Source organism: Bradyrhizobium sp. PSBB068 (assembly GCA_016839165.1).
In the GTDB taxonomy this organism is placed as follows: domain Bacteria; phylum Pseudomonadota; class Alphaproteobacteria; order Rhizobiales; family Xanthobacteraceae; genus Bradyrhizobium.
Window position 1 is genome coordinate 57672 of sequence record CP069301.1, and the last position, 56201, is coordinate 113872.

At 61.0% G+C, this 56201-nt stretch carries 57 protein-coding genes and 4 pseudogenes (2 of these 61 cut by a window edge); 17 read left to right on the forward strand and 44 right to left on the reverse strand.

Going from position 1 to position 56201, the window contains the following annotated elements; translation table 11 throughout:
- Positions 1-238, forward strand: the final stretch of a protein-coding gene (locus tag JQ507_35250) for a carbohydrate porin (GenBank protein ID QRI73760.1). 1871 nt of this gene lie to the left of the window's left edge; only the last 238 of its 2109 coding nucleotides appear in the window; its start codon lies off the left edge, out of view; its stop codon occupies positions 236-238.
- Between the two features lie 212 nt (positions 239-450).
- Here JQ507_35250 and JQ507_35255 read toward each other — a convergent pair.
- A pseudogene (locus JQ507_35255) lies at positions 451-560 on the reverse strand (transposase).
- A gap of 178 nt (positions 561-738) precedes the next feature.
- Between JQ507_35255 and JQ507_35260 the strand changes: the two are divergent.
- Complete coding sequence (locus JQ507_35260) at positions 739-1302, forward strand: hypothetical protein (protein ID QRI73761.1); 564 nt, start codon at positions 739-741, stop codon at positions 1300-1302.
- A 542-nt stretch (positions 1303-1844) separates the two neighbouring features.
- Positions 1845-2906: a DMT family transporter gene (locus JQ507_35265; protein ID QRI73762.1), complete on the forward strand. Its 1062-nt coding sequence runs from the start codon at positions 1845-1847 to the stop codon at positions 2904-2906.
- Positions 2907-3192: 286 nt separating this feature from the next.
- Here the strand turns inward: JQ507_35265 and JQ507_35270 are convergent, their stop codons facing one another.
- On the reverse strand, positions 3193-3885 hold the full coding sequence (locus JQ507_35270) for a transposase (GenBank protein QRI73763.1): 693 nt from the start codon (positions 3883-3885) through the stop codon (positions 3193-3195).
- A 6-nt stretch (positions 3886-3891) separates the two neighbouring features.
- Here JQ507_35270 and JQ507_35275 point away from each other — a divergent pair, with 6 nt between their 5' ends.
- Positions 3892-4233, forward strand: coding sequence for a hypothetical protein (locus tag JQ507_35275; protein QRI73764.1), 342 nt, complete (start codon positions 3892-3894; stop codon positions 4231-4233).
- Positions 4234-4758: 525 nt separating this feature from the next.
- On the opposite strand, the gene JQ507_35280 is transcribed toward JQ507_35275, so the two are convergent.
- The 10 genes and pseudogenes from JQ507_35280 to JQ507_35325 all read right to left on the reverse strand — a co-directional run bounded on the left by JQ507_35280 (position 4759) and on the right by JQ507_35325 (position 14175).
- Positions 4759-5025: a hypothetical protein gene (locus JQ507_35280; protein QRI73772.1), complete on the reverse strand. Its 267-nt coding sequence runs from the start codon at positions 5023-5025 to the stop codon at positions 4759-4761.
- A gap of 105 nt (positions 5026-5130) precedes the next feature.
- Positions 5131-5772, reverse strand: a complete 642-nt coding sequence (locus JQ507_35285) for a DUF1109 domain-containing protein (protein QRI73765.1) — start codon at positions 5770-5772, stop codon at positions 5131-5133.
- On the reverse strand, positions 5769-6326 hold the full coding sequence (locus JQ507_35290) for a sigma-70 family RNA polymerase sigma factor (GenBank protein QRI73766.1): 558 nt from the start codon (positions 6324-6326) through the stop codon (positions 5769-5771). Before JQ507_35290 ends, JQ507_35285 begins: the two co-directional genes overlap by 4 nt.
- Before the next feature lie 97 nt (positions 6327-6423).
- Complete coding sequence (locus tag JQ507_35295) at positions 6424-6831, reverse strand: transcriptional regulator (GenBank protein ID QRI73767.1); 408 nt, start codon at positions 6829-6831, stop codon at positions 6424-6426.
- Positions 6832-6864: 33 nt separating this feature from the next.
- A complete protein-coding gene (locus tag JQ507_35300) occupies positions 6865-10062 on the reverse strand; it encodes an efflux RND transporter permease subunit (GenBank protein QRI73768.1) in 3198 nt (1065 codons plus the stop codon).
- The gene (locus JQ507_35305; protein QRI73658.1) at positions 10059-11492 is read right to left on the reverse strand and encodes an efflux RND transporter periplasmic adaptor subunit; all 1434 of its coding nucleotides are present in this window, start codon (positions 11490-11492) and stop codon (positions 10059-10061) included. The genes JQ507_35300 and JQ507_35305 overlap by 4 nt, the downstream gene beginning before the upstream one ends.
- Positions 11489-12733 (reverse strand): TolC family protein, encoded by a 1245-nt coding sequence (locus tag JQ507_35310; GenBank protein QRI73659.1) that lies wholly within the window; start codon positions 12731-12733, stop codon positions 11489-11491. The genes JQ507_35305 and JQ507_35310 overlap by 4 nt, the downstream gene beginning before the upstream one ends.
- Positions 12730-13134 (reverse strand): FixH family protein, encoded by a 405-nt coding sequence (locus JQ507_35315; protein QRI73660.1) that lies wholly within the window; start codon positions 13132-13134, stop codon positions 12730-12732. Before JQ507_35315 ends, JQ507_35310 begins: the two co-directional genes overlap by 4 nt.
- A 98-nt stretch (positions 13135-13232) precedes the next feature.
- On the reverse strand, positions 13233-13589 hold the full coding sequence (locus JQ507_35320; GenBank protein ID QRI73661.1) for a hypothetical protein: 357 nt from the start codon (positions 13587-13589) through the stop codon (positions 13233-13235).
- Positions 13590-13696: 107 nt separating this feature from the next.
- Positions 13697-14175, reverse strand: a pseudogene (locus JQ507_35325) (DUF411 domain-containing protein).
- 238 nt (positions 14176-14413) lie between these two features.
- Between JQ507_35325 and JQ507_35330 the strand changes: the two are divergent.
- Both JQ507_35330 and flgF read left to right on the forward strand, forming a co-directional pair.
- Positions 14414-14683, forward strand: a complete 270-nt coding sequence (locus JQ507_35330) for a flagellar biosynthetic protein FliQ (protein ID QRI73662.1) — start codon at positions 14414-14416, stop codon at positions 14681-14683.
- A 236-nt stretch (positions 14684-14919) separates the two neighbouring features.
- Positions 14920-15654, forward strand: a complete 735-nt coding sequence (flgF, locus tag JQ507_35335; protein QRI73663.1) for a flagellar basal-body rod protein FlgF — start codon at positions 14920-14922, stop codon at positions 15652-15654.
- Between the two features lie 525 nt (positions 15655-16179).
- Here the strand turns inward: flgF and JQ507_35340 are convergent.
- The 15 genes and pseudogenes from JQ507_35340 to JQ507_35410 all read right to left on the reverse strand — a co-directional run bounded on the left by JQ507_35340 (position 16180) and on the right by JQ507_35410 (position 28777).
- A complete protein-coding gene (locus JQ507_35340; protein ID QRI73664.1) occupies positions 16180-17496 on the reverse strand; it encodes a type II restriction endonuclease in 1317 nt (438 codons plus the stop codon).
- A 111-nt stretch (positions 17497-17607) separates the two neighbouring features.
- Positions 17608-17874 (reverse strand): PilZ domain-containing protein, encoded by a 267-nt coding sequence (locus JQ507_35345; protein QRI73665.1) that lies wholly within the window; start codon positions 17872-17874, stop codon positions 17608-17610.
- Between the two features lie 45 nt (positions 17875-17919).
- A pseudogene (locus JQ507_35350) lies at positions 17920-18541 on the reverse strand (cytochrome c).
- Positions 18538-19731 (reverse strand): OpgC domain-containing protein, encoded by a 1194-nt coding sequence (locus JQ507_35355; protein ID QRI73666.1) that lies wholly within the window; start codon positions 19729-19731, stop codon positions 18538-18540. Before JQ507_35355 ends, JQ507_35350 begins: the two are co-directional and overlap by 4 nt.
- A 102-nt stretch (positions 19732-19833) precedes the next feature.
- Positions 19834-20163, reverse strand: a complete 330-nt coding sequence (locus JQ507_35360; protein QRI73667.1) for a four-helix bundle copper-binding protein — start codon at positions 20161-20163, stop codon at positions 19834-19836.
- Positions 20164-20191: 28 nt separating this feature from the next.
- Positions 20192-22120 carry a multicopper oxidase domain-containing protein gene (locus JQ507_35365; GenBank protein QRI73668.1) on the reverse strand — a complete coding sequence of 643 codons (1929 nt, stop codon included), beginning with the start codon at positions 22118-22120 and terminating at the stop codon, positions 20192-20194.
- Positions 22121-22150: 30 nt separating this feature from the next.
- Positions 22151-22480 (reverse strand): DUF305 domain-containing protein, encoded by a 330-nt coding sequence (locus tag JQ507_35370; GenBank protein ID QRI73773.1) that lies wholly within the window; start codon positions 22478-22480, stop codon positions 22151-22153.
- Positions 22481-22789: 309 nt separating this feature from the next.
- The gene (locus JQ507_35375) at positions 22790-23776 is read right to left on the reverse strand and encodes an FkbM family methyltransferase (GenBank protein QRI73669.1); all 987 of its coding nucleotides are present in this window, start codon (positions 23774-23776) and stop codon (positions 22790-22792) included.
- Positions 23777-23851: 75 nt separating this feature from the next.
- Complete coding sequence (locus tag JQ507_35380) at positions 23852-24154, reverse strand: copper-binding protein (protein ID QRI73670.1); 303 nt, start codon at positions 24152-24154, stop codon at positions 23852-23854.
- 25 nt (positions 24155-24179) lie between these two features.
- Complete coding sequence (locus tag JQ507_35385) at positions 24180-24677, reverse strand: cupredoxin family protein (GenBank protein ID QRI73671.1); 498 nt, start codon at positions 24675-24677, stop codon at positions 24180-24182.
- A 43-nt stretch (positions 24678-24720) separates the two neighbouring features.
- Positions 24721-26094, reverse strand: a complete 1374-nt coding sequence (locus tag JQ507_35390) for a copper oxidase (protein QRI73672.1) — start codon at positions 26092-26094, stop codon at positions 24721-24723.
- 10 nt (positions 26095-26104) lie between these two features.
- The gene (locus JQ507_35395) at positions 26105-27571 is read right to left on the reverse strand and encodes a TolC family protein (protein ID QRI73673.1); all 1467 of its coding nucleotides are present in this window, start codon (positions 27569-27571) and stop codon (positions 26105-26107) included.
- 9 nt (positions 27572-27580) lie between these two features.
- Positions 27581-27871, reverse strand: coding sequence for a hypothetical protein (locus JQ507_35400; GenBank protein QRI73674.1), 291 nt, complete (start codon positions 27869-27871; stop codon positions 27581-27583).
- A gap of 72 nt (positions 27872-27943) precedes the next feature.
- Positions 27944-28417 carry a hypothetical protein gene (locus JQ507_35405; GenBank protein ID QRI73675.1) on the reverse strand — a complete coding sequence of 158 codons (474 nt, stop codon included), beginning with the start codon at positions 28415-28417 and terminating at the stop codon, positions 27944-27946.
- Positions 28418-28501: 84 nt separating this feature from the next.
- Positions 28502-28777: a metal-sensitive transcriptional regulator gene (locus JQ507_35410; GenBank protein ID QRI73676.1), complete on the reverse strand. Its 276-nt coding sequence runs from the start codon at positions 28775-28777 to the stop codon at positions 28502-28504.
- Between the two features lie 53 nt (positions 28778-28830).
- Here JQ507_35410 and JQ507_35415 point away from each other — a divergent pair, with 53 nt between their 5' ends.
- Both JQ507_35415 and JQ507_35420 read left to right on the forward strand, forming a co-directional pair.
- Positions 28831-31272 (forward strand): heavy metal translocating P-type ATPase, encoded by a 2442-nt coding sequence (locus JQ507_35415; GenBank protein ID QRI73677.1) that lies wholly within the window; start codon positions 28831-28833, stop codon positions 31270-31272.
- A gap of 211 nt (positions 31273-31483) precedes the next feature.
- A complete protein-coding gene (locus JQ507_35420; protein ID QRI73678.1) occupies positions 31484-32380 on the forward strand; it encodes an NAD(P)/FAD-dependent oxidoreductase in 897 nt (298 codons plus the stop codon).
- A gap of 120 nt (positions 32381-32500) precedes the next feature.
- On the opposite strand, the gene JQ507_35425 is transcribed toward JQ507_35420, so the two are convergent.
- Complete coding sequence (locus tag JQ507_35425) at positions 32501-32806, reverse strand: hypothetical protein (GenBank protein QRI73679.1); 306 nt, start codon at positions 32804-32806, stop codon at positions 32501-32503.
- A gap of 142 nt (positions 32807-32948) precedes the next feature.
- Between JQ507_35425 and JQ507_35430 the strand changes: the two genes are divergently transcribed.
- Complete coding sequence (locus tag JQ507_35430) at positions 32949-33146, forward strand: hypothetical protein (GenBank protein ID QRI73680.1); 198 nt, start codon at positions 32949-32951, stop codon at positions 33144-33146.
- Positions 33147-33321: 175 nt separating this feature from the next.
- Here JQ507_35430 and JQ507_35435 read toward each other — a convergent pair whose 3' ends face one another.
- A complete protein-coding gene (locus tag JQ507_35435) occupies positions 33322-34584 on the reverse strand; it encodes an IS256 family transposase (protein QRI73681.1) in 1263 nt (420 codons plus the stop codon).
- Between the two features lie 224 nt (positions 34585-34808).
- On the opposite strand from JQ507_35435, the gene JQ507_35440 reads away from it, so the two are divergent.
- On the forward strand, positions 34809-35015 hold the full coding sequence (locus JQ507_35440; protein ID QRI73682.1) for a hypothetical protein: 207 nt from the start codon (positions 34809-34811) through the stop codon (positions 35013-35015).
- Between the two features lie 260 nt (positions 35016-35275).
- Here the strand turns inward: JQ507_35440 and JQ507_35445 are convergent, their stop codons facing one another.
- Positions 35276-35722, reverse strand: coding sequence for a helix-turn-helix domain-containing protein (locus JQ507_35445; GenBank protein QRI73683.1), 447 nt, complete (start codon positions 35720-35722; stop codon positions 35276-35278).
- 259 nt (positions 35723-35981) lie between these two features.
- Between JQ507_35445 and JQ507_35450 the strand changes: the two genes are divergently transcribed.
- The 5 genes and pseudogenes from JQ507_35450 (at position 35982) to JQ507_35470 (ending at position 40302) form a co-directional block, all read left to right on the forward strand.
- Positions 35982-36698 (forward strand): hypothetical protein, encoded by a 717-nt coding sequence (locus tag JQ507_35450; protein ID QRI73684.1) that lies wholly within the window; start codon positions 35982-35984, stop codon positions 36696-36698.
- A 205-nt stretch (positions 36699-36903) separates the two neighbouring features.
- Entirely contained in the window at positions 36904-37323 is a 420-nt protein-coding gene (locus JQ507_35455) for a mercury transporter MerT (GenBank protein ID QRI73685.1), read from the forward strand.
- Positions 37324-37360: 37 nt separating this feature from the next.
- Entirely contained in the window at positions 37361-37657 is a 297-nt protein-coding gene (locus JQ507_35460; GenBank protein ID QRI73686.1) for a cation transporter, read from the forward strand.
- A gap of 146 nt (positions 37658-37803) precedes the next feature.
- Positions 37804-39240, forward strand: coding sequence for a mercury(II) reductase (merA, locus tag JQ507_35465; protein QRI73687.1), 1437 nt, complete (start codon positions 37804-37806; stop codon positions 39238-39240).
- A 169-nt stretch (positions 39241-39409) separates the two neighbouring features.
- Positions 39410-40302: pseudogene (locus tag JQ507_35470) on the forward strand (zinc ribbon domain-containing protein).
- 35 nt (positions 40303-40337) lie between these two features.
- On the opposite strand, the gene JQ507_35475 reads toward JQ507_35470, so the two are convergent.
- The 14 genes from JQ507_35475 to JQ507_35540 form a co-directional block, all read right to left on the reverse strand.
- Entirely contained in the window at positions 40338-41507 is a 1170-nt protein-coding gene (locus JQ507_35475) for a hypothetical protein (GenBank protein QRI73774.1), read from the reverse strand.
- Positions 41491-43437 carry a type IV secretory system conjugative DNA transfer family protein gene (locus tag JQ507_35480; GenBank protein ID QRI73688.1) on the reverse strand — a complete coding sequence of 649 codons (1947 nt, stop codon included), beginning with the start codon at positions 43435-43437 and terminating at the stop codon, positions 41491-41493. Before JQ507_35480 ends, JQ507_35475 begins: the two co-directional genes overlap by 17 nt.
- Complete coding sequence (gene virB11 / locus JQ507_35485; GenBank protein QRI73689.1) at positions 43403-44434, reverse strand: P-type DNA transfer ATPase VirB11; 1032 nt, start codon at positions 44432-44434, stop codon at positions 43403-43405. The genes JQ507_35480 and virB11 overlap by 35 nt, the downstream gene beginning before the upstream one ends.
- Entirely contained in the window at positions 44431-45576 is a 1146-nt protein-coding gene (gene virB10 / locus JQ507_35490) for a type IV secretion system protein VirB10 (protein ID QRI73690.1), read from the reverse strand. The genes virB11 and virB10 overlap by 4 nt, the downstream gene beginning before the upstream one ends.
- 10 nt (positions 45577-45586) lie before the next feature.
- Positions 45587-46438 (reverse strand): P-type conjugative transfer protein VirB9, encoded by an 852-nt coding sequence (gene virB9, locus JQ507_35495; protein QRI73775.1) that lies wholly within the window; start codon positions 46436-46438, stop codon positions 45587-45589.
- Positions 46435-47106, reverse strand: a complete 672-nt coding sequence (locus JQ507_35500) for a virB8 family protein (GenBank protein ID QRI73691.1) — start codon at positions 47104-47106, stop codon at positions 46435-46437. Before JQ507_35500 ends, virB9 begins: the two co-directional genes overlap by 4 nt.
- 362 nt (positions 47107-47468) lie before the next feature.
- Complete coding sequence (locus tag JQ507_35505; GenBank protein QRI73692.1) at positions 47469-48455, reverse strand: type IV secretion system protein; 987 nt, start codon at positions 48453-48455, stop codon at positions 47469-47471.
- Positions 48456-48466: 11 nt separating this feature from the next.
- Positions 48467-48715 carry an EexN family lipoprotein gene (locus tag JQ507_35510; protein ID QRI73693.1) on the reverse strand — a complete coding sequence of 83 codons (249 nt, stop codon included), beginning with the start codon at positions 48713-48715 and terminating at the stop codon, positions 48467-48469.
- Entirely contained in the window at positions 48712-49434 is a 723-nt protein-coding gene (gene virB5 / locus JQ507_35515; protein ID QRI73694.1) for a P-type DNA transfer protein VirB5, read from the reverse strand. The genes JQ507_35510 and virB5 overlap by 4 nt, the downstream gene beginning before the upstream one ends.
- Entirely contained in the window at positions 49431-51797 is a 2367-nt protein-coding gene (locus tag JQ507_35520) for a VirB4 family type IV secretion/conjugal transfer ATPase (protein ID QRI73695.1), read from the reverse strand. Before JQ507_35520 ends, virB5 begins: the two co-directional genes overlap by 4 nt.
- Positions 51790-52128 (reverse strand): type IV secretion system protein VirB3, encoded by a 339-nt coding sequence (locus tag JQ507_35525; GenBank protein QRI73696.1) that lies wholly within the window; start codon positions 52126-52128, stop codon positions 51790-51792. Before JQ507_35525 ends, JQ507_35520 begins: the two co-directional genes overlap by 8 nt.
- 15 nt (positions 52129-52143) lie before the next feature.
- On the reverse strand, positions 52144-52440 hold the full coding sequence (locus tag JQ507_35530; protein ID QRI73697.1) for a TrbC/VirB2 family protein: 297 nt from the start codon (positions 52438-52440) through the stop codon (positions 52144-52146).
- A gap of 73 nt (positions 52441-52513) precedes the next feature.
- A complete protein-coding gene (locus tag JQ507_35535; GenBank protein ID QRI73698.1) occupies positions 52514-53077 on the reverse strand; it encodes a type IV secretion protein in 564 nt (187 codons plus the stop codon).
- Positions 53078-53114: 37 nt separating this feature from the next.
- Entirely contained in the window at positions 53115-53750 is a 636-nt protein-coding gene (locus JQ507_35540) for a GNAT family N-acetyltransferase (GenBank protein ID QRI73699.1), read from the reverse strand.
- 214 nt (positions 53751-53964) lie between these two features.
- Here JQ507_35540 and JQ507_35545 point away from each other — a divergent pair, with 214 nt between their 5' ends.
- On the forward strand, positions 53965-54693 hold the full coding sequence (locus JQ507_35545; protein ID QRI73700.1) for an autoinducer binding domain-containing protein: 729 nt from the start codon (positions 53965-53967) through the stop codon (positions 54691-54693).
- Positions 54694-55085: 392 nt separating this feature from the next.
- Positions 55086-56201, forward strand: the 5' portion of a protein-coding gene (locus tag JQ507_35550; GenBank protein QRI73701.1) for a replicative DNA helicase. Its footprint extends 375 nt past the window's final position; only the first 1116 of its 1491 coding nucleotides appear in the window; the start codon lies at positions 55086-55088; its stop codon lies beyond the right edge, outside the window.

Here is a 56201-nt window from a genome sequence, read left to right on the forward strand (position 1 = left end):
CGTCAACGGGATTTCCGGCGTGCACCAAGCGTTTCTCAATGCCGGCGGACTTGGAATCCTGGTTGGCGATGGCAAGCTGCCAAATCCGGGCAGCGAAAAAATATTCGAGACTTATTATAGTTTTCCGGTATTTTCCACGAAGGTTACGCTGGACTATCAGCTCATCGCAAATCCAGCGTACAATCGCGACCGAGGCCCAGTTTCGGTGCTCAGTTTTCGCGTGCATTCGCAATACTAAGCAATTCTGATCGCGCTCTCGGTTAATCCCAGTGCGACTATCAGCATATGAAGCATCACGATGATGGTGTGGATGACACCCACTCGACGGCATCAAATGTGGCAGAGTGTTGCCGAAGCAACAAAGAGAGGAGTAATCCACAATGCATCCTACCACCATCGGCTCTCGCCAAGCACGTCTTTCAAGTGCATGGCGTGGAGGCTGCGGGTAAAGTAGGGGTTCTCAACCCCGCGCTCGCAGAGCGCTTCATCGGAGAGGTCATAGGCGCGCTTGAGGATCACCCCAGCCCCGCCATCAATCGCGTCGGCAGTGGCGGGCGGCCCGGATCATCGGTGTAGACCGCCCCAGACTCCCGTTCCAGGAACCCCCAATTCCACCGTGCGCCCCAGCGCCGCCAGCGGATGCTTCAGATGATCTGATCGAGCCGCGGAATGATCCTGCTCTCCCGTCGTGCCGGCGGCCGCATCTGGTCCCTCGCCAAAGCTCTCAAAGGCGCGTGAATGACAAATCAAATTTGCAAGGAATCCCCTTCCGCACACCCGATTTCCGGCAAACTAAATTGCCTCAGAGAACAGGTCACGCTGAAGCGCCTCATCAAACAAGCGTATCGCCAGCGTGAAATCGCCGCGATCTTTCGCAACCAAGCCGGCCTGTGGGAGATCGAAAGGGTCGCGTTGGGCGAAGCTCGGGAGACGAGGCATATCGGCAAGGCCGTTGCCGTGGTCAGTCCAAAAGCGACCACCCATCGACCATACCTTACCTCACCTCAACGAGGGGGCGCCACCGGCGCAACCGCCTCGTGGTGTCAACATCCGGTAACTGCCGTAGACCAGTGCGGCAGTTTCAGTCGGCGAGGAAGCCCTCTCGTAATAAAGTCTCAGAATGCAACACTCTTACAACCCGGCTCGACTGCAACGGGCTTCGACAGGATTTTTTTACTGGCCGATGCCTTACCTGATATCGGCCGGTCCACGGCAACCATGTGTTTGATGATCGCGGATGCGACCCCTACCGCAGCCGCCAACGAGATCGCGTGCGGACACATCGGGCAATCTGACGGTTGACGGAGATGCTACACCAACCATCACCACGGGAAACGCCGGTTTAGTCTGAAAAGACCCGATGGCTTGGCAAGTTGACCATGTTGCGGCCGTGAACGCCATTACCAACATTGGGAAGCGGATGCGACACATTGGAGCCTCCGCAAGCAAGCAACCAATGGGATCCTTACTCCATAACGGGCCACTACGAAACTCAAATTAGGCCACAAGCGGTTAAAACAGGTGAGCTAGTAGGAGCGGTTGGGCAGGACGATCCTAGCCGCGATCGCCGGAAGCACCCCCATGAGGGAAGACCTGCCAGATGCACGTGCAAGGACGCTATTAGAAATACTAATTTAGCGACTGCCGGCGAGAAGCCGTTCGCCTCTGTGTGCGGCGCAATATTTTCATCGACTTCGTGGGCCGTTGTTGTTTGATCCAGAACTCATCGGAGATCATGATCCGGCCTATGTTCGGTACAGCTTGCAGGAAAATGGGCATTGGGCCTTGAATAGCGACGTCACGTTGGATTTCAACCTAGGTGACGACACATGTTAGAGTAACGGATGTCCGAAACTCCTCGTTCTCAAATCTGGTCGGGGGTTCCGATGGCGTTGGCATCCGCTGTGTTGTTCGGTGCCTCGGCGCCTCTGGCTAAGGTTCTCCTGGGTTCGATTGCGCCGCAGATGCTGGCAGGTCTCCTGTATCTAGGCGCGGGAACGGGATTGACGATCGTCTATCTTGGGCGGGCCGCTTTTGGCGTTCCTGTCGCTGAAGCAAGTCTGCGACGCGTTGATCTGCCCTGGCTGGCCGCTGTTGTGATTTTAGGGGGATGTCTCGCCCCGTTGCTGCTCATGATGGGTCTGCAGCGCACCTCCGCTTCGTCGGGCTCCCTGCTCCTCAATCTCGAAGGCCTTGCCACAATGGCCATCGCGTGGGTGATCTTCAAAGAGAATGTCGACAGTAAAGTCTTGCTGGGAGCGCTTGCGATCTTGACCGGCGCGGTGATCCTGGCATGGGATGGACAAAGCATCACGATCGATGCCGGCGGAGCACTGATTGCCGGGGCCTGTTTGGCATGGGGCCTCGACAACAATTTTACGCGCAAGCTTTCTGCTGCTGATCCAGTCGTCACGACCATCATTAAGGGACTAGTGGCCGGAACCGTGAATATGGGGCTGGCGCTTGCAATTGGCTCAGCGCTTCCGCCTCTTTCCGTGATCGGTGCTGCGGCCTTGGTAGGCTTTTTCGGCGTCGGGGTGAGTCTGATTTTATTTGTGCTGGCGCTGCGGCATCTGGGGACCGCCCGGACCGGCGCTTATTTTTCGTTGGCGCCCTTCATCGGAGCGGTTGTGGCGATCCTGCTTCTGCGCGAGCCGCTCACCCCTCAGTTGGCACTGGCAGGGTTGCTAATGGGCGGCGGTATTTGGCTGCATCTCGCCGAGCGGCATGAGCACGACCACGAGCATGAGTTTCTAGAGCATGACCACAGCCACGTCCACGACGAGCATCACCGACATCATGCCGAAGAGATGTTGGAGCGTCATTCACATTGGCATCGCCACGAACCTATTCGACATAAGCATCCACACTATCCCGATTTGCATCATCGACACCGGCACAATTAGATCTGCGCACGCAGGAACAAGCGAAATTGGCAACGCAACTGCGGCGGCGGTGGCGACCAATGGCCATCGTACCAGCAGCGGGGCGGCGTATCGTGTGCAAGTTCAAGACGTCCCGGCCAATCAAAGCCGCCGTCCCCTGCCGCAGTGAGCCACTCGTTCGCAGCGTCTGGCTCGAGGCCGGCCAGGTCTCAGGGACATTCAAAGCTACGTTCGAGGCGAAGTTTGCGGAGTTGGTAGATTATGCAAGGAAGCAGCCGGGACCAGCCTAGGCTACGGATCTTGTTATCTAAGCTGGGAGGACTCCCCTGGCCGCGAAGCACGCTGCTGCAGCGCAGCCATCGTGGCCGTGCAGCCCGAGGATCCGAGACGCTTTCCGCAGAGAAGCCTGCGCACCCCCCGGGGCCTCCCGTTTGGCAAAACGGCCGTGCAGGGCCCCTACACTCGCCTGCCCTGCGAAGGTGTTTGGTCCCGGAAGATTAGCTAGAGCTTCGCACGGCGCGAGATAGTCGAGGCATTTGAGGCGGGTACGGTTGTAGTCCATGACGAAGCGATGAAGAAATTGATCGCGGTCGAGGTGAGAATGGAATAGCCGGCGGGCGATGCCACGTTTGGGTTCGCGGCCGATCGCTTCGACGATCCGTCGATTGAAACGCTCGACCAGGCCATTGGTCTGCGGACGGTAGGGTCTAATCAGGCGGTGTTGAATGCCCCGCTTTGCACAAACTTGATCGAACGGATGCTGGCCAGATGGCTTGTCGATCGGCTTGTTCTTCTTGTCGACGGCGAAGCGGTCCGTGAACTCGGCGCCATTGTCGGTAAGAATGGTGTGCACCGGATGCGGGAAGTGGGCGAGGAAACGTTTAAGGAATTCTTCCGAAGTCCTGGCATCCCGGTTTTGATGGATCTCCATGTAGACGTAGCGAGTGGCCCGATCGATCGCGACGAAGGCGTAGCTTTTACGTCGCTCGAGGGCCGGCAAATGTGGATGAAGCCGACAGTGGCCTGCTCAAAGATGCCAACAGCAGGCTTGTCGGGCTTCGGCCTTTGGTTCAGACCGTGCCGCTTCAGGCAGCGATGGATCGCGCTACGTGACAGCTTACAGTTGACGCAGCGCCGCATCACCTCGACGATATCATCAAGTGGCAACTGCAGCCGCGTCCGCAGCTCGCAGACGAGCGCCTCCTCCATCAGCGAGAGGCTGGTCGTCAGCTTTTTTGGCGTATGCGAACGATCGCTGACCGTAGTACGGGTGCGCCACCGCCGGATTGTGGTCTGGCTTACGCCGAGTTCGCTCGCCAGTTCCGCGATCTTCTTTTTGCTGCGCTGAATGTAAGCCCGGACCTTAGGCGTGGTCGTAGCGTTGGCGTGCAGGTTCAGTTCCATGACGCAAGGCGCTCCCTGACGTAACAGACGCCTCTTTCTACACCGATTCCATTCAACCAATCTTCCGGGACCAAACACGAAGGAAGGGTCTCACGGGGGTCGCCGCGGGCTCACAGGCCTAAATGCTCAATTTCCCATGCCCCTTGGCCGCGGACAACGTCCAGCGGCATGCGACCGGGGTCATATCTGCTCACCTCCGGCACATTGAACCGACGGACCCAGTCCCCGAAATCTTCATTCCGGCCGAGCCTGGTTTTCGGAACGAAGATATTTCACAAGCGCTACTGCCGCCAATATTAAAACGACGATGACCAGCACGCAGACCAGACCCATGCCCCAAGACATTGCGGGCGAAATACCGTTCATCATGGATCACCTCGTTTTGTTGAAGGCGCGAGAGGTCGCAAAATCTTGGACGGTTCGTCGAGGTCGGTCTGGGCGACCGGCGCATCAGTTTCTGCCGCACCCATCATCTGGACTTGGGACCGCCTTGGTAACGCCAGGCTGATCCGCCGTCGTTCACGTTTGGCGCGGAATGCAGGCGTGACGGTATCCGGTCGTAAGCGAACGCGGAATTCGGATCGCCTTGTGAGCTACCGGTCCTGGCTTGTGCGCTCTGCCTGGCCTCATTCGGCCAATAGCTTTTGTCGGTGATCGTTGATCCGGCAAATGCAGACGCCGACGCCGCCATTAGCGGCAACAAGAGTGAAATCGTGAGAAGTTTTTTCGTCATGATCCGGCTCCATCAGTTCTTCGAAGCGCGTCTTGTGCGCTTCTACTTATGAGTTCGGACCGTTTCGTTCGCCGGTTACAAGCTCACGCTGACGTGACCGGCAAACGCTCACCAACGCAATAGTCGTGGCCCCATTGCTGCGCCCGCTAAGGTGCAAAGCACAATCGTGCCGCCGTACCAAACCGCTACAAAAGGCAGGGAATCGTCCGCGCAATGCAGCGCATACGCCATCGCGCTAACGCCGCCCGCAACAAGTCCCGCGAAAGCACCCGTGCGAGCAAGGTTCGTAGGCGCCGCCTGTCGAACGGCCCAGATAGCGACGGCGAAAGGAACGATCGCGATGACCGGAATGGAAACAAGGCATTCGAGCCATTCGTCTCCGATGATCATCTTGGTCCAGTGCGAGCTTGGCGCCAGCCCGAGGCTGATTGCTGCAAGCGCCACGATGACAAGAAACGGCACCGCAACGAGATACGATCGAGGTTTTCGCTCCCCGCCAGGGCGCGCCAGCTTTGCGAGATAGACAAGCGCGAGGCTGAAAATCCCGACCGCGAATGAGACCTTTGTGGCGACGAAACCCAAGGCGCCGGACGTCACCATGTCCGGACGGACGCCCAGCCCGAAGATCGTGATTCCCAAGGCCAGAATTGAACCTGCCCCAAGCGCGACCAGAAGCGTGCGAACGACCAAACCGCGGTCGACCGGCTCGGGATTGGTACTCAGGAGGGCCACAAGCTCGTCAGTCTTCATGTCCGCTTTTCCCGGCCGATCAGGGTAGCCAGTGCTTTGAGTCCCCGGTGGATGTTCACTTTGACCCCCGGCTCGGAGATGCCGCATCGTACTGCCGCCTGCGCGATGCTCAACCCGTCCAGCTTCACGGCCTCGATGGAACACCGCATGTTTTTCGGTAGTCGCTCCATGAGCCTCCTAACATCGTAGCTACTCTCCGCGCCGACATTGTCGTCGTGCGCCATGATTGCATCGGCCTCCTCGATAGGCACGTCGGCCCGCGACGTGCGGGTACGCCGCAGGAAATCGATCAACTTGTAGCGCGCGATCGCATGGACCCAAGGCGTCAGAGGCTCGGCAGGATCATAGGTGTGCCGCTTGAAGTGAACCGCCAATACCGCCTCCTGAACGAGATCCTCCGCTTCTGCCGCACCCCTTCCCATCCTGGCGAGCTTGCCCTTGTAGTAGGCCCGCAAACGGCTGCTCAATCGCTCGAGCAGCGCGCGGTGCGAGGCCGCGTCGCCGTCCAGGCTGGCAAGCATTAGCGCCTTGAGTTCGATTTCGTGGGTCGTCATGCTTGCGTATCTCTGTTAGTTCGCCGGTCCGGCGGATTTGGTTACAGCCGAAGATGACCGGCCTCAAAAATAGTCGGAAAGGTCTGCTGCGCTTCGGCTAGGCCTCAATGCGCTTTGCTTGCCGATCGCGTCTTTTCCGCTCCTCGCATTCGTGCAGCAATTCGGGGCCGGCCCAGACCGCGGTTCCATCGTCATCCACGATGAGCGGCATGAAAAGGTTCAGGGTTTCGCTCAGCCGAACGACGCGGCCCAAGGCGCTCTCGTTGTTCGGATGCGGCTCGCATCGCAGGACCAGATCGCCGGATGGGCGGGAATCGACCTCAGGCCGCTGCTTCCAGCGCCGCAACAATTCCTGGCAGGCAAGCTCGACGGCGCGTGGCACCGGCCTGAGGTCACTTTCCCAGTATTGAACTGCGCCGCGACTCATGCCGAGCAGTTCTCCCGCCACGATCTGGTTGATGCCCAACTTCTTCCGCCACTTTTTGAAGTCCCACTGGTCCCTCACATCATCCTGGCGCCGAGGAGGGACGGCGCTTCGTCACTCTGCTGCTTGCGAGCGGTCGAAATCACTTGCCGTCTTCCGTTCTTGGCTATTCCGGTCCACGGGGACGGCTGAGCCCGGTTCGCGCGGCAACCCAAACCCCTTGATCAGCGCGTAGACCGCGGGGATGACGATGAGCGTCAGAATGGTGGACGAGATCATGCCGCCGATCATCGGCACGGCGATGCGTTGCATGACCTCCGAGCCGGTACCGGTGCTCCACAAAATCGGTATAAGGCCTGCCATGATGGCGACAACGGTCATCATCTTGGGCCGCACGCGCTCGACCGCACCCAGCATGATGGCCTCGTTCAGATCCCGCCGCGTGAACGGCTTGCCTTCCGCCAACCGTTCGGCGTGAATCTCCTTCATCGCATGATCGAGATAGATCAGCATGATGACGCCGGTCTCGGCAGCGACACCGGCCAGCGCGATGAAGCCTACGGCCACCGCGACGGACATGTTGAAACCAAGCCACCACATCAACCACAATCCGCCGACGAGGGCGAACGGCAGCGACAGCATTACGATTAGCGTCTCGGTCAGCCGGCGGAAGTTCAAGTAGAGCAGCAGGAAGATGATCAGCAGCGTGACAGGCACCACGATCTTCAGCCGCGCGGTGGCGCGCTCAAGGTATTCGAACTGTCCGCTCCAGACGACATAGTTTCCCGGCGGAAATTGTACGCTGGCGGCCACGGCGGCCTTGGCATCGGCAACGTAGCCGCCGAGATCGCGGTCGCGGATGTCGACGAAGATGTAGACCGCGAGTTGGCCGTTTTCGGTCCGGATGGACGTAGGCCCGCGCGTGAGCTTGATCGCTGCAACCTCGCCCAGCGGGACAGTCCCCCCATTCGGCATCGCGACGAGAACATCCCGGGCGATGGATTGCGGGTCGCTACGCAGGTCGCGTGGGTATCGCAGGTTGACGCCGTAACGCTCGCGGCCTTCCACGGTGGTGGTGATCGTCTCTCCGCCGAGTGCCGAAGAGACCGTGTCCTGCACATCGCTGATCATGAGACCGTAGCGCGCAAGCGCCTCCCGGTCAGGGACGACATCGAGGTAATAGCCGCCGATGACCCGTTCGGCGTAAGCGCTCGACGTGCCGGGAACTGCTTTCACGACGGTTTCGATCTGGCGGGCGAGCTTTTCCATTTCCGTCAGGTCTTTTCCCAACACCTTTATGCCGACCGGTGTCCGGATCCCGGTCGCGAGCATGTCGGTACGGGCCTTGATCGGCATGGTCCAGGCGTTGGAGACACCGGGAAACTGCAAAGCCTTGTCCAGTTCGGCGATGAGGCCGTCGACGGTCAGGCCCGCACGCCATTGCGCCTTGGGTTTGAGATTGACGATCGTCTCGAACATTTCGGTCGGCGCGGGGTCGGTCGCCGTTTCGGCGCGTCCCGCCTTCCCGTAGACCGACTCGACTTCCGGAAAGGTCTTGATGACCTTGTTCTGCGTCTGCAGGATTTCCGCCGCCTTGGTCACCGACAGGCCCGGCAACGTCGTCGGCATGTACATCAGCGTGCCCTCGTTGAGGCTCGGCATAAACTCCGTTCCGAGTTGCCGGGCCGGCCAGAGGCTGATCGCCAAGGCGACAAGCGCCAGAAAGATGGTCAGCGTCTTGGCCCTTAGTACGCCGCGGATCATCGGGCGATAGATCCAGATCAGGAACCGGTTGATGGGATTCTTGTGCTCCGGAATGATCTTGCCGCGAATGAACAGAACCATGAGCGCCGGCACCAGCGTGATCGACAGGATCGCCGCCGCCGCCATCGAGAAGGTCTTGGTGAACGCCAGCGGGCTGAACAGCCGGCCCTCCTGCGATTCCATGGTGAAGATCGGCAGAAAGGATACCGTGATGATCAGCAGGCTGAAGAACAGCGCCGGGCCGACCTCGCTTGCAGCCTCGATGAGGACCTCTAGGCGCGGCTTGTCCGGTGGCGCCCGTTCGAGATGCTTGTGGGCATTCTCGATCATCACGATGGCGCCGTCGATCATGGCACCGATGGCGATGGCGATGCCGCCGAGGCTCATGATGTTCGATCCGATGCCGAGCACCTTCATCGCGGCGAAAGCCATCAGGATGCCGATCGGGAGCATCACGATGGCGACGAGCGCGCTGCGCACGTGCAGCAGGAAGACGATGCAGACGAGCGCGACGACGATGCTTTCCTCGGTAAGCGTCCGCTTCAGCGTTTCGATCGCGTCGTGGATCAGGTTCGAACGGTCGTAGACCGGTATGATCTCGACACCCTTCGGAAGCGCCGAAGCCATCTCCCCCAGGCGCGCCTTCACATTGTCGATGACGTCGAGCGCATTCTGTCCGAAGCGTTGCAGTGCGATTCCGCTGGCGACCTCGCCCTCCCCGTTGAGCTCGGTTATGCCGCGGCGTTCGTCCGGGCCGAGTTCGACCCGTGCGACGTCCTTCAGCAGGACCGGCGTGCCCTTGTCGAGCTTCAGCACGATGTTCGATAGGTCGGAGAGGCTCTTGACATACCCCCTGCCCCGCACGACGAATTCGAACTCGGAAAGCTCGACGGTGCGCCCGCCCACGTCCATGTTGCTGCCGCGGACCGCATCGCGCACCTTCGCAAGCGGTATGTCGAGCGATCTCAACCGGTTCGGATCGACGATGATGTTGTATTGCCTGACGAAGCCGCCGACGCTTGCGACCTCGGCCACGCCTTCCGCTTTGGAAATTCCGTATCGGATGGTCCAGTCCTGGATCGACCGCAGATCGGCCAGCGATTTGTCCTTGGACTGCAGCGCGTACTGATAGACCCAGCCGACGCCCGTCGCATCGGGCCCCAACGTCGGCGTCACGCCGGCGGGCAATTTGCGCGCCGCGGCGTTGAGGTATTCCAGCACACGCGAACGCGCCCAGTAGATGTCAGTGCCGTCTTCGAAAATGATGTAGACGAACGAGACGCCGAAGAATGAAAACCCCCGCACCACTTTCGATTTCGGTACGGTGAGCATGGCCGTCGTCAAGGGATAGGTGACCTGGTCTTCGATGACCTGTGGTGCCTGACCTTTGTATTCGGTGTAAACGATGACCTGGGTGTCGGAGAGATCTGGAATCGCGTCGAGCGCCGAGTGCTGCAGGGCATAGACCCCGGCCGCAATAGCGAAGATAGCGCCGATGAAAACGAGCATCAGGTTCCGGGCCGACCAATCGATGAGCCGCGCGATCATTGTGGTTTCTCTCCGGTGTCGAGGCCCTTGAGCGCCGCCTTGAGATTGCTTTCGGCATCGATCAGGAAGTTCGCGGAAGAGACGACCTTGTCGTTTTCGGCGAGCCCTTCCTTGACCTCGACGAGGCCGCCGCCGCGGCGCCCGATCTTCACCGCCCGCGGTTCGAAACGGCCCTCGCCCTTGTCGAGCAGCACAAGCTGCCGCTCGCCGCTGTCGATCACCGCGCTGCTGGATACGGTTACGACTGGAGTTTCCGTCCCCGTGGCAATTTCGACGTCGGCATACATGTCCGGCCGCAGCACGTCGTCCGGGTTGGGTAATTCGATCCTGATCCGCGCGGTCCGCGTTTCCGGTTTCAGGTGCGGATAGATCACAGTGACTTTTCCCGTGAACGGTCGGTTCGGATAGGCGCGCAAACGCACGGTGGCGGTTTGTCCGAGTTCGATGAGCGCAAGATCGCGTTCGGCGACGTCGACCATCACCCAGACGACATCATGGTCGACGATCCTGAAAAGCACGTCTCCGGGCGCTGCACGCATCCCGTTAACGGCCGTCCGCTCCACGACCTCACCGTCCTGCGGCGCAGGCCAGTTCAGGTAGACCGGGACCTCGCGCGTCCGCTCGATGTCGGCAATAAACCCATCGGGCGCACCGAGGTTTTCGAGGCGGCGGCGCGCCCCTTTCAGGGCCTGCCCGCTGATGCCGGCTTCCGGACGGGCGTTAAGGGCCGAGAGATATTCGGCGGCGGCGCTCGACAGGTTCGGGCCGTAGATGCGCATCAACGGCTGGCCCTTGCGGACGTGCGTGCCGGTCGTGACGTTGTCGACGGTGTCGATGAAGCCCTCGAACCGGAGCGAGACGACGGACACGCGCCGCTCGTCCTGCTGTACCGTAGCCGGTGCGCGGACCATCGTATTCAAGGAGCGGCGCTCCGCGACCTCGGTCTGGACACCTGCCTTCTGCAGCTTGCCCGCGCTCACTTTGACCGATGAGTCGTCGTCTTGTTCGCCCTCATATACGGGGAGATAATCCATCCCCATCGAATCCTTTTTCGGCGTCGGCGACGTGTCCGGAAGGCCCATAGGGTTACGATAGAATTTGATCCGCCCGCGTTCGCCGCCCTTCGCAGTCATGGCTTCCGGAGCGTGCTCCTCGAAGCTCACATCTTCGCTGGCGCGGACCGCCGAATATTCCTTGCCCGACGGCGTCTTCTTCGGCGTCATGGAATAATCGGGCGCGCCGTCCGGATCACGGTAGTAGACGATCGGTCCTGTCGCAGCCGGTTGAGCGGAACTTGGCTTTGCCGCTGCGGGAAGTACGGCGGACAGCCATCCTGGAAGCGGAGCGCTCGAACGTCCGACGGCCAATCCGACCACTCCGGCGGCCAGGATCGCCGTAAAGGCTAACAAAGCACCTACTGGCCGTCTCATAGCGAACCTCCGGCCAGACGTTCCATTTCGGCGTATTTCGTTTGAAGTTCTACCTTGAGCTTCAGCAGGTCGAGCTGGACAGCGCGAAGCCTGCGCTCCGCCTCGAAGACCGAGGAAAGATCGGACGTGCCGGCCTGGAAACCGTTCCGCGCATTGTCGAGGGATGATCGTGCAGGCGGCAATTGGCGCGACGCGTAGATCTGCACGACCTTCCGTAGCGCATCGACGCTGAACCATGCGTCGGCGATCTGTCCGTCGACCCGCAGCCGCAGCGCCTCGCTGCGGGCTTGCGCGGCGCCGAGACGCGCGCCCGCCGCCCGCTGTTCGGCGTCCTTGACTTCATAGTGCAGCGGCAGCTTGACGCCGAGCATGAACTCGCCGGTATCCTCGGTCCCGGGCCGCTGCACGTATTTCGCGCCGAGCGTGACGTCGGGATAGTAGTTGAGGTCGGTAAGGGATTTGGTCTGGGCCGCGGAATTGCTCTGGGCTCCGGCCAGCGCCAGCATCGGGTTAGCAGAGCGCGCGAGTGCCTGAACCTGCGCGAGGCTGATTGCCTTGATTGCTCGAAAGCCGGTCGGCGGAGCCAAGGGCGCCAGGGACGGACGGCCGATCAGGGCATTCAGCCTGGCCGCCGCTGCCTTCTGTTCGCCTTGTCGGCGGACGACGTCGCCGTCGGCGGTAGCCGCTTCGATCTCGGCCTTGATGACGTCCTGCCGGTCGACCGATGTCGTGCCGTATCGCGAACGCAACAATCCGAGCGTCTCGTCGTACCGCCGCTTGATTTCGGTGGCGACCCCAACGGCTTCATACGCCGCATTGTATTCGCCATGTGCTGTAATGACCTGCGCGATGAGTTCGGTCACGGTGGCACGGCCTTGGAATTTTGCGGCATCGGCGTCGGCCGTGGCGACGTTGCGCTCGAGGCCGTATTTGCCCCAAAGCTTGAGCTCCTGGTCGATGCCTATGCGGCGCTGTCCCACGCCCTGCCGGTTGACGTCCCAAGCCTCGAGAATGAGGGTCGGGTCAGCCAATACGCCCGCCGTCCCGATCTTGTGAACCGCTGCATCGAACTCGAGCGCGGCCGCCGCCACCGTCGGGTTGAGGCGTTTGGCAACCGCCACGACGCTTTCCGCGGTAGCTCCGGGCAAAGTCTGCTCGGCTGCCAAGGCCGGGGACAACCACAGCAATGCTGCGGTTGCTCGGATTGCGGCGAAGCCAGTGATTCCGGCTGAGCGGATCACGGCGTGGCCTTGATGACGAGCTTGCTTTCAACCGTCCCGGTTTCGCCTTGAACCTTGGCGCCGAGGGACAATTGCCAGCCACCTTCCATAGTTATGGCGGCCTTGAACTTATAGACGCCCGGCTCCGTGCTCGGCATCGCCTCGATCGACGTTTTCATCGTGTCCATGCCGTCCGGAGCCATGTCCAATCTCTTTGCGAAGATCACCGCATCGGGAACCGGCTTGCCGTCGGGCTTGTGGATCAGGCGGACCGAGATGGTTGCGTCCCCCTTCTTGACTGTCTTGTCGACCAGTTGGAATTCGTAGTCCTTGATGTCGGCGCGCGCGAGCGTGGCCGAACCTGCCAAGGAAGCGGCGATCAACGCCGCCCGGAGGGCGGGCGCGAAGGCATACTTCTTCATTTTACAAATCCTCGATGACCCGATGCGCCGCGAACGGCGGCGTGCGTTAACTGCGCGGCCCTGAGACCGCGCAGCAGCAGACGGCGTGGAGACGCCGATCAGATCGCGATTCGAGGGGGATGATCCGGAGGGGAACCGATGAGGCCGTCCGCAATCAAGTCGTCGAGAGGGAAAAGCAGTCGGCTGGTTTGAAAGGAAACTTGGACACCGTCCGTTGGGGATGGTTCGGCCTGCGCGATGGTCAGCATGCACATCGCGACAAGCGGACAATCCCGGCAGTTATTGCTTTTTTGGCCGTCCGGACAGCAAGGCATAGCGTCCGACATCGCGGCCATATCGGTCATCTCAGCGGCAGCCAGACGCTTTGCCGCCGCCGGCGTGACCAGCGGCGCAAAGACGAGCCCTACGATCACGAAGATCGCAAGCATACGACCGATGAGTCGGCGAAGATTCATTGCCTACCATCCCACGGGATAGGGAACTTGGGAAGGACTATCCCTTCACATCTTCGCCAGAGGCGTTTCCAGGCCAAATGAGAGTTATCGGTTAACCAAGAAGCGCTTCAACTCGCGATTTCGGAGCCGATAAACTGCATGAATGACCGCCGGCCGGTGGCCCCGAAAAGGACCACGTCGTACTTCCGGGGGGGGGGCCGCCCTCCATTCCCGGCGATCCCGCCGGCATGCCTGGAACCGCAAGTCCGATGGCGGTTGGCCGTTTCTCCAACAATTGTCGCAAGGCGAAAGCGGGTACATGGCCTTCGATGACGTACCCCCCGATTTCCGCAGTGTGGCACGCTGCAAGGTCGCCCGGCACGCCGAGGCGCTTCCGGACTGCCGGAAGCTGCGCCGTCTCCTGGACAGTGACGGTGAATCCAGCGTCCTTGAGGTGTTGCACCCAACCCGTGCAGCATCCGCAATTCGGATCCTTGTGAACGAGGATGGCTGGCGTCTGCGCCGAGGCGGGATACCCCCGCGCAACCAATCCCGCTGCGAAGATCGCGAGCGCACTTCGCCGAGTCACTGTGCTTAATTTGTACATCTTCTGGACATCCCCTGACGTTCAGCAAGGATCATATCTAGGTCTTCGCGACCGCGGGCCCAAATCCGCGTGATCAGCGTCCCTTTCGCCCTCGGAAACAATCTGCCGGCCATCGGCCTCATGCCGCGAGCAGCTTGCTTTATTTGAGGCTGGCGGTGACCCTCTGCAAAGGATGGCCATTAACCAGTTGTTAACCATCGCAGATGCAAAAGACCATATTGCAGCAGGGAGATTCTTCATGAACGGTCTCGAAGTGATGAGCGCTGCGCACGATGCCATCATCACGGTTGTCGTGATTTCGGCACCCTTGTTGATCGTCGGTACCGTCGTTGGCGTCGCCGTCTCGCTGTTCCAGGCCCTTACGCAAATCCAAGAGCAGACGCTCATTCAAACCCCCAAGATCCTTGCGACATTCGTTACTTTTCTGATCGCGTTGCCCTTCATGGCTGAGACTTCGCATAACCAATTTTTGCGGATGGTCGCGCAAATCAGCATGCCCACCAATTGACTCTTTTGCGCGTGGCCATCCGAGCCGGTCTATGAGCATTCGTTTTCCTGGTGGCTCGGCAAGCTGCGTCTTCGAACGATGTAAGCCGCAAAGCATTCTTTCGCTGCCCTCGTCATCTGGTTGCGTTTGCTCCTCGCGCGCGGCGCAAGCCCCGTAGTGTCCGAACACTCCAGAGGCGCTGGGATTCGGAAATCTGCTACACTCGGTCCAACTGAACCGGCTGATTCGGCGATCGCATGGGCGAGACCACGATTATTCATCTGTCGAGACTGATCGCGCTGGAACGCAGGCTCGACAACGTTGCCAACAACGTCGCCAACGCTGACACGACCGGCTTTCGTGCGCGCCAGCTTTCCTTTCAGGAATATCTCTCGCCGGCGAAGGAGGGCGAAGCCGACGGAAAAAGGGAGCGCCCGGTCTCGTTGGTGAATGCCGGATTCCAGTATCCGGACGTCTCCGGGGGCGCCATTCAACTCACCGGAAATCCTCTCGACGTAGCCATCGTCGGAGACGGCTATTTTGCCGTCCAGACGCCGCAGGGAGAGCGCTACACGCGGGCCGGCGCGCTTACCACCGATGCCACCGGACGCTTGGTCACTATGGAAGGCCAGCCGATCCTTTCCCGGACTGGTCCGATCACGATCGCACCCGAAGAGCGCTCATTGACGATCGCCGCCGACGGCACCATCAGTTCCCGGCAACGGATTCTCGGCAGCCTTCGCCTCGTTCGGTTCGACGGCCCTCTTCAAGCGGTGGGGTCTAACCTATTTCAGAGCCAGACTCCTGCCCTCGATATTCCGACGGGGTCCGTGAAACTGTCGGTCGGCGCTTTGGAGAAATCCAATGTCCAGAACGTCCAGGAGATGAGCCGATTGAGCGAGGTGACCAGGTCCTACGAACAGGTAGGTGGGCTCCTCAAGAATTCGCAGAGCGTCGACGATCTGAACAAGCTAGGAACCGTCCCCGACTGAATCGTCCGCGATATCAGGTTTCTGGATCTCCGGTGAGAAGCGCGATGGCCTCCTGAAGCAAAAGCGAGGGCGGTTGTGTCCGGACCGTTGTCAGCGCGGCTGACGAAGTTCGCCGGCGAGCCAACCCACGGCGTCGGTCTTCATCCTCTTGCGCGCCGTCTCGTCGACGAGATCGACGATTACCGACGGGAACGCGCAACCGGGCCGAAACCGAAATAGTCTTTGTTCGGGGGCGTCTCTAGCGGCCCCTGTTGCTCCCTCCCGAGGGCTGTGGGCCCCAGGAGCCCCCGGTTTCGCAAAGCGTCCGGGATTTGCCGGGCGCACCCTCGCCTGCATCGGAAAGCCTCCCACCGAGGTCGCGGCGGGCCCACAGGCGTATCGGTCGCGCCTTTGCCCGAGTTAGTCGGGTGCAGTGACGTCGTCGCGGGCCGCGGGCTGGCCGCTTAAGGTCGGATCGAAGCGCGCGCGTCCGAATCCCGCCGGCATTGCCAAGGACAGAGTGTCGTAGCTTGCGGTCGGCAAGAGTCAGCAGCCTGAAACATTGCCGGTGGCGTCTTGCGCGGTCGACATGATCGGCCTGATCAGCCGAGCAATCGCCAGGATTCCCTTGATGCCGTTTCCAAAGCGGGCAATGGCGTCGCGGTGGTCCCGCAACTCGCTGTATGGCAGATAACGAAGGTTGAGTTCGGCGACCCGTGAGAACGCCGGCCTGGCAAACTGCGCTCTAACTTCGCCCTCGCGGTCGTCCGGAGCCACGAGGAAGAAGTTGCGCGCTGCGGCACCATCGATGCCCAGCGCAAGGTCGAGCATCCGGACGATGCCGGAATAGATGCTGGTGGTGTGTTCGACTTCGAACGCGGCAGCCACATCGCCGCCTTGTTCGATCCAGAGCACGTGGATGAGACGAATAGCGTCCGCAGCGCCGGCCTCGGCCAAGGCCGCGGGCAAGCGGTCGAGACAGCCGTTCGCCAGCCGCCCGTCCTTGTAGGACCGCGCTCCGTCGTTCGAGGCTATCCACACCTGGAATCCAAGGGCTAAACCCAGGTCCCGCAGCCACCCTTGGATCTCGGTATGGGTATGGTCCGCCTCACGGGCTGCTGCCACCGCTTTCGAAGACGCTGCGGATTCCGCGCGGACCTGATCGAGATCGGACCTCCAGCGATCGAGGGAGCCGTCTTCTTGACGTTCCGGAAGCGGATAGCGTCCGGTGCCGACCTCGAACAGGAACGCCGCCGCGGCTCCGAGATCGTTGGAAAGCAAATTCCGATACTGCGAGTTCAGCGCCAGGACTCCTCGGCGCATGGCGAGATACTGCTCCCAACGGCCCAATTTCACGTCCGCTCCCGTCAGGGCATTGTATCCTCTCACGATGGCGGTGTTGAACGGCGGCGCGATCGTCGGATGCAGGAAATACAGCAGATTTGCGGCTGCGGGACCGAGCCCCTTGATGGTCGCCCGGTCGAGCTTCTGGATCGCTTCGATCACGTGTTCCTCGGTATTGCAGCAAAGACAGGTATCGAGGAAATTCCCGAAGGCCACCTGGTTAGGCCGATTTTCGTAGATGTCCGGGATACGGAGCTTCGGTTTCCACATGAATGCATGGTCGGCGCCCTTGAAGACCTGCCGCTGCTCGGCGATCGAATCCAGCACCGTTTCGAGCGATGAGCCGCGATAGGCGTTTCCGAACGTGTCAGCCTTGATCTCGGCCATCACCTCCTGAAGTCCGCGCCTGATAGATCGGAAATTTTTTATCCGCGCGTCCCACAGAAACCACGTCCGGTACGTCCCCGCCTCGTCATTCCTCCAATGCCGTATAAGATCTCCGACCCAAGCCTGCTCCATTCGCTAAACCACCCGTTCTAACTTCGGCGGCAGGCCATTCGGCCTCGCGCCCGGTACCCGAACTCTCGTTCAAGCTCAACCAATATACCGGACTTATCCCTTTCCGCACAGCTAAGACGACACTTCGGGCTTGTCCTTCCGGTCTACAAACCGGACGCCGATCCGCTTCTCCTTCCGCCAGACCACCCGGCATCGGCGGCCGCCGCCTTCGAGCTCAAGAACAACGGAATCTGGAATTCCGATCGGCGACGCCACCTCGAGCGAGGCACCACTGTCCGAAAGGTTCCGGACGGTACAGCTAATGGCCCCTCCCCCGAAGGAAATCGTCGCGGCCTTCAGGACTTTGTGACGCGGCGCAGACCTGTTGTCGTCTTCCATCCACATCCTCCACCTGTCTTCGGCCGACGATAGGCCGCTGTCGGCTCAGTGTTTGTGTTCACCCTTTTGCTCGGTTGGCATCGACATCCCGGCCCCGGGCTTCTTGCCATTGTTTTCCGGCTTCTTGCCGTCCCCCTTGTCCATGGAACTCCATCTCTTCGTCCGGAGGCGCCCTCGCGACCATGTCCTTGTAGTGCTCGGCAGATAGGCCGGGCAGCTTGGTGACGAATGCGACGATGCTCCAGATGGTCGCATCGTCATGTCCGAGACCCCACGCCGGCATGCCGCTCATTTTCAATCCATGTTTCGTGACCCAGAAAACGGTCTTGGGATCGAAACGCTGTTCGGAAAGATTGGGCGGCTTCGGGTAGAGGCCGGGCCGAATTTCCGAATCCGATTGCTCGGGCGCAAGGTGGCAATTCACGCACATCGCCGCATACTGTCCCGCTCCCTTCAAAACGAGTTGCTCGTCCTGAAGGTCGGGTAGCTCGATCCGGCCGGCGCGTACCGCGATGGAGCGGTTGCGAACGGTCTCCATTACCCTTCGGGTGATTTCCCAATGCGGCGTGTCCGCGCCGACATCGTAGAAGCCGTAGCCCACGTAGAATAGAATTCCGCCAAATAGAGCCACCGCAGCGAGGACCGCAACACCCAACCGTCTCGTCATTTAGCATCCACCTTTTGGTCTGTTGAAGGTTCTCGCCGACGAACGTCAAGTACGGCGGTTCGTTTTGCGGATGACGGCGGCCGGTCCAGCGAACGCGACCAGTTCCGGTAGAAAGCGACGCACGTCATGAGCGCCAAGCCGCCCGCGCTGACCGCGACTTGAGCGGCCAACCCATCCGAATACATTTCAAGGATGAAGTGGCCGACGAACGACAGAAAGATACCGACGCAGAACACTTCGAGGGACCGCTGGCCGCAGACGATCAACGGCTGCAGCGCCGCGGATCGCAGCCCGCTCCAATCGGACGGAACCAGACGAACCACGATGACGGCCACCGCAAGGAAGTGCAGCACCCGGTAAGGCGCGAGGTTCGTCTTGTCGTTCGGGACGAACCATTCGAGCATGCCGGTCGGCAGAAACGCTGTCGTCTCGAAACGGTCAGCGAGCGTCACGACAGCGGCAAAGACGACGAAAGCGATGCTCGCTGCAAGGACGGCACGGGACCGCGCCAGTACCTGCATACGCGCGCGACCGCCCAGGGCCGCCCACGCACCCAGCGTGAACAGAAGCTGCCAGGTGAACGGATTGAAGTACCAGTCGCCGGAAGGATATGCCGAGAAATTCCAACCGAATAGACGTGCAGACAGGTAGACCGAGATCGAAGCCGCCAACGCCGCATTCGGCCACCGCATCATGACGATCAGCAGCGGCGGGAAACCGGCCATCAGAACGATGTAGAGAGGAAGGACATCCAGGTTCAGCGGCTTGAACTTCAGCATCAACCCTTGCGTAAGCGTGGCGACCGGCTGCTCGATGAGGCCGGCGACATTGAATTCGTCGAGAAGGTGCGAATGCCCGTAGCGCTGTGCCACGTAGCCGATCGCCGCGGCGTAGAAGACGAACAGCAGGACGTGGGCGACGTATAGCTGCCAAACGCGCCGCATCAGCAGAGCCGTTCCGGCGAGCATTCCTTGTGCGGATATCCTTCGAGCGTACACGAACGCCGCCGTGTACCCGGAGATGAAGACGAAGATGTCGGCGGCGTCGCTGAAACCGTAGTTTCTCGTCGTCAGCCAAGCGATCGAGTTGTTGGGGATATGGTCGAGAAATATCGCCCAGTTTGCCAGACCGCGAAACAGGTCGAGACGCAGATCCCGCCCTCGCGGCGAAACGGCCTTGGAAGCTGGCATCGAACTCTTGATATTGTCCGACGATGCTGGCTCCGACGAAGCCACTGTCGTCGACGGTTCGTCAGGCCGCGATATTCTGACCGGCTGCAAAGACGGCATCGATTAGCCTGCCATCGCCCGGCAACTTTCGGCACAACGCGTACATGCCGTCACGCAGTCGTCCATCCCGCCGACGCGCTCGCAGTCCTTGGCGCATTCGGTGCAGATCTCGGCGCACTCCTCGCAGACGTGCGCATGGTGAGGCGAATTGAGAAGCATGAAGTGCGCCGCAGTTCGGCATATCTCGGCACACGCCATCATCAGTCTGATGTGCTTCGGTTCGACGTGCTTCCCGCCGGACTCCAGGCAGTGGGTCATCGCCGTCCCGAGACACATCTGGTAGCAGCGCAGGCATTCGTCGATGCACGCCTGCATCTCCTTGCTCGTCTTCATCTCATTCTCTCCTTTGTTTTCCGTTGGCCTACTGGACGTTGAGGACAAGCATCAGGCCGCCGCCGCCGTGCTGCTCAACGTTGTTGTTGGCTGTGTGATGCGGGATGTGGCAGTGCACCAGCCATTTGCCCGACTTTCGTGCCGTCCAGACCACGTCGTAGCGCTGCCCGGGACCGACGTTGACTGTGTCCGCCTGGTATCGCGCGCTTTCCTTGAGGTTCACCCCGTCCACGGCTACGACTTCGAACGGTCCGCCGTGCACATGCATGGGATGCACGAAGTTGTTGTTCGTCCCGATGAAGCGAAGTTTGATGGTCTGTCCGACCTTCATGGCGACCGTGTCGGTCGAGGGGTATGCCTTGCCGTTGATCGTGAAGTAGTTCGGAAGCGCCCCTTCCATCAGCATCGCCGGATAGGTCAGCCATTCGCGCTTCAGCCACTCCTGTAGCTGGATCGCGTAATCGAGGTCGGCCTTCACCTCGGCCGAGGGGTCCTTCGGCGCGATCAGCAGCGCCCCGTAGAGCCCGAGCGCCTGCTGGCGGTCCGGATGATCGTGGCTGTGGTAGAAGTACGTGCCGCTCTGGCCCACGTCGAATTCGTAGGTGTAGGAGCCGCCCGGCGGCACCGGGTCTTGGGTGACGTTGGCCGGCCCGTCCATCTCATTCGGGACGATCAGTCCGTGCCAATGAACCGTGGTGCTTTCTGGAAGCGCATTACGGAAGTTGATGCGGACATGATCCCCCTCCGTCACCTGCAGCCGCGGTCCCGGGACCTGACGATTGTACGCGTAGGCCTCGACCGCCACGTCCGGAAGGATGTTCCATCGGATGATCTCGGCCTTGATGTCGAAGACCTTGACCCCGTTCTCGATGCGCGGCGCAAGGACCTTGTCGCCCCTCGCGTCGGGCGCCGCCACGTAAGCGACTTGACGCGGCTTCACGGCGGCCATGTCCTTCATAGCCTCGCCGGGCAGATCGAAGGTGTTGATCATCCCCGGCGGCATGATGGAGCCGTCGACGTCGCGGGCGCTGAGACCGAGGTTGACGGAAAACCCCGGTATCACCATTCCGGAGATCAGAAGGAACGACGTCACGCCGGCGAGCGCCGCCAACTGTGGAGTCGTCGCGTCGCCGCCCATCTGATGGCCCCCGCCAGGGGACGCTTCGCGGTCGCCCGACTTTTTTGCTTTCTGTTGTCCCCCATGTCCCTCCATGTGGCTCATCTGCTCATCCGACATTTGACCCGTCTCGGACTTCATTCCGGACATGTCGCGTTGTTGGCCGGCTGCCTCCGGCCGTTCGGTCATCAGGCCGTGCTTGACCTTCTTCTTCACCATCCAGACGTTGAACGGATAGGCCGTCGTGAATCCGACCATGACACCGAGAGACATCACGCCCCAGAAGACGAATTCGAGCGGATCCATGGCGCGCATGTCGCGGCCCATCATCAGCAGGCTCATCGTCGGCGCCATTCCCGCCATCATCGCGTTCATGCTGATGAATTCCGGCATGAAGCTCTTGCGGACATTTTCCCAATAGGTGCCGCCCATCATCTTCTTCATGAAGAGGGACTGGAAAATGAACAGACCGAACGAGAAACCGGCAATGTATTCGACGATAAGGTCGATCCACATCGGGAGGCCCAGCAGTGCCGTCACGGTCGCCGCCAGAATGATGCCGGTGGCATCCCCCGCAACGCAGTGAATAGTGCTCCCGACGCCCTGCTTCCAGAGGGGCGATGTGAAGTGCTCATGCTCCCCTGGACGGGGCTCCTTGTCCGCGAGCACGTAGAGCAGCAATCCGAACGGGCCCATGTAGAGGGTGACCAGGATGAAACCCCACTTCATCACCGTCGGCTCGGGATTGCCGTTGAACTGGTCGAACGCGACGTAGGCCGTAGAGCCCGCCGCGAGGACGAACCATGCGATCAGAAAATAATCGTAGGGAAGTGCGATCATGGAGTCCTCGCGGTCAGGTGTTCAGGCTGTTCAGCCGCCGTGCTTGCCGATCCAGTCCTTGAGCATGGTCTGCTCTTTGGTCTGATCCTTGACCGTCTTCTCGGCCATTTCGCGGATCATCGGGTCTTTAGTCTCCTTCAGCACCGTCTGCGACATCTCGATCGCGCCCTGATGGTGAGCGACCATCATCTTCGCCCACGCCTTCGTAGGGTCGGGATCCATTCCCTTCTTCATGTCGGCATTCATTTTTTCCATGGACTTTGTGTAGGCCGGACCGGCGTCGTCGGCGTACGAAGGCATCGATAGCGCAAACAGCACCGCGACAGACGCGGCCGAAATCTTCAGGATGTTTCGTGACATCTCATTCTCCATTGTTTGAAAACACATTCGCAAACGGCCGGCACAAATTGTTGTTCCGCGGATGTGGCGACGACATTTCCGGCTTTGGCGACGAGCGTTTGCACAAGCGCGAGCACGCGTTGTCGACAGGACCTCGCCGGACTGAGCATCTTCCATAAGAGTGAATTCATGGCCGACGTGCGCGGCAGACCTCCTGCAATTTCAGGCAACGGCATGTCGCCGCGGCGGGCGGAAAAGCACTTTCCGGACAGCCTGGGTATTTGCTAAGCCTGTCGTGCTGCGGCGGCGATGCGAGCTGGGTCGAACCGATCATCGGTACCTCCACGTCGCAGCGAGCAGTCGCTCTTCCCACAATGCGCTGGAGGTAGCGAAGACATTGTAGCCGACCCACGGATGCCTCTTGATCGAATCCAGCCGCTTGATTCCGTCGAGACGGTTGAACCGGCACGCCCTGGGATCGAACACAAATACTCTGAGCGACATCTCTTCGAGGAGGTGACGCGTGATGCCATGCGTCGTGTCGGATCCGTGCTCCTCACAGATGACCACGCAATCGCGGTGCATCAGCCGTTCCGCGCCGGTCAGCGCTTCGATTTCCACGCCTTCCACATCGAGCTTGACCACCACCGGAAGCGATGCATCGACGAGCCCGCCCGCAACCAGGCTGTCCAGCGAAACGACAGTTACGGCGTCCGGCTCGTTTTCGGTCAGCCTGAGGGTCTCCAAGGCTTCATGCCTTGCGCCCGTGATCCTCACAAAACCGGCCGCCTGTCCACCGACCGCGGCGTTGAGCCATCGGAAACGGTCGCCGTTCAGGAGCGCGTTCGCGCCAAGCCGTTTCGCGTTTTCCGGAGACGCTTCGATGGCGAGCGTGGGCTGCCTGCCGAAAGGCCGGCTGGACGCCAGCACGGACCAGTAACCGAAGTTCGCCCCGCAGTCGACGAAGGAGTACCTGAGGTCTGCCGCGCACCTTAAGAAGGCTTCGATCTCCTCTTCATAATCGTATCTCGGATTAAGCATTCTGCTCCAGTATCCGTCGCAGAACGGGATGGCGAAGTCGGCATCCTCGTTCAACCGGACGATGATGTCGCGATCGGCAACGACAGTCGCGACCGCCTTGCAACCGTGCCTGTAGCCGCGATGTCCGTAAGGTCGCGTGATGACGGATCCGGCCTGAAGGGCCAGCACCGCAACGCGGTCGATCACGCCGGCGCCGCTCAGCCTTCCGCTCTTGCGATCGAAAGCGAGCGGTCGTTCGGACGCAACTCCGTCAGCCTGGCGCAACGATGCCTCCATCCATTCCCTCCAAGGTCCGCTTCTCGACCCGGTGCCGCCGGCTCACGCAGCGCGGCGGCACCGGCCGTTCCGGGGTTACTTGCCCTTCTGCATCTTCGTGATCGTGATGCCGGCGGTCGCCCGTTCGGCTTCGAACTGGACCTTGTCGCCGACCTTGACCTGCTTGAGCATCCCCGGGTCCTGCACCCGGAAGACCATGGTCATGCCGTCTTCGTCCATATCGAGATTCTTGATGGGGCCGTGCTTCAACGTGATCTTGCCGGCGGTCTCGTCGATCTTCTTCACCTCGCCGTTGACCATGGCGTTCTGGGCGAACGCCGCGGTCGAAATTGTTGCCAAAACGACGGCGAAAACTGCTGCTGCAAGTTTGTTCTTCATGATGTTTTCCTTGGTTTTGTCGGGATCACTTGACGACGATCGTACCGACCATGCCGGCTTCGCGATGACCCGGGATCAGGCACGAATATTCGAACTCTCCGGGCTTGCTGAACTTCCAGACGATCTCGTCGGTCTTCTTGGGGGCAAGCCGCTTGCCGTTCGGGTCGTCGTGCTCCATGTCGGGGTTCTTCTTCATGGCCTCCGCATGCTTGAGATTTTCGGCGGTCGTCGCCAGGATGAATTCATGGTCGAGTTCACCGTTGTTGCGGAGCATGAACTTGACCTGCTCGCCCGTCTTGATCTCCAGTTTTGCGGGCATGAACATCATCTTCCCGTCCATCTCGCCCATGGTCACCTGAACGATCCGGGCGGGCTTCTTGGCATCGCCGGGCTCGCCCGCGGAGAACGTCTCGTCGTGGCTGTGGCTATGTCCGGCCGGACCCTCGCCCGCCCAAACGGCGGTACCGCCTGCCAGCAGTAAACCCGCGATTGCCGAAGCGACGGCTTGATTGATGGTCTTCATTAGTCTTCTCCTGTCTGATGTTGAGTTCGAAAAGGCGTCCGGATCACATGCCCTTCATGCCTTTCATTCCTTTCATGCCCTTCATTTGCGTCGTCCCGCCTTCCTCCTTGCCGCCGTTCTGGCGGGGAGCCGCTGAGGCGGGCGCATCGACTTCGTATGCGACCGTGCCTTGCGGATTTTTGTAGGGACCCGGGTCCTTGTAATCGTCGCGGGCCATTCCTTCCCGGATCTTCATGACGGAGAACATGCCGCCCATTTCGATGGGGCCGAACTGGCCGGAGCCCGACATCATCATGAGCGTGTTGTCCGGCATCGGCATCTCCATCTCGCCCATGGCCATTCCTGTCGAACCCATCACCATCGCGTCCGGAGCAAGCTTGCCGACAGCCTTGGCGAGATCCTTCTTCGACACACCGATCATGTTGCGCATGTCGTGCCCCATCGAGTTCATGGTGTGGTGCGACTTGTGGCAGTGGAACGCCCAGTCGCCGGGATTGTCAGCGAGCACGTCGAAGGCGCGGACCGCTCCGACGGGAACGTCGGTCGTCGTCTCCGGCAACTGCGCGCTTTCTGGCACCCAGCCTCCGTCTGTGCAGGTCACCGCGAAGCTGTGCCCGTGGAGATGGATCGGATGGTTGGTCATCGTGAGATTTCCGATGCGCACGCGCACCTTGTCCCCGAGGCGGACGGGCAGCGGATCGATGCCGGGAAACACGCGGCTGTTCCAAGTCCACATGTTGAAGTCGGTCATCTCGTTGACCTTCGGCAGATAGGTGCCGGGATCGATGAGATACGTGCTCATGATGAAGACGAAGTCGCGGTCGACCGGCCGGAAGGTCTGGTCCCGGGGGTGGACAATGAACATGCCCATCATGCCCATCGCCATCTGCACCATCTCGTCCGAGTGCGGGTGGTACATGAACGTCCCGCTCGTCTTGATCTGGAATTCGTAGACGAAGGTCTTGCCGGGTTTGATGTGAGGCTGGTTGAGGCCGCCCACCCCGTCCATGCCGTTCGGTACGATCATGCCGTGCCAGTGCACGGTGGTATGCTCGGGCAGCTTGTTGGTGACGAAGATCCGGACCTTGTCGCCTTCGACCGCCTCGATGGTCGGACCGGGCGATTGCCCGTTGTATCCCCACAAGTAGGCCTTCATGCCCTCAGCGAACTCGCGCACGACCGGTTCGGCGACGAGATGGAATTCCTTCCAGTCCCCGTTCATCCGCCACGGCAGCGACCATCCGTTCAACGTCACGACCGGCCGATAGTCCGGACCGGACGTCGGATGCAGCGGCGGCTGCATTACCGCCTTTTCCATGGAGGGCGCTTCCGGAATGTTGGCCGCCTGCACCCGGCCGCTCACTGCGCTCGCGCTTATCAGCGCGGCCGTTCCGATGAATCCTCTACGCGATAGCATGATTGTCTCCTTAATGGCCGCCGCCCCCGCCGGCCTGGGCGGTGGTGGTCTGACGGGGTTGGTTCTGGGACTCTCCGGAGCCGCCGCCGTTGACGACCGTCTGAAGGTCGGACTGGGCGAACCAGAAGTCTCGCTTGGCCTCGATTCCGGCGCGCAGCGATGCGATGCGCTGGCGCGCCTCGGTCAGCAGCGCGAAAACGTCGATCTGCATGCTCGAGAAGCGTAGCTGCATCTCTTCGGTGATGATCTTGCGCAGCGGCAGCACTTCACGCTGGTACTGGCCGGCGATTTCGTAGGTCGACCTGTAGACGCGGTAGGCGTCCCTTGCCTCAGAACGTACGTTGATCGCCTTTTCGGTCAGGCGGTTGAACGACTTATTGTAGGTCTCGGCAGCCTGCCGGACCCGCACCTCGCCGCCGTCGAAGATCGGAATCTGGAACTGGATGTCGAAGCCGCGTTCGCGGAAGGGCGCACTTTCGGGATCGCGCGTCTTGCGGTCGATCCCCGCCACATCGAGGAGCGTCACGAACCGGCTCGCTTCCGTTAGATTGAGAGATTTCGCGAGGGCGTCGAGTTCGATCCGCGCGATCTGCAGGTCGATGCGGTGGCTGACCGCATCGACCTCGATCAACGGGAGCGCCGAGGGATGCCGGGGCAACGCCGGCAACGTGCCGGGAATCCGGAAGGCCAGGTCGCTTCCCCAAAGCCCCATCAGACGCGCGAGGCGTTCCCGCGAGCTCGCCGCCTCCTGGCGTATCGATCCGAGTTCGGCCGTGGTCTCGGCATAGAACACCTGCTCGCGCGCCTGGTCGAGCTTGTTGAGCGATCCGGTCTGGCCGAGTTTGAGGGCTAGTTGGGCCGTGGATTCCGCGGTGGATTTGGCGTCCGCGAGAAGTCCGATGAGTTCGTTGGCGGCGACCGCGCGGTAATAGGACCGTCTGACTTCCGCGGCGAGCCGCAGCGTCTCGAGGGCGGCCCGCAACTGCGCCTGCCGGAAACGTTGACGTGCGATTTCCGAGCGGAACGGCAGGGTGGCGAGCGCCAGAATGTCGCCGACGACCTGCCGTTCGATCTCGACGGCTCCGTTGCCCGATATTCGCGAAATCGAGAACGTGGGATTGGGCGGCAGGCTCTCCTGGACGAGGTCCGCTTCCGCCAGCGCCAGTTCGTTGTAGGCCGCCTGAAGGCCCCGGTTGCTGAGGAGCGCGACCTGGACCGCGGTTTCGACGTTCAGGGTCCGGCGCAGCAGCCGCTTGACCGCATCGTTCGCGACCACGACATCGTCGGCGGTCCGGATCGAGATCACGTCCTTCTTGATGGTGCCGCCGGCGATGTCGGCCACCGCCGTCATGCCGCCGTCCGGAGAGAACGTTGCGCAACCCGAGAGCAGCAGCGCGGCTGACAGCGACGATAACGCCGTTCTGGCCCCGGTGGCGCCCGTCGCGCGTCGCAGTCGGATGAAAAGTGTTTCTGTCATGGCGTCCTCCTACTGCTCGGATTTGGGCGTGGGAGTTACGCGCTGGTTCTGTTCTTTCCAGCCGGATGGCGCGGTCGGCCGCATGCTTGTGTAGGGCGCGATGCCGGAGCGGTAGCTGACGCCGGCGACCGGCACGTTCGGGTCGGCCGGATCCGCACCGACGAGCGGAACGGTCGGAATGCATCCCCCGAGCGACCACGTCGCGGCGGTCATCCCCACGATTGCCCGAAATCTATTGCCTAATATCCTCTTCACCACCGACCGGACGGCGGCGAGAATCGCCCCAAGCTGCGCAAACATTATCTTTTCCTGAACTGACGATGGACCACAGGCGCGCGAGCCCTCGACAGGCACGGCACCGCGTAGCTTCGATCAGGTCAGGAAATGGGGGGGGCGATAGTGCCGGGGGGGAGCCTTGTCGGCGACGTTCAGGTAACCTTCGACTTCGCAAAGCGCCGTCGGAGCGGAAGGCGTCACGATGTCGACGACCTTCGCCGGAAGAGCGGTCACGCACATCAGCCCGCAGCACTCCCCGCCGGATTTATGCGGAGCTTTTTCGGGAGCCGACTTCGAATCCGATGCCACCGACATCGAATGGTCACCGCCGCCGGAATGTGCCGGCGCAGCGGCATGATCATGGATCTGGCCGTCGTCGTGCAAATGTTGCGGCTCGGAATGGACATGAACCATTCCGGGAACGTGGTTCTCGTCCGTCAGGCACGGCGCGGGCGCGTGGACGCCGGGCAGCGCGTAGGAGATCGTCGGCGCCAGTACGCAAAGCAGATAGGCTAGGGCTACCAGCCACCCTGCCCTTGTTCGCTTCGTTCTGGTCAACCGGACGACCATGCAGACATCAACGCCTTTTCGCACCAACACTCGGGAGCATAGCGGCGAAGATCGCGGCCGCCAAGATGGAACTTTTGGTGTCGCTCATCGGTCAGCCCGGCCGATGACCGCCATTAATTCGGCGATCTTCTTCCTCTGGTCTGTTTTGTCGCCGCTCGCGATGGCGTGTTCGACGCAGTGGGAGACGTGGTCCCTCAGGACTTCCTCCTCGACCCGTCGCAGCGCGGCACGGACCGCCGAAATCTGCGTGACGATATCGATGCAGTAGCGCTCCTCGTCCACCATTTTGGAGAGGCCGCGCACCTGGCCCTCGATCCGGCCGAGGCGTTTCTGACAGGATACCTTGATGTCTTTCCGCATGGGTCTTATATACCCCTACACGGTATGGGTTGCAAGTAGGCAAGGAGCTCGAAATGGCCAGCGAACAGAAGGCGATGTCCCGAGGCGGATGCGGATGCTCGTCAAAGGCGGTCGCCGCCGGTCCTGAAACGCCGGTCAAGAAGAGCGGGTGCTGCGGGGGCGGAGACGCGCACGACCATAATCATCACGCTGCGGGCAGAGCCGGCGTCGTAGACCCGGTCTGCGGCATGACCGTCGATCCCGCAACCAGCAAGCATCGCTTCGACTTCAGGGGCGTCACCTACCATTTCTGCTCGGCCGGCTGCCAAACTACGTTCGCCGCCGCTCCGGAGCGATACCTCGATAAGGCGAACGCAGCGCCGCAGCACGCCGACGTCCCGGAGGGCACGGTCTACACCTGCCCCATGCATCCGCAGATCCGTCAGATCAGACCCGGAAGCTGCCCGATCTGCGGGATGGCGCTGGAGCCCGAACTGGTCAGCCTCGACGACCAACCCAACCCCGAACTGGCCGACATGACCTGGCGCTTCTGGGTGGGGCTCGCGCTGGCGCTGCCGGTCATTGTACTCGAGATGGGCGGCCATCTGGTCGGCAGCCACGGCTGGATCGACCAAAACCCCTCGAACTGGATCCAACTCGTCTTCGCCACGCCGGTCGTTCTCTGGGCCGGATGGCCGTTCTTCGTGCGCGGCTGGCAGTCGCTGGTCACCCGAAACCTGAACATGTTCACCCTGATTGCGATGGGCGTGGGCGTCGCCTTTGCCTACAGCGTCGTCGCCACCGTAGCGCCGGGCATCTTCCCGTCCGCATTCCGAAGCCACGGCGGCGCGGTGGCGGTCTATTTCGAGGCCGCTGCGGTGATTACCGTTCTGGTCCTGCTCGGCCAGGTGCTGGAGCTTCGAGCCCGCGAGGCCACCTCCGGCGCGATCAAGGCCCTGCTGGATCTGGCGCCCAAGACCGCCCGCCTCGTCGACGAGAACGGGGCGGACCGAGAGGTCCCGATGGACGGCCTGAACGTCGGCGACAAGCTGCGGGTCCGGCCCGGGGAAAAGGTCCCGGTGGACGGCGTCATCATCGAAGGCCGCTCGTCCCTCGACGAGTCGCTGGTGACCGGCGAGTCCATGCCGGTCTCCAAGGAGAGCGGCGCCAAGGTGATCGCCGGCACCCTGAATCAATCGGGCGGGTTCGTGATGCGGGCCGAGAAGGTCGGCCGTGATACCCTTCTTTCCCAGATCGTGCAGATGGTGGCGCAGGCGCAGCGTTCCCGCGCTCCCATCCAGCGTCTCGCCGACCAGGTCGCCGGCTGGTTCGTGCCGGCCGTGATTGCGGCGGCTCTCGTCGCCTTCGGCGCCTGGGCGCTGTTCGGCCCGGAGCCGCGGCTCGCGTTCGGACTGGTTGCGGCCGTGAGCGTCCTGATCATTGCCTGCCCTTGCGCCCTCGGACTTGCGACGCCGATGTCGATCATGGTCGGCGTCGGACGCGGAGCCCAGGCCGGCGTCCTGATCAAGAATGCGGAAGCGCTCGAACGGATGGAAAAAGTCGATACGCTGGTCGTCGACAAGACGGGAACGCTGACCGAAGGCAAGCCGAAGGTGGTCGACATCATCCCTGCGCAGGGATTCGACGAAGCGGAAATTCTGAAGCTTGCGGCGAGCGTCGAACGGTCCAGCGAACATCCGCTCGCCGACGCGATTGTCCGGGCGGCGAAAGAACGGAATCTGGCTCTCGCCGATGTCCAGGAGTTCGATTCCCCGACCGGCAAGGGAGTTACGGGTAAGGTCGGCGGCAGGTCGGTCCTGCTCGGCAACTCCAATTTTCTGAAATCCGCGGGCATTAAAACGCAACTGTTGGAGACGCAGGCGGAAAAGCTGCGAGGCGACGGCGCGACGGTCATCAACGTCGCGGTCGACGGCAGACTCGCCGGCATTCTGGCAATCGCCGACCCGGTCAAGGCGTCGACGCCGGATGCACTGAAGTTGCTGGCCGCCGAAGGCATCAAGGTCATCATGCTGACCGGCGATAACCGTACGACGGCAAGCGCGATCGCGCGGCGGCTCGGCATTCCAGACGTCGAGGCGGAGGTGCTTCCGGATCAGAAGAGCGCCGTCGTCAGCAAGCTCCAGCAGGAAGGCCGCGTCGTCGCGATGGCGGGGGATGGCGTCAACGACGCCCCTGCCCTCGCGGCGGCGGACGTGGGAATCGCCATGGGTACCGGAACGGATGTCGCGATGGAGAGCGCCGGCGTCACCCTGCTGAAGGGCGACTTAGGCGGCATCGTCCGCGCCCGGCGTCTTTCTCAGGCGACGATGAGCAACATCCGGCAGAACCTGTTCTTTGCTTTCATCTATAACGCGGCGGGAATTCCGATCGCGGCGGGCATCCTGTATCCGACGTTCGGATTGCTGCTCTCCCCGGTCATTGCCGCTGCCGCAATGGCGCTCTCGTCCGTGAGCGTTGTCGGCAACGCGCTGCGGCTGCGAGCGGTTCGGATATAGCTGAAAGAGTGCTGAATTGCCCCGCAGTGCGGGGAGCGCGATGACGCTGCATTCTCCTTTCCGACCTCATTGTCGGGGCCGGTCCGTACGAAGCGAAATATCTCGGACCTGGCCCAGACGGCTGTGCCAATTTCGCAATCCAGGGCGCGTCGGGGCAGAGGAACACCCGTGACGGGTCTTTCGACATTGATGCAGTAGAAAAGGTTCGACGATGACAACCAAACTCGACTGCCTGGTAATCGGCGGTGGCCCTGCCGGCCTTACCGCTGCAATATATCTGGGCCGTTTTCGGCGCAATTTCGTCGTCGCGGACGCCGGTGCCAGCCGGGCCCTTTGGATTCCGAAATCACATAATCATGCCGGCTTTCCGGAAGGAGTAACCGGCAGCGAACTGGTGGGCCGTATGCGCTCGCAAGCCGTGAAATATGGAGCGCGTATCGTTTCAGGCACCGTATCCGAACTTGAGCACTTGCCGGACGGAACGTTTGAAGCAACACTCGAAGGCACACAAGTCAGTGCACAAACCGTCCTGCTCGCCACAGGCGTGATCGACAAGGAGCCGGCGCTTCCTAACCTCTTCGATGCGGTTCAGAAAGGCCTCATCCGCCACTGCGGAATTTGTGACGGATACGAAGTGATCGACCACAAAATTGCGGTCATCGGCCATGGCGAAACCGGTCTCGGTGAAGCGCTTTTCCTGAGGACCTACACGGCCGACATCACGCTGTTCTCGCTGGGCGAGCCGCTAAGGCTCGATAGCGCGCAGCGGCAAAAAATGCATGCCGCCGGCATCAAGGCCGTCGAAGAGGCGGTCACGCAAGTCGAAATCGATGAGGGCAAGATCGTTGGGCTCACCATGAACCGTCACGGTACGCTTGCGTTCGATACCCTCTACTCGGCTTTAGGCTGTGCCCCGCGATCATCTCTAGCGGGCGCACTGGGAGCGGCTCTCGATAATCACTGCGTGGTTGCCGACGAGCACCAGCGAAGCACGGTCGCGAACTTTTTCGTTGCGGGAGACGTCGCGAAGGGTGTCGACCAAATCAGCGTCGCAATGGGACACGCTGCTGCCGCAGCAACAGCCATTCATAACTCGCTGCGCGAATAGCCCCTTCGTGGGGCTATCGTCCAGGATCGGTGCCATTATCGTCAGGCCGATCAGGCACGGTGACGGCGCTGCTGCGCGCAGCCACGAAAGTGTGCACCGTCGCCGGACATAAGACCCCGCTCACCAGTGATGGTGATGATGGCCGAAACCGCCGCCGAAACCGAAGCTGATGCCGGGACCGTAGCCATAACCGTATCCCGGACCGTAGGCATAACTAGAATAGCCGGGCTGCACGTAGTAGCGCCGCTGAACATACCGTCGGGAATTGTAGCACCGCCCGTACCTGTCGCAAATGAGGTGAACATTTTCCACGAGCGGTTCGGGCAGCGCAGCGGTGGTCATCTTCGCCAAAGGAAGAGCCGAGGCGGGAGCGCATACCGCAATAGTTAACAGCGCCGCAGCGCCTATGAGCGGAAAACGAGACATAGGATCCTCCCCTCTTTGTAATCGTAGAGAGGAAAGCCGCCACTCCGAAATAAGTTCCCTCAGGCGGTTCGCTTCGCATGGAGGGAACTCCCTCACACGTCTCGCATTGGTTCACGTGATCATCATTAACTCGGAGATGAATATGAACAGGGTGTTGCTCGTTATAGCGTTCGCCTTCGTCAGTTCTGCCGCTGCGGCTGTTGCCCTTCCGGTCGGAAGTCAACCTGGCATGACAAACGCCGGAGCCGAAGTTGTCCAGATTAAGCAAAAGAAGGCCAAAAGCGACGCGAAGAAAATGAAGGGCATGAAGGGCATGGACCATTCCAAGATGAAAATGTGATTCACTTGCTCTCGGAATTCCATCGGGCGCGCCAAATGGCGCGCCCTTATTATATAAAACCGCTGACGCATCGGAATTTATGACGAGAAGACGAACTGATCGCTGCTGTAATTTTAGCCCCTAAACTACTCGCGCCTTGGAGCTATCGCCAAATCTTGGTGACGGCCGGGGCCGGTCAGGCGGCGGCGGTTGCGGGCTGACGATCAATCGGCTTTGCGATGACCTCGATCCCGTTGTTGAATGTCACACCGAGAACGAGTTTTGGCAACTGGTTATGACCGTCGAGACGGCGCCAGCTTTTTTGGGCGCCCTCGATCAGTTTGAAGACCATCGTGAGCGCGGTCCTGTTGGATAGACAGCCCTTCGATCGGATCATGCGGTGGCGCACGGTGGCGAAGGTGCTTTCAATGGGGTTGGTGGTCCGTAAGTGTTTCCAATGCTCGGCCGGGAAGTCGTAGAATGCCAGTAGCGTATCTCGATCCTTGCTCAGGCAGTCGGCCGCCTTGTCGTATTTCAACGCGTAGCTCTCGATGAATGCCTCGAACGCCAGTTCGGCGGCGGCCTTGGTTTCGGCCATCCAGACCTCCTGCAACGCGCGTTTGGCTTTCGGCTGCTGGCTCTTCGGCAACTTGGCGAGCACGTTCGCGGTCTTGTGCACCCAGCCGCGCTGCTCGCGCGTTTTCGGCCAGACCTCACCGGCAGCCTTCCAGAACCCGAGGGCGCCATCGGCGATGACGAGCCGCGGGGGCACGTCGAGCCCGCGCCGCTTCAGATCGAGCAGCAGATCGCGCCAGTCGTGCGCGCTCTCGCGGGCGCCATCGGTGAAGCCGACCAGTTCCTTGCGGCCTTCCGGCGTCGCGCCGATCAGCACGAGGATGCACTGCTTTTCGTCCTCCAGGCGTGCTTCGAGATGGATGCCATCCGCCCAGATGTAAACGTAGCGCTTCGCCGACAGATCGCGCTTCTGCCAAGCGGCTTGTTCGTCGAACCAGCCGTCCTTCAGGCGGCCGATGGCCGATGCCGACAACCCGGCAGCATCATTGCCGAGCAGTGCCGCCAACGCTATACCCTTCAGATAAAGGATCGGCAGCAGCGTCTCGATCGACTTCGACCGGCGCATGTAGGGCGGCAGGATCGACGGCGAGAACCGGATGCGCCCTGGATCGGCGGCGGCGGCTTCGCGGTCACGCACACGCGGCTGGCGGACGGCGACCGGACCGATACCGGTCATCACTTCGCGCTCCGGCAGATGACCGTGGCGGACCACCCGCTGCTGGCCGTCCCCGGTCTTCAAATCTGCATGCTTGTCGAGGAAGTCCGCGACCTCGGCCTCGACCGCCTTGGCAAGCAGCGCACGGGCTCCGTTGCGTAAGATTCCGGTGAGTTGATCGTCGAAGAATCCTGGCTGAATCAGCTTGATAACGTTATCCTGTGGCACGGCATATCGCTCCTTCGGTGGAGAAGTGGAGGCGTCAAGCACCCCCACGATATGCCGCCTTTCCGATTCCCACCGTCACCAACTTTCGGCGATAGCCCCCGCGCCTTGCTGGTTTCTCCTGCACCCTCAGAGCCGGAAGGTGAAATCCGAAGTTCCCTTCCGGCTCTCAAAATTACTCTTCAACCCAGTTCCGACCAGAACCGGCTCTAATCGTGGCGGTCGTCATGGCGATCACCGTGGCGAGTGTCGTGGTGAATGTCGTCGTGATGAGTATCGTGATGGTCATCACGATCTACTCGCACAACCGCATGGTCATCAACAAGACGCCGACTAGCCCGAGAGCGATGAATACTGCCCGGGATTGCGAAATAGAGGGACTTGAAAAGCCACGACAGGAGCCCCGCGGTCCCGGCCGCGCCCAGCGGCGCTGACGAGAACAGGCCCGCCGCAGCACAGCACCGCGAGCATGCGGGCAATTGCACCTATGGTGCGTTCGTTCATGGTGCCACGCCTCTCCGGGCCGGTCCACTCCTGTGGCCGTTCAGAAACAAAGTGCACCCTGTAGTACCTACACGTTCAAGAGGCTTGCGTTCACGATCGCAGGAGCCATCTCCGGAACGTCACGCGCGTCTGCCTGCCGGGAATAGATCGCCTTCAAAACGCTGAAGAGACGCGCGCCGAAGTGCCCGAACTACCTTGCCCAACGTATCGGCGCGCGCGCATCGAACAACGCGTCGATGATGGGACACTTGGGTATTTTCCCGCCCCCGCACTGAGAAGCCATCGTCTCGAGCACGACTTTGAGTTTCTTGAGATCCGCCATCTTTCGGCGGATCGCCTGCACGTGCTCGAGTGCCAACGCTTCAATCTGCCTGCACGTGTAATTGTCGCCATCCACCATTCTGAGCAATTCCCGGATTTCTTCGAGAGTGAAACCCAGATCGCGGCTTCGGAGGACGAAATGCAAGCGTCTGACGAGAGCTTGCCCGTAGAGGCGATGCCCGCCTTGACTGCGAGGCGGCGCCGGTAGGATGCCGATCTGCTCGTAGTACCGGATCGTTTCGATGTTGCAGCCGGTCTGGGCAGCCAGTGCACCGCGAGTCAGGAATTCGTCCCGGTTTGTCGTCTTGCTCCACATAGTATCCGCCTCGAACCTGTAATGACTACAGGTCAGATAGCGCCGACACCCGCCATTGGCAAGGACAACCCACCCCGGGCTGCGCGCGAAGTCGGACCGGAGGGTCCTTTGCGGCATCGCTCGCTGCGGCGAGCGTTTCGCGGAAAAGTGCCATCGCCACGAAATTCGCCCTTGAGCCTGTATTACCTACAGCCACTACGCTCTTCCGAGCTTGCCGAAAACCATCTACGGCACTGACGAAACATAGGAAGTAAATCACGTGATGAAGAGCGCTTCGCAGGGAGCCCCCAATAACACGAAGCCCGCATCGCGCGCTTTGGATCCGAACGCCGGCCGCCAAGCGTTCGACGTTTACTTGAGGCGGCGCGTTCTGACAGAGAATACTCCGGAACTGCAGAGACTGAGTGTCGAGCTCTTCAGATTGCTTGGTTGCGGCGTGCCGGTGACGCGCGAGCAACTCGGCATCGGGTGCGACCTTCCAACGGAACGCATCGACCAGCTTCTGCTCGAATTCCCGCCGACAAACTTTGGATTCGATGAACATGGACAGGTCATTGCATTTGGAGGCCTGAGCCTCGTTCCGACGCACCATCGCTTCCACACGGAAGACGCCGGGCTCTATACCTGGTGCGCTTTTGACGCGCTTTTTCTTCCGGAAATTCTCGGCAAGCCGGCGACCTTGGTCACGCACTGCCCCGGATCCGGGACCCAACTTACCGTCGAGCTGGCACCCGGCCAGTTGCGCTCGACGCCGCCATCCGGCTGCGTGATGTCGATCGTCGCGCCGGATAGCGACGCTTGCTGCGTCAATCTCCGAAGCGCGTTCTGCGACCACGTCAACCTGTTCAAGGACGAACGGACATTCACGGCCTGGTCGCAAGCCCGGCAGGAAGCACATGTAACGCTTCCGGAAGCGCAGATCTTTGCTCGGCAAAGAAACCCGGTGCGGTACCCCGATGTCGACTTGAGCGCCTGACACGCCGCTGAACTGGCATTGATGAAGACGCAGAGGATGCTGTAGGCCAATGAATATGCCGTAGTAGTCCGTCGAGTAGGGTTCAAGCGCAATTTCCTTGAGGCGCCGCCTCACAAAACCGTGTTGGCGGTTCCGAAAGTTCCGCTTGAACCTGTACTTGCTACAGGCCCCATAACACTACAAGGCGTCACGGAGGGCGCAGCACATGGACAAAATAGTGCAACAAAACTTCACTGGCGCAACGCCCTCCTCGCGTGAGGCCGATCGGGGGGATTCGTCGACCCGGACGGCCCGGCTGGCCTCTGTTGGCGGAATTTTGGCGGCGCTGGGCGCGGCATCGTGCTGCGTGGTACCATTTGCTCTTTTCACGCTCGGAATCAGCGGAGCCTGGATCAGCAACCTGACCGCGCTTGAACCCTATCAGCCGATTTTCGCCGTGGTTACCTTCGCCTTCCTCGGTTACGGGTTCTACCTCGTCTATCGCAAGCCCAAGGTGGACTGTGCCGAAGATTCCTACTGCGCCAAGCCGCGTTCCGGACGTACGGCCAAGATCGGCCTTTGGGTCGCCACCGTTCTGGTGATCGTGGCACTCGGCTTTCCAAAAATCGCACCGTTATTTCTTTAGTCTGTTGCCCAATCCAGAATCCAAAAGGAGAGAGATCATGATTCGTATCAGGATCGCCGCCGCTGCCCTCGCCATGGCGCTATCGCCGCTCGTCGCTCAGGCCGCTGAAAAGACTGTTGTCCTCAATGTCGATAACGGCACCTGCGAACTCTGCGCGCCGATCGTCAAGAAGACGCTGTCGCGGGTAAAGGGCGTCACAGCGGTCCAGGTCAAGGAAGCCAACGCGAACGCGAGCGCCGTCGCGACCGTCACCTTCGACGATGCGACCGCCGATGTTCCTACGCTGATCGCAGCGGCCACGAACGCCGGCTACCCCGCACACGTCAAGAACTGAAAAGCCCGTTTGGCTCGCCAAAAAGTAAAGGACGCTTCCGACAGCGGGCGCTCGGCTGGCGAGCCAAACGATTCCAAATAAGGTGGAGCGCCGTCCGTCGGCGAACGCGGCTTTCTCCGATCTAATTCAGTATCAGGAGTTTCACGATGACCGTTGGTGACTGTTGCGCTTCCGACGCGCCGAAAGCGAATGGCGGATATGATCTTGCCGTCATCGGCGCTGGCTCGGCCGGCTTCTCGGCCGCAATTGCCGCAGCGGAGCTTGGCGCCAATGTTGCGCTCGTCGGGCACGGGATGATCGGGGGCACCTGCGTCAATGTAGGCTGCGTCCCGTCGAAAACCATGATCCGTGCAGTCGAGGCAGTTCATCACGCGGAAACCGCATCGCGCTTTGCCGGCATCCGGACGGATGGCGGAATCGCGGACTGGGCCGCGGTCGTGCGGCAGAAGGATGAATTGGTGTCGTCGTTGCGGCAGGCGAAGTATTTCGATCTGCTGCCGAGCTACAACACGGTCGCTTATCGGGAAGGCCGGGCCCGGTTGACAAACGACGGCGTGATGGTGAACGGTGAGCCGATCAAGGTAGGCAAGGTCATCATCGCGACCGGCGCCGCTGCGGCGATGCCATCGATCCCGGGGATCGAAAATGTGCCGTATCTGACGAGCACGACGGCCCTAGAACTCGAGAAACTGCCGAAGTCCCTGCTGGTGATCGGCGGCGGTTACATCGGCTGCGAGCTCGGCCAGATGTTCGCCCGCGCCGGCGTCAAGGTGACGATCGCGGTACGCCGCCGTTTGTTGCCGGATGCGGAGCCGGAAATCAGCACCGCACTGACCAAATATTTCACCGAGGAAGGCATCGCCGTTCGCGAGGGGCTCTCATACCGGGAGATCCAACAAGCGCCGATGGGCATCGCGCTTTTGGTTTCAGCCCATGGCCGCGCCGAGACGATCACGGCCGAGCGTGTCCTCATCACGACCGGACGCCGGCCCAACACCGACGACCTCGGGCTTGCGGAAAGCGGTGTCGAACTTCTTTCGAACGGCGGTATCAACGTCGATGACCGCATGCGCACCTCAAAGCTTGGCGTCTATGCCGCCGGCGACGTCACCGGGCGCGATCAATTTGTCTACATGGCGGCTTACGGCGCCAGGATCGCGGCGGAGAACGCACTCAACGGCAACAGGAAACCCTACGATGCGACCGCCATGCCGGCAGTGGTGTTCACCGATCCGCAAGTTGCCAGCGTTGGCTTGACGGAAGCCGAAGCCGGCGCTCGAGGCTTAAAGGTAAAGACCTCTACTCTCGATCTGAAGTATGTTCCCCGCGCGCTGGCCGCGCGCGACACCCGCGGCCTGATCAAACTGGTCGCCGAGGCAAGTAGCGGACGGCTTCTTGGTGCGCACATCCTTGCGCCCGAGGGAGCAGATAGCATTCAGACCGCGGTGCTCGCGATCAAATGCGGCCTGACGGTCGAGCAACTCGCCGAGACGATCTTCCCCTATCTCACGACAGTCGAGGGATTGAAGCTTGCCGCGCAGACCTTCACTAAGGATGTCGCCAAGCTGTCCTGCTGTGCCTGATAGAGCAGCGCGTCGGCCGGGTCCATCGCAGAACCTGATTGGCGGCGAACCTGTGCGGCTGATCGGCGTGGCCGACATCGGCGCCGGCCGGCCACATAAGTTCACATGGTTGAATACATGATCCGCGGACACGTAAAGCGCGGCACCGGCATCATCAAAATCGGAGTGGATCGTCACCGAGGTTCTGGAACTCAGGATTATCGACGACAAACTCTGGCAGGCGGTGAAAGCGCGTCAGAGCGAGATCGCCGACAAATATGTCAATGTCGTCGAGACGGTGCGTGAGGCACAGTCGAACCGGCTGAACGGCTTGCACCGACCGAAGTCGCTGTTTTCCGGGTTGATCTATTGCGGCGTTTGCGGCGGCCCCTACTCGCTGCGCGGCCAGGACCGCTATGCCTGTGCGGCCCGTGTTACCAACGGCTCCTGCACGAACAGCCGCACGATCGCACAGGCTGACCTTGAGCAGCGCGTGCTCGCCGGCTCCAGGACCGGATGATGGCGCCGCAGATGGCAGCTGAGGCAATACGCGCTTACGCGGAGGAGACGAACGGGCTTAACCGCGAACGCCGCGCTAGTGGCGAGGGTCACCGCTCGGAGTTGGCGAAGATCCAGCGCACCTTGAAGCAAATGCTGAGTGTGATTGAAGGAGGCGGCCACACGCGCGGCATGACCGATCGCATGCGCGAATTGGAGGCCCGCGAGGACGTGCTGAAGGAAACTCTAGCGCAGGTGCCGGCAGATATTCCGGACATCCATCCGAACGTGTCGTGTGTCTATCGGATGAAGGTCGAGCGACTGGCGGAGGCGCTCAACAACCCCGAGGATCGTGGTGAGGCAGCGGAAGCAATCCGGGGGCTGGTTGAGAAAATTACGCTGCGCCCTGGCCCGAACCGCGGCGAAATCGACGCCACCTTACACGGCGAATTGGGCACGATCCTTGGCTGGATCGAAGCGCAAGTCATTGGAAAGACTCGGAAACGCGACACTCCCGCAGCTTTCGCTGCGGGAGTGTCGCGAGCGGGGACAGGATTTGAACCTGGGATTTCACGCAGTGAGTAAGACCTGAAACAATTAGTACGGAGAAGTCGGCGCGATCAGCGTTCTCGTTGCTGAATTCTCACGCGCTCGCCGTTCCGGGCTTGCAGAGCATCACCTTTATCGCCTTCCGATCGATGACGGTCCTGAGCTGGTTCCATGACGGTTGCTCGGCCGAATGAGTGTCCTTGCCCAAGATGGTGTGCGATCCGTTCCCTCGCCGCTTCCATGATGCTGTGACGCGCGCGTAAATCCTTGGGAAACGCGCGCTCCAAGGCTTTCTCGATGATAACCATTTGCGACTGCGCCGTCACCAGATCGGGTTCACGGGCGGCTGTCTGCCGATCTGCCGCGCGAAATTTCTCAGCAGTCACCTGCCAACGATTGCGCGGCATCTGACGCTGTTCGATATGTGCATGCCCACTGGTGGCGTCGATCACCCTGATCTCTTTTGTGACGCGCTCGACACCGTCCCGGCGCACGTGAACGCGATCACCGGGCTTCGCGTTGCTGTCGGCCGTCGCCTTTTCAAGACCCACGCCCCACACTTGATGCTGGCGGCCATTGTCGAGCTCGAGAGCAACATAAGTGGTCGCTTCGGCATCGGTACGATTGCGGTAAGGTGCCTGACCGACCTCGATCAGGCGTCCGGATATGCCCTTGTCGTAGTCAAACTTATCCGCGCGCTCTCCTTTATCGGAAGCCCAACGAGCCTCGACTTCCGGGGTGCCCGAATGGGCCCGGTCCCAGACTTCTCGCCGATCAGCAAGGGTCTGTCGGTCAAGCTCAGTTGGCTGATAACCCTGAACCTCTAGTCCGCGCGCGCCGGCTTCAAGCCAGGCCTCGCGCCGGAATTCCACGGAGCCGCGGACCTGGAGAGAATCCCATTGCCGATGTTGCGCCACGCTGACCATGTCGCGGATCACTTCGGCCGCCGCCAGACGCGTGACCAGGCGGTCGTCGGTGACCTTGAAAGCGAGATACTCGCCGCGCTCGTCGGCATAAAGCCGCGCCTCGCCGGCTGGCCGATCTTTTCCGGGCTCATTGGTCACCACATAATATTTGCGCCGGATACGATCGGGCAGCGCATCGCCACCGACCATCGCGGAGGGTGATTTGTCCGACGTCGTCGCCCGACCCTCGCCTGATTTGTCTGCATTGGGATCGCGACCGGCGCGATCCTGCCGTTTGAGGCTAAAGTCCTCGCCGCCGTCAAGCGTGCCGTTCATGTTGCCGTCCATTCTGCTTCCGGCTTGGCCGTCGCGCCAGTGGGAGGGCCTGAGCGTCGATGTAATTCAAGGTCCAGGCTTTCATGTCGTCCTCGGACAGCCCTTCAAGATCCACATCCACATCGCCGAAATCGAAACTGGCATTTGCGGGAATTGTGGAGGGGTCCGCCACTTCCTCGTCGGTCATTGGGCGAGACCGAAATACCGCGCGGAGCTCGGCGACTTCGGAGCGGAGCTCCTTGATCTCGGCGTCAAGCAGTGCATTCGAACGGCTCCTGGGCAGCTCCGGGACAGGTGCCGGTAGCAGACGTGTGAGGAACGCCTTGTCTTCGTAATATACGATCTTGTCGGCAATGATGGGCGGAACGCCAGTGCCAAGAATGAAGGCCTTGGATTTCGGGAGAAGCTTCAGTTCCTGCGGCAGCATGAGGGCGCGACGATGCTCGGAGACCGTCTCGCTGGTTGAGCGCATCGCAAGCCCTTTCGGTCCGCTGCGGCTGCGCGCTTTCACGGTGTCGTAACCGATCCGCTCCGAAAGTTCATTTGCAACGTCCTGTTCCTTTGGCGCGAACACAACCTCGACGGCGTGATTGGTCATGAAGTTGCGGGCGGCGTCGATCCCATAGATGGCGCGCAGCTGCGACGGACTCTGGACCACGGTGAGGAGGCGGATGCCGTATCCGGCGATGAACGCCACCGATTTCGCCAGCACATTGACATTGCCCAGCGCCGGAAATTCGTCGAGCAGCAGCAGAACCTTGCGATTGAGTTTCGGATTCTGTTCCGGCAGTTCGCGGGTATTGAGATCGACCACTTGCTGAAAAAACAGGTTCAGAAGCGGCGCCATACGGTCGAGATTGTCAGGCGTTACGCCGAGATAGATCGACATCGGCCGTTGCCGCAGCTGCCGCAAATCGAAATCGTTGGTCGAAGTTGCGGCATCGATCCGGGGGTTGAGCCAGAGACCAAGGCGCGCTGTGACGGTCTTGCGCACCGAGTTCATGGTGTTTTCGGAGGCCGCGAGGAAATCGTTCAGCGCCGTGATACAATGTCGCGACAGTGGTGACGGGCCCGACTTGCGAGCGGTGATGAGTTTCTCAAAATGGGACTTGAGGTCGCTGGACGCGGACAGCTGGTGCAGGATCTCGCCGATCGTCAAGGGTAAGCCAGGCGTTTCCGCGACATAGCCGCCGATCGCGACGAAGGCCGAGCGAGCGGCCTCGAACCAGAACGGATCGCCGCGGCTCTCCGCTGGAAACAACATCACAGCGATGCGCTGCAGATCGTCATAGAGATCCGCTGGATCGCTGCGCACATAGCTTAGCGGATTGTAGCGCGCGGTGCGACCGTTCTCCTCAAGCGGATCGAACAGATGGACCTCCTGACCATGGGCCGCCCGAAATCCAGCGGAGCGATCCCAATTCTCCTTCTTGACGTCGAGAACAACGACGGAATCTGGCCAGTTCAGCAAATTGGGAATGACATAGCCGACCCCCTTGCCAGCGCGGGTCGGTGCGTAAACCAGGACGTGTTCGGAGCCTCCGAAACACAGCAGCGCACCGTCCTTGCGTCCGAGCAGGATGCCTTCAGCGGAACGCAAGCCCGCGGCCTTGATCTCCCGCTCTGAGGCAAAGCGCGCGCTGCCATGAAGAGGGAGCGGACGTTGACGGAGGATAGCGCCGAGCATTCCGAACACCACAACGACGCCGGCGAGCGTTGCCAACGTCAGCCAGCGGTCGAATCGCGGGTCGGCGCCGTAACGCGGCCAGCCCGTGGCGATCTCCAACCAGTGGAATCCGCCGTCATGCAGCCGCAACCCGAGCAGCAGAACGTTGGAGGCGACCAGCAGAAAGAGCGCACTGGCACCGAGCGCAAGCGCAGTACCGAGCGCGAACCTAGTGGGCGTGGTCGCGTTTGCGAACGGGGTCATAATAGATTTCCGTGATGCGGTAGCGGCCTTCGCGCTTTTGCATCTGGACCACGACGTCGACCAGAAGCAGCAGCAGCGAACGGATATCGTCGCGATGCAGATCGCGCCCCTCCGCACTTTCCTTCACCAATAGAGTGAGTTGTTCGAAGGCGAGCCGGGCGCTGTCGGCATGAACCGTGGTGATCGATCCTGGATGACCGGAGTTCACATTCCGCAGATAGAAGAAGGCCGTGCCGTCGCGCAGCTCCTGCAGCAGGATGCGGTCGGGCCGCATCCGCAGGCAGGATCCGAGCAGTTCGCGCGGTCCGATCTTGGCAAGACCCTGCCCGTCCTTGGCGTAGAGCAGCCGTACACAGTTTTGATGCGGGATGACAAGCTCGGCGGTATCCTCAATGGTGATGAGTCGCTCGTGCGCCGGGATCGCCGCGATCAACGCCTTCGACAGCGTGGTCTTTCCCGAACCAGTCGCCCCGGAAATGATGATGTTGCGGCGAGTTGAGACGGCAAGCTGTAGAAACTCGCGCCAGGCACCGGCTTCTTTCAGGGCCAGAAGCCGATGTTCGTCGGCGGTGAGTTCGTCATTGGCGACGCGGACCTCATCGAACAGTTTTGCCCGCTCGAAGGCGTCCAGTGTCATTGTCAGCACCGACGGCTTGCGGATCGTCAGACTGACCATGCCGGCCGGGACAGCCGGCGGCACCACGATCTGGCAGCGCTCCTCGCCGATCAAGCTGGTCGAGACCACCGGATGTTCCGGTCCGATGTCCTGACGGGTGTGGCCGGCGGCAGCGGTTGCGAGATGCAGAAGGTAAGCATGGGTGAGTGATGCCGCTTCGTGCCGGCTCCAGCCGCCGGGTCCTTCCACGAAAATCTCGCCAGGACGGTTGACGACGATTTCGGTCAGGGTTTTGTCCGCCAAATATGGGGCCAGCGGCTCCAGGTAGCGCGCCAGCACGAGCCGACCGCCATCGCGTTCGATCGATGTGACCTCGCTCATTTTGTCACCACAGCCGGGGCCACGATGACCCCGGGGACGGTGCGGTCCAAAATCTGCGTACGGCTCTCGATCCGCCGCAATTGATAGACCGAGGAGAAATCCACGTCGCGCGCGACAAAGATATTGACCAATTCGCCCTGGTTTTTGTTCAGCGTCGGCGGGATGTTGATGGACTGCTCAACGGCGATGGCGGCGGCGGTGTTGGTGGCGCCCGTTGTGTTGTTGACCTGGATTGAGCCGTCTTGCAGTTGTTGACGCCCGATCGAAGAAGCGTCGCTGACGATCGACAGCAGCATTGCAGAACCGAATCGCTCCCAGAAATGGGTGTCGAGGTCACCATCAAAACCGGCGCGGCCCAGCGCGTCCGTTGCGGGCGAGGCTAGAGCCGCAATCACCCCGGTCGGCGTTTTGGCCCGCGTCCACAACACGAACATGCGTTTTGAGCCGCGCTTCACATTGCCACGATATTCGCCGACCACTTGGGTGCCCTTTTCCATCAGCACGACGTTGCCGGAATCCGACATCACGTCTCGCATGACGACGCAGGAGACGAAGCCCGCCACGTCCGACGACATCGCCGTCTCCAGCACACACGGGATCGACGTTCCCTGTGTGACCAGCAGGTTGCGATTGGGAAGCCGCGCCGCGCGTACCCCTTCGATTGGCGTAGGCTTGAGCTTGTCGGCAAGGTCATTGCGCGGCTCGCCTCGCCCAAAACTGTAGGGATCGGTACTGATGCTTCCGGTCACGCCGTCACGAGGGGGATGTGCAGCCGACACCGGCCGGTTATAGGCCAATACTGGCGCGCGCCGCGCGCTTTCGAGCATCTGGTCTGGAGCGGGTGCGGATGCCGCTGACACGGCCGCGACCGGAGCGACCGGGATGGACGCCGTGGTAATCGGCGCCGCCGGCGCCTCCTTGACGGGTTCGAACGCCGCAGCCTGCCGGATCATGAGCTTACGGGCGGAATCGGTGACCGGCTTGTCGCCTTTCCAGGTCCCCCAGATGATCAGAAACGCGAACGCGGTAAGCGCCAGCGCGCCGAAGCCGCGCTTGAGCATCGCCGTTCGACCGTTATCCCCTCCTCCCACGGGAGTAATGCCACGGTCATCGGGCAGCGCCTCATTTTGAATCTCGGTCATATCGCGCCGCCTATCGTGACTTTGGGGATGGAGGTGACTTCCTCGCCCGCCGCTCGATCGACGGGCTGGTGGTGTTGGTGCCTGGATTGACACCGACCGCGTCAAAGGCCTCGTTGAAGATGCAAAGTACGTCGTTGCCTTTGCGCAACCGAAACTGCTTCGCCGTGGCATGGACCACCACGAGTTCGCCGCGGACATCCTTCGGCACCAGACTCTCAGAACCGTCCGAGTTGATCAGGTAGATCGCCGGAATTTCGCGGTTGCCCGCAAAGCGGAATGTGGTCTCTTTGCCGTCATCGAACACGGTTTCCGGCTCGAGATCGATCGAGCCCTGCGCCGAAAACCGCCAGTTGCGCGCCCCATAGGCATGGTGCAGATCAAACGTTTGCTCGATCAGGGCGCCTTCGCGCTCGGCGCCGCGGGCTGCGGCGTCGGTGCGCCGGCGCTCAATCTCGTCACCGGGATAGGCGAAGCGAACCACGAAATAGCTGTCCGCCAGCGTGGTTTCGGCGATCGACAGCTCGAACTGGTACGAGCGCTTGCGGCCGTCGGGGCGGGTGGTCACAACCTGCAGATTGGTCGGCGGATGCTTTTCGCGCGGCTTGAGGAACAGGATCGAACCCGCAGGCGCGACTTCCCATGCGACCGCGTCGCCGATCGCGACATGCGCCACCTCCTCATCATCCGCGAACACGACCTGGGTCGAGGCGCGAATCACGCCGTTGAGGCGGACTACGTTGGCCGGGTCGTAGGTTACCGTTCGAACGCGCGCATCGCGTTGCCCTGGAGACGGTTGTTGCAAGGCCATAACAGGACTCGCAATGCCAAGCACCAATATCATCAAAAGAGCAAGACGTTTCATGGCACGACCTCCGGATCGGCGCGATATTCCGAAACCAGAAAGCCGAGCGGATTGATGAGCCGGTCGGCGGAGGACATCGGCGCGTTGGCATAGGAAAACGTCAGGGTCGAGACCCAATGGGTGACGCGGGTTTCCTCGCCCTTACGGCTCTCCTTCATGAAACGCACGGATGCGACGTTGTCGGCCAGAAGCGATATCGCCTTGATGCGCACCGTGGCGATGCCGAAACGGCCTTGCACGACCTGCGGGCTTTCGGGATTGGAGCCGCGATACCAGGCCGCGAAACGGGCCTGTTCGCCCTGCCCCGACAGTAGCGATATCGTGCGAAAGTTGGTTTCGGCCTCCGGGTAGCTATAGCCCTCTCGTGCCCGAACATAACGCCCGAGGAAATACTTGGTGACCGCCTCGTCGTATCGAGACGATGTGGATGTGAGCGCGGAGACCGTCTCGACGATGCCGGTGGCATTATCGACCCGGATCACGAACGGCTCGACGGTTTTAAGCGGTGCAAGGGCTGCGACCGCGCCGACAGAGGCGACCGCCAAGGCACAAGCACCCGCTGCGATCACCCAGGCTACTCGCCGCGAGCGATGGGCGGACAACAACAGATCCTGCTCCCATCGCCGTGCGTTCTCGAAATAGGTTTTCAGATCATCCTGACGAACCATCTCATGTCTCCTTGCCGCACGGGCGGTAGGACGAGGCTATGTCGGTCCCGTCGCCTGGTGCGAAGCTCAGGGCCAAGTGGGTCGCTGGGGCTGGTGGGCTGCTGTCGCCTTTGCGCATTATCGGTGCGGATGGCGTGATAGGCGGCTCAGGCGCGGCCAAAGGCGTGCCGGTTTCCCAGTCCCATAACGAACGATTGAGCGGCCGCCGGGCCAGACCGTCACAGGAGGGTGGTGCCTTGGACCAGATCGCGCAGCCTCCAAGCTGCATCCCGATCACGCACACAATTGAGAGTCGGTACCACATTCTTCTTATGCCCCTGATTTCCCTGGTCGGCCTGATGCCGGCGATGTCGTTTGGTCGTCTAGGCGGCCGGTGCCCCCTGCGATCGAGTGCGCCGCATGCTGCCGCCCTGACGGCTGGCCCGCATGGCCGCGAGACCGCGACTGGCCGCCCCGCGCGCGCCGGCATAGGCGCCGCCGGCTGCGGCCGTGGTATTGGCGATTAGCGGGCTCGTCACCAGCCGGCTTGCGAGTGACGCGCCACCCCCGGCGAGACCGCCAGCGATGACCGGCAGTTGAAGCGCGATGTAACCGGAGAGACCGAGCACCGCACTGATAGCGACCGCAGCCACCACCATCTCGCCGGCTGTTCCGGCGTTTGCCGCAAACCTGTCGATGAAGCCGCTGACGGTGGTTAACATCAGCCCGACGAGGGCGACCACCAGCACCAATAGGATCACGAAGTTCGCGACCTGTCGGAGCCAGGCCTCTGTAAACGGGCGGGTCGCCTCAAATAGTCCCAGCGCAATGAATACCGGGCCGAGCGCGATCACGACCCCGAGACCCACTTTGGCGTAGAGCAGAATGGCGAATTGCAGGAACGAACCGACGGCCACAAAGACCAGGAGAATGGCAGCAATCAGTGCGGGTGCGATGTTGGTCAGGCCGGCCTGGTCGTAGATCTTGTTAGCAACGTCAATCCCTTTGGACAGAAGCTGATCGAACGGAGCGCCGGAACTGGTATTCAGTCCAGACCCCGCCAAAGCATTGCCGATCTCCTTCGGCAAAGAGTCGAAGAACAATCCCGTTACGTACTGTTGGAACGTGCTCGAGTTCGTCGCTAACAGCACCACAACCACGATCCGCATTGCGCGCCAGGCAAACTCCATGATTGGCTCAGAAATCGCGCCCCGCATCACCGCGAAACCGTAAAGGATGACGTAGAGCATCACGGCGGCGCGCAGCGGACCATCGATGTAGGAAGCGAGATTCGATACCGAGGTCGACACGAATGCCGTGATCGGTTGCTCGAACTCTTTCAAGAAGCTGTCGAAGACGTTAACGGCCATCGCGGCGATCCTTATTTCAGGGCGTCTTTCATTTCTTGGACGGTGACCTTGTTGCGGGCTTCATTGGCGTTGACGCAATTTGGCGTCTTTGCGAGTTCTCCCGGGTTGTCGCGGCACGCCTTGAGAGCCACCGCAAGCTCGTCGCGATGTTCGAAAAACCAACCGACTGTTTTCGGTGGATGACTGGTGTCGGCCTCGTTGCAGCCCGTGAGGCTGATTGTCGCGGCGAGCAACAGTAGAATAAAAGTCGTCTTTCTCATTGTAGGGCTGCCTTGATCTCATCGACCAGTTGTCGCTGTTTCTCCCGCTCCCGCTGTCCATCCATGTCCACGCGAGCCTGCTGGATCATCGCCAGACCCTGCATCCGCAGCACGTCATTCTGCAGGAGCGCCTGTTCGGCCTGCAGTCGCGCCGACAGATCCAAGATCTCCTTGACGTCGGTCGCCGAGCTGATGCGAGTTCTCAGTTCTTCGAGTGCATCGATACGCTGCGAAGCGGTGTCGTAGACTGCCTGGCCCATGGAGTGCTTGGCGCCGGTCTGCCGGGCAATCCGGTCGAGCTCGCTCTGGTAATATGAATTGCCGCTGTTGCCCGCATATGCGCGGTTTTGCGAGAGATACTGATTGATTGAGTTTGCGAAGTTGCCGCTGCCCTGCCCCGCCACCAGCTTTTCGATATCGGAAAACTGTTGCGGCAGAACTTTACGAAACTGCGGTGTGTTCAATAGTGCGCCAATGTCGTTGGTATTGGTCAGCTTGTTGAAGCTGTCATAGAGCTGCTTGGCCTGGTTCAACTGATCCTGCGCCACCTTGAGCTGCGATGTCAGCGTATCGACTTGCTTCTTCAGTTCCGTCAGTTGCTCAAATTGCCGCGCAAAGACGTTAGGATCGAACACAATCTCAGCTCCTGCAGGTGATGCCATCAGGAGACTCACGACTGACACGGACGCGAACATCACCGACATGCGCTGATGCATCATCGAACTTTCCCCCGCTCTGCGTGAAATACCGGCAGCCATTGGGCCGGATCGTCGCCGACCTCCTGCCGAATGCGATCGAGCAGTTCGACTGTTTCCGTCCGTCCCGACAACACGGCGAGCGCGTCGTCGAATCCGCCGAGATCCAGTTCCGCCACCACCGAGTTGTGACCCTGTTTGACGAGGAAGCGGCGGCTTTCGGGCGCGAGTTCTTCCCTGATCAGGCGGAACTCGGTGTCCGTGAGGTGGAAGCCGTCGACATAGTCGGATCGCGTTCCCCGCGCATTCGGCAGGAAAATCTGGGTAGGGCATTGTTCGACAATGGTGTGTGCGATTGGGGAGGCCAGCGCATCCCGGGGGGATTGGGTACCGAACACCATGACACCGTTCTGTTTCCGGATGGTTTTGAGCTTGTTGTTGGCGAGATCTCGAAACGCCTCGTCTCCCAGCGCCTTCCAGAATTCGTCGATGTCGATGATCAAGCGCCGGCCGTCGATCAGACGTTCGACCCTGTGGAACAAGTACATCATCAGCGGTGTCCGGACGGTCGGGTGATCGAGCAGATCGGTCATGTCGAAGCCGATGGAACGGGCGTCGAGGCCGATGGCGTCCTGGTCGCCATCGAGCACCCAGCCGTAGGGAGCGCCGCGGCACCATCGCTCGAGCCGGGCACCAATCCCCTCGCGATCCTGTTGACCGAGAAAGGCGCGCAATGCGCCGAACGAACGCTCCTCCTGCCGGAGCTGGTTAAGCGCGCGCAACCCGGAATCGATCCGCTCCTCCTCGGCGACGGTCAGCGGGCGGTTGTCGGGTGTGACCAGCTTTCGGACCAGTTCGCCCAGAAAGGAGAGGTTCGCCGGAGTAAGCTCCAGCGCCTTGAGCGGCGCACAGCCGGTTGGGACGCCGTTGCGGAGCGTCAGATAAGTGCCGCCGGCAGCACGGATGAAAATCTCGGCGCCGCGGTCTTTGTCGAAGAACACATAAGTTGCGCCGAGCCGCTCGGCCTGCGACAGCAGGAAATTCTGAACAACGGTTTTACCTGATCCCGACGGGCCGCAGATGAAGGTATTGCCGAGGTCGCCGTGATGAAATGAAAAGTAGAACGGCGAACCGGAAGCGGTCTTGAGCATCGCAACCGCCGGTCCCCAATGATTGCCGTCTGGCTTTCCGACGGGATAGGTGTGGAACGGGGAGAATGCTGCGAAATTGCGGGAGCTGATCGCGCCGGCGCGGGCCCGGTATTTGAATAGTCCAGGAAGCTGCGCCCAATAGGCTGCCTCAAGCCCAAGATCTTCGCGCGCGACCACGGCGCCCGCGTCCGCCAGCGCGCGACGCGCCACGCTCATGTGCCCCTGCAACTGCGAAGCCGTATCAGCTGACAGGAGCAGCGAGAGGTGATGATCACCGAGGGCAAATCGATTGGATTCGAGATCGTCAAGCGCGTCCGAGAGTTCGTCGATCTGCGAGGCCGCAGGATCCTGAGCCGAGACGAGCTGGTTCTGCTTGCGCGTCAGAACCGTCTTGGCGTCGGCCTTCGACAGAAAGGCAAAAGATTGTGTAAGGATGAGTTCAAAGGGAGCTGAGAGTAGTGCGTTCAGCAGACCCGGCCGGGTGGACGCCGGATATTCCTTGATCCCGAACATGCCCGCGAAGCGTGATCCGCCAGCGCTGCGTATTTCGAGGGCTTCTCGGCCGAAGATGATGCGATTCGAGTAGAGCGCCGGCCCGATCGGTCCTTGCGGCAATGGCATTGGCATCCACTCGCCGGAGGTGACGGCGTGGAGCAGTTCCATTGGTTCTGAAAACACGATGCCGTCGCGATCGACCAAGCCGACGACACGAGCATCGTAACGCTCGAGTGCCGCTACCACGTCGCGCTTGGCATCGTCGAGCCGTTTCAAGGCTTCGCTGTCAACCTCGACGGAACGCCGGCTGGCACGACCGAGCCGCTTGAAGAACGCTGCCGCCGCGTCCGTCGTCGCGCGGCCGGGATGCCATACCAGCGTGAGGTAGAGGTCGTTGCGAAACAGCGCTTCGCTCCGAAGCCGCTCGCGATATTGCGCATCCAGCGCGGCCGAAAATGTCGAGCTGAAGGTGCCGCTCGGGTAATCCGATGTCTGGCGACGAACCAGATAAGACCATAGCGCCAGCCGGTCGTCGGCGATATTGCGTAGCGTGAGGTTGAGTTTGGCATGAAGATCATTCAGATCGACCGCCTCAGCCGTCTCAAATGAGATGCCGTCGATCCGGATCACCGTGATCAAGGCGCGGGTCGAGAGGCTAATCACTGTATCGGTCACGTGCCGGGCGAACGGCAAATAGATATCGGACTCGATCTCGCGAGCTTTCGCCGCTGCGTTACGCATAACCAAAATCCCTCGCTCGATAACGCCGAACCAGCTTCAGCGGCGTGCAGGACGATCCGCCCCAGAACAGGGCGTTGCGCGTGCGGCCCCGGGTCTCGATCCAGGCGAGCAAAATCCGGAACATGTTGGGATCGTGCCGGCAGATAATCCGACAGAGGCCGTGGATCGGAAGCGCGACCAGGCCGTACAAAATGCTCCCGGCCACCAGGAACAGGATGCAGGAGAACATCACGTTCAGCGCCATCGCCTCCATCGTGACGCCGGCGATCATGGCCGGACGCGTGCAGGCGAGGAATAAAGTGTCCTCGGTGAGACGCATGGGCTCAGTCATGGGTGACCACCATCTTCATCGACCCCCGGTCAAGGTCGAGACTACCTCGGAGGCGCCGAACGTAATGGCGACGCCAAGCACGACGTAGGCGGCCTTGCGCAGATCGAGATAACCAAACATCCAGGCGATGCCGACGATGATGACCGCCAGTGTCGCCAGCAGCCGCGCGACGTTGCCGGTCAACATGGTAACGATGTTCTGCAGCACGCCTTCGATATTCGCGGTCTGCGCCAGCGCCGGTTCGGCCAGTCCGATGCTGACAACGAGACCGATGCAAAGAAGTGCGGCGGATTTCTTGAGACGAGAGGGCATGTGAAGAGTTCCTAGGAGTGTTGCGGCCGGACCAGGCCGGCTCGAACGTGTGGTTGGAGATTGAGCAAACGAGTCACCGCCCATACACAAAGGCTGACATGCCGAGACCTGCGCGATAGACGTCCCAGCTTGGGCGCTCCCTGGCGAGATCGGTACTGGAGGATAAGTTCGCAGCGGGTTCGTCGGCAGGAGGTTGCGAGGGCGCGCGTGACCCTACCTGGGGCATGGTGGGCTTGTCCTTCATCGCAAAGCTCTTGATAGCGTCGAATGCCGCTTTGTGAGAACCGCCTCTGTCCTCAATCGCCGTTTGAAATCGGACCTGAAACAATCGGCCGAGGCCTGCCACATGTTGGCAAGCGTCGAACGTCGTGGCTATCGTGAGACCTGCCAGCTTCATCTCTTCGCGATCGAGTTGACCAAGGCCAATTCGAACGGGCTTGCCCGTCGCCGCCGCTTCCGTCGCAAGCTGGATCGCCTCATTTCGGTCGGTAGCCTGAAGGCGGATCGGCTTGCGCTCGCCAAGGGTGATCAAAAAGGGTTCGAACGAACTCGCTTGTTGTACGATCGCGGTCAAAGGCGCGGCCATGGCAGGCGATGCACATCGTTCAACAAGGGTAGCGAATGCGGCGGGATCCACTTCAGCCTCCGATCAGGAATAAAATCGACGCTTGCGCTTAGGCAGCGAAAGCGAAAGACGCCGGAGTTTCGATGACTGGTTTGGAAATATTGCCTGCCGTCCGGATTGCTGCGAGAGCATCATCGGTTACCGGCAACAGACCGGCGACGGCTTTGGTGGCTCCGATCTGGCGAGGCTCGCCGAGGCGATCGAGACTCCACCCGGCCCGGCGCAGGATACGCTCCATTCGCAGATCAGTGACGGTCGCGATCGCCTGAAGGTCGTTTTGCTGACCCCATTCAATCATCGCCGCAAACAGCAGGAACGTTGCTTCCCTCAAGCCATTCTCGGCTGTGGCCGCCACATTCTGTGTATCGACGCAGAAACGTGAGCTTTCCCAAATTCTGGGGTTTGTTGGCGCAGCCCGGCCGTCCAACAAGACCGGAAACGTATCCGCCAGCATATTGCGCCCGGTGGTCGGCAGCAGGCGGACACAACCGACAACGTCCCGCCTATCAATACCCAACAGATAGGTCGGCGACAGCACGTCGTATTGATCGACCTCAAGTCCATCCGACACCGAAACTTCCCATTCCAACCGGTCTTGAAAGACGCGCCGTCGCAGACCGTGCATCCCGAGCGCCAGTGCGGAATTCCTCAAAAGCGCAGGACGCGTGAGTGCGATGACATTCATTCTTGATCTCCAGCTGCGAATCACAGGTTCGAGATCCACGAAATCAGGAGCGGTCACCGCTTGAAGCTGTCAGTTTCGACAGGGGTGTGGGGAACACCGGCCTGCCCCAAAGCCGCCGTAAGGTCGCCGTAGACGGCGCACACGCAGGGCGCGAGTTTCGACGTAGTCGCGTCCTGTCGCGTTAGAATAGATATAAACTTGATTGAGAGGCGCCATGAAAGATGTCCAAAGGGCCTGCCATGAATTTGTCGATTGTCTTCACACGGCGCGCACCGAAGATGATTTCCGTCGCGTGGCGGAGCGGACCGCGCATGCATTGGGATTCCGGTGGTTTGCTTATTTCGGGCGCCGTTCGGATGCCCCCAATCTGATCTCGTCCTATCCGAAAAGTTGGACCGATCACTACTTCGATGAACAATACGATGAGATCGATCCTGTTCTGCAGAAGCCCCTCACCCCATGCCGGGTGTTTCAATGGGACGGACGAGCTGCGCGATCTGCGAAATCCGCCCGAGAACGCCGTCTGTTTGACGATGCGCTCAGTTTCAAGATCAGGACAGGTTTGACGGTTCGGATTCCCGGCGGCAACGGACAATCCGCAGCGTTTACGCTGGCGGTAGATGACCGGAGCCTTGGACTCGACCGTTTTGTTGAGACCTCCCAGGATCTCTTGCAAATGATCGGCCTTACCTACCATGCGCATGTGAGCGCCAGGATGGGACGAGCCTCGTTGAACGATCAGACGGGCACCGCGCTGACGCAGCGGGAACGGCAGTGCCTTGCATGGATATCTCAGGGTAAAACGATGCAAGACATTGCATCACTTCTCGACGTCACACCGCGGGGTGTGAAGTTCCATCTCGACAACGCGCGGCGAAATCTTGCCGCATTGTCCCTTCCCCACGCCGTTGCGCTTGCGATTCGTCAGGGGTTATTGCCGTAAGCTATGCGTGGGTCTGGGTCATTGGCCGATCTCCGGCGCCTGCATCAATTTGGCCCACAGGATGTGCCGCTCACCGTTGTTGCGCATGCCCCCATTATCTGTGTTTGCGGGTTCGTCGAGAGAGCAATTGGGCGTCCCCCCTCGGGGGCCGGGCTGGCGGCTGCGCTGAAGCCCCGCATGCGGGTCTTCCCCCTCGCGGGCGGCCATCCCTGACGCGAGCGGTTGCTTGACCCAATAGCCGCGAAGGCTGCCCTGATCTGGCGAATCGATTGGTTTTACCTGCGTTGGCGCTACACTTCTCCACGGGTGGGCGATTCGCCGCCCATCCCCTGCATGGTCCTTTGTTGTTAGTAGGTCCTGCACTTCAACATTGGCTCGGCGGACGGACAAACGTGTCAGAAGCAGCATTCAAACTGAAACCGTTGGAAGCTCCACACTATCGCGAGCCACCGCACAACATCGAAGCTGAGCAAGCGCTGCTCGGCGCCATGCTGATCAACAACGACGCCTTTCATCGCGTTGCCGATTTCCTGAAGGCTAATCATTTCTTCGAGCCTCTGCACGGTGGCATCTTTGAGGTGATTAGCGAGCTGATCCGCTCAAACAAAATTGCCAATCCAATTACCCTTAAGACGTTCCTTCCAGCAGCGCTCGATATTGCCGGACTATCGGCTGCGCAGTATCTCGCCCGCCTGGCTGCGGAAGCGACGACCGTCATCAACGCCGCCGATTACGGCCGAACCGTCTACGACCTCGCGGTACGACGCGAGTTGATCAAGATCGCCGAGGACATGCTCAATGACGCCTTTGACGCGGCCGTCGATTGCGCTCCGCAAGATCAGATCCAGCATGCCGAACAGCTTCTATACGAAATCGCCGAAACGGGACGCTATGGCGGCGGCTTCGAGACGTTTGAGACCGCGCTGGACAACGCCATTGACAGGGCCGCGCAAGCTTACCAGTCCGATGGCAGGCTCTCGGGGCTTGCTACTGGCCTCAAGGATCTTGATGCCAAAATGGGCGGTCTTCAACCAACGGACCTCATCATCATCGCCGGCAGACCAGGCATGGGGAAGACGTCACTTGCCACGAATATAGCGTTCAACGTCGCAAGCGCCTACGACGCGACAGAACAGGTCGACGGCTCGCCACGGCCCGTCGCCGGGGGCATCGTCGCCTTCTTCTCACTGGAAATGTCGTCGGAACAGCTTGCCACGCGCGTGCTCTCCGAACAGGCGGAAGTCCCCTCCTCGAGCATCAGGCGTGGCGACATTGGCGAGACCGATTTCGGCAGACTCCTCGACTGCCGCCAGAAAATGCGACGGCTGCCCCTCTTCATCGACCAGACAGGCGCGCTCTCCATTGCCCAGGTCGCGGCCCGCGCGCGCCGTCTGAAACGACAGCGAGGCCTGCACCTCATTGTCGTCGATTATATTCAGCTCATGCAGGGCAGATCGCAGCGCGCGACGCAGAATCGCGTTCAGGAAATCACGGAGATCACGACGGGT

Excerpts from the sequence above, each read along its gene's own strand:
- JQ507_35260 (QRI73761.1), top strand. The coding sequence starts at position 739 with ATGACAAATCAAATTTGCAAGGAATCCCCTTCCGCACACCCGATTTCC.
- JQ507_35265 (QRI73762.1), top strand. The coding sequence starts at position 1,845 with ATGTCCGAAACTCCTCGTTCTCAAATCTGGTCGGGGGTTCCGATGGCG.
- JQ507_35275 (QRI73764.1), top strand. The coding sequence starts at position 3,892 with ATGAAGCCGACAGTGGCCTGCTCAAAGATGCCAACAGCAGGCTTGTCG.
- JQ507_35285 (QRI73765.1), bottom strand. The coding sequence starts at position 5,772 with ATGAAGACTGACGAGCTTGTGGCCCTCCTGAGTACCAATCCCGAGCCG.
- JQ507_35290 (QRI73766.1), bottom strand. The coding sequence starts at position 6,326 with ATGACGACCCACGAAATCGAACTCAAGGCGCTAATGCTTGCCAGCCTG.
- JQ507_35300 (QRI73768.1), bottom strand. The coding sequence starts at position 10,062 with ATGATCGCGCGGCTCATCGATTGGTCGGCCCGGAACCTGATGCTCGTT.
- JQ507_35305 (QRI73658.1), bottom strand. The coding sequence starts at position 11,492 with ATGAGACGGCCAGTAGGTGCTTTGTTAGCCTTTACGGCGATCCTGGCC.
- JQ507_35315 (QRI73660.1), bottom strand. The coding sequence starts at position 13,134 with ATGAAGAAGTATGCCTTCGCGCCCGCCCTCCGGGCGGCGTTGATCGCC.
- JQ507_35320 (QRI73661.1), bottom strand. The coding sequence starts at position 13,589 with ATGAATCTTCGCCGACTCATCGGTCGTATGCTTGCGATCTTCGTGATC.
- JQ507_35330 (QRI73662.1), top strand. The coding sequence starts at position 14,414 with ATGAACGGTCTCGAAGTGATGAGCGCTGCGCACGATGCCATCATCACG.
- flgF (QRI73663.1), top strand. The coding sequence starts at position 14,920 with ATGGGCGAGACCACGATTATTCATCTGTCGAGACTGATCGCGCTGGAA.
- JQ507_35340 (QRI73664.1), bottom strand. The coding sequence starts at position 17,496 with ATGGAGCAGGCTTGGGTCGGAGATCTTATACGGCATTGGAGGAATGAC.
- JQ507_35345 (QRI73665.1), bottom strand. The coding sequence starts at position 17,874 with ATGGAAGACGACAACAGGTCTGCGCCGCGTCACAAAGTCCTGAAGGCC.
- JQ507_35355 (QRI73666.1), bottom strand. The coding sequence starts at position 19,731 with ATGCCAGCTTCCAAGGCCGTTTCGCCGCGAGGGCGGGATCTGCGTCTC.
- JQ507_35360 (QRI73667.1), bottom strand. The coding sequence starts at position 20,163 with ATGAAGACGAGCAAGGAGATGCAGGCGTGCATCGACGAATGCCTGCGC.
- JQ507_35365 (QRI73668.1), bottom strand. The coding sequence starts at position 22,120 with ATGATCGCACTTCCCTACGATTATTTTCTGATCGCATGGTTCGTCCTC.
- JQ507_35370 (QRI73773.1), bottom strand. The coding sequence starts at position 22,480 with ATGTCACGAAACATCCTGAAGATTTCGGCCGCGTCTGTCGCGGTGCTG.
- JQ507_35375 (QRI73669.1), bottom strand. The coding sequence starts at position 23,776 with ATGGAGGCATCGTTGCGCCAGGCTGACGGAGTTGCGTCCGAACGACCG.
- JQ507_35380 (QRI73670.1), bottom strand. The coding sequence starts at position 24,154 with ATGAAGAACAAACTTGCAGCAGCAGTTTTCGCCGTCGTTTTGGCAACA.
- JQ507_35385 (QRI73671.1), bottom strand. The coding sequence starts at position 24,677 with ATGAAGACCATCAATCAAGCCGTCGCTTCGGCAATCGCGGGTTTACTG.
- JQ507_35390 (QRI73672.1), bottom strand. The coding sequence starts at position 26,094 with ATGCTATCGCGTAGAGGATTCATCGGAACGGCCGCGCTGATAAGCGCG.
- JQ507_35395 (QRI73673.1), bottom strand. The coding sequence starts at position 27,571 with ATGACAGAAACACTTTTCATCCGACTGCGACGCGCGACGGGCGCCACC.
- JQ507_35400 (QRI73674.1), bottom strand. The coding sequence starts at position 27,871 with ATGTTTGCGCAGCTTGGGGCGATTCTCGCCGCCGTCCGGTCGGTGGTG.
- JQ507_35405 (QRI73675.1), bottom strand. The coding sequence starts at position 28,417 with ATGGTCGTCCGGTTGACCAGAACGAAGCGAACAAGGGCAGGGTGGCTG.
- JQ507_35410 (QRI73676.1), bottom strand. The coding sequence starts at position 28,777 with ATGCGGAAAGACATCAAGGTATCCTGTCAGAAACGCCTCGGCCGGATC.
- JQ507_35415 (QRI73677.1), top strand. The coding sequence starts at position 28,831 with ATGGCCAGCGAACAGAAGGCGATGTCCCGAGGCGGATGCGGATGCTCG.
- JQ507_35420 (QRI73678.1), top strand. The coding sequence starts at position 31,484 with ATGACAACCAAACTCGACTGCCTGGTAATCGGCGGTGGCCCTGCCGGC.
- JQ507_35425 (QRI73679.1), bottom strand. The coding sequence starts at position 32,806 with ATGTCTCGTTTTCCGCTCATAGGCGCTGCGGCGCTGTTAACTATTGCG.
- JQ507_35430 (QRI73680.1), top strand. The coding sequence starts at position 32,949 with ATGAACAGGGTGTTGCTCGTTATAGCGTTCGCCTTCGTCAGTTCTGCC.
- JQ507_35440 (QRI73682.1), top strand. The coding sequence starts at position 34,809 with ATGGCGATCACCGTGGCGAGTGTCGTGGTGAATGTCGTCGTGATGAGT.
- JQ507_35445 (QRI73683.1), bottom strand. The coding sequence starts at position 35,722 with ATGTGGAGCAAGACGACAAACCGGGACGAATTCCTGACTCGCGGTGCA.
- JQ507_35455 (QRI73685.1), top strand. The coding sequence starts at position 36,904 with ATGGACAAAATAGTGCAACAAAACTTCACTGGCGCAACGCCCTCCTCG.
- JQ507_35460 (QRI73686.1), top strand. The coding sequence starts at position 37,361 with ATGATTCGTATCAGGATCGCCGCCGCTGCCCTCGCCATGGCGCTATCG.
- merA (QRI73687.1), top strand. The coding sequence starts at position 37,804 with ATGACCGTTGGTGACTGTTGCGCTTCCGACGCGCCGAAAGCGAATGGC.
- JQ507_35475 (QRI73774.1), bottom strand. The coding sequence starts at position 41,507 with ATGAACGGCACGCTTGACGGCGGCGAGGACTTTAGCCTCAAACGGCAG.
- JQ507_35480 (QRI73688.1), bottom strand. The coding sequence starts at position 43,437 with ATGACCCCGTTCGCAAACGCGACCACGCCCACTAGGTTCGCGCTCGGT.
- virB11 (QRI73689.1), bottom strand. The coding sequence starts at position 44,434 with ATGAGCGAGGTCACATCGATCGAACGCGATGGCGGTCGGCTCGTGCTG.
- virB10 (QRI73690.1), bottom strand. The coding sequence starts at position 45,576 with ATGACCGAGATTCAAAATGAGGCGCTGCCCGATGACCGTGGCATTACT.
- virB9 (QRI73775.1), bottom strand. The coding sequence starts at position 46,438 with ATGAAACGTCTTGCTCTTTTGATGATATTGGTGCTTGGCATTGCGAGT.
- JQ507_35500 (QRI73691.1), bottom strand. The coding sequence starts at position 47,106 with ATGGTTCGTCAGGATGATCTGAAAACCTATTTCGAGAACGCACGGCGA.
- JQ507_35505 (QRI73692.1), bottom strand. The coding sequence starts at position 48,455 with ATGGCCGTTAACGTCTTCGACAGCTTCTTGAAAGAGTTCGAGCAACCG.
- JQ507_35510 (QRI73693.1), bottom strand. The coding sequence starts at position 48,715 with ATGAGAAAGACGACTTTTATTCTACTGTTGCTCGCCGCGACAATCAGC.
- virB5 (QRI73694.1), bottom strand. The coding sequence starts at position 49,434 with ATGATGCATCAGCGCATGTCGGTGATGTTCGCGTCCGTGTCAGTCGTG.
- JQ507_35520 (QRI73695.1), bottom strand. The coding sequence starts at position 51,797 with ATGCGTAACGCAGCGGCGAAAGCTCGCGAGATCGAGTCCGATATCTAT.
- JQ507_35525 (QRI73696.1), bottom strand. The coding sequence starts at position 52,128 with ATGACTGAGCCCATGCGTCTCACCGAGGACACTTTATTCCTCGCCTGC.
- JQ507_35530 (QRI73697.1), bottom strand. The coding sequence starts at position 52,440 with ATGCCCTCTCGTCTCAAGAAATCCGCCGCACTTCTTTGCATCGGTCTC.
- JQ507_35540 (QRI73699.1), bottom strand. The coding sequence starts at position 53,750 with ATGAATGTCATCGCACTCACGCGTCCTGCGCTTTTGAGGAATTCCGCA.
- JQ507_35545 (QRI73700.1), top strand. The coding sequence starts at position 53,965 with ATGAAAGATGTCCAAAGGGCCTGCCATGAATTTGTCGATTGTCTTCAC.